This is a genomic window from Aureispira sp. CCB-QB1 (genome assembly GCF_000724545.1).
Taxonomy (GTDB): Bacteria; Bacteroidota; Bacteroidia; order Chitinophagales; family Saprospiraceae; genus Aureispira.
Genome location: NZ_JHBV01000042.1, coordinates 1 through 57,671 on the forward strand (window position 1 = coordinate 1; position 57,671 = coordinate 57,671).

The following is a 57,671-nucleotide window of genomic DNA, read 5'->3' on the forward strand; positions in this document are numbered from 1 at the left end:
GAGTTGAATAATGCAGGTTACGAAGTGGAACATGCACTGCCTAGTACTGGTGCACCAGAATTTAATCAAATTGGATATGTTAATGGAGCAGGAACAACGACTACAGCGCAAAATTATGATTATAAAGTACCTAATTTAATACCAGGAGTGCATTACTTCCGATTAAAACAAGTAGATTTTGATGGGACATCTACTTATACAGAAGTAAGGTCGCTAACAGTAGAAGCACCGTTGGTGAAGCAACTGTTCCCAACAGTATTGCACGAAGGAAGTAGTACGGTATACCTTCAAATTTCGAAAGATGATCGTTATCAAATTGAAATTATAACCGCTTTGGGGCAAATAGTTGAGTCGTATAGCGCACCAATGACATCCAATGCTTACCATGAAATAGATTTTGATATAAATCGTTATGTATCGGGAATTTACTTTATCAGAGTAAGCAGTAATAATACGAGTTTTACAAGAAAAATACGAGTAGAGTAATAGAAGGACTAGACACAAGATGATATGAAAGACTCTGACTGGTTTTGGTTGGAGTCTTTTTTATTTTAGATGCTATTTTGTGGCTTGTTTTTTGTCAAGAGCTTGAGCTTTGTTTGCCATTGCTCCAATAGATTGATCTATAGAGGAGAAATAAGTAAATATTTTGGCTAAAATTTATATACAGGACTACATACTAGAAATGATAGTAATGACTGGATATGTAAACGAAATATTAAGAAATATTAAAATTATAATAATGAATGAAATAAATTTTGACTCCCAAGGAAAATAAAATAAATTTGCAGTCGTTATTGATAACAGATGGCAAGAAAAAATAAATCAAAAAATTTTTTCAACTCATGCAACCATTTCAAAATGAGATTTGTCGTCTAGTAGTAAGAGGGTTTATCCCTATGTGCTAAAATAATACTATATGTATATTCAATCTAATATTAAATAGATACCGCTATTAATTTCGATTGGAATTCTTCGAAATTAACGAAGAAACTTAAGGGAAGATTAGGAGGAATCTTCCCTTTTTGTATATCTATACTTGACCTATTGGATAATGCAGACTTACCTACCTTTCCTTACCATTGGAAATATTTACATTATAATATATAGAATTGAAGTAGAACGGATAAAAAATTTTTATCAGAAACTTATTTTTTCAAATGATTTGTTGAGAAGACCTTAGATAAGTTTATCCCTAAAAAAATTGCTTGTTCAAACCATATAGAAGCAGTGCAACTACGGTTACATAGCAGACATTTTAATGCTTAAAATGAAGGTTTGAAAAAAAAATAAAAAAAAAGTAAAAAAAATTCCAACCTTTTGAACAACTCCTTGTCATAGGGGCAGATAGTGATTCAATAGTATCTATTTAATCATTTTTTAGGTTTTATTTAACAGCCGTTTTTTGATTGGAATGTTATCCTCCCAAGTATATCAAAAGATCAAAAAACATCCCTAAGCTGTTATGTATCTGCCCTAAGTGAACTATACAAGTTTAATATCCTCATTACTTTCTTTCTTATTACTATTGTTAAGTTAGTTGAAAGTGTGGAAAAACTAATCAATCTTATAATTAATAGAGATACGGCTAGATTAATTTTGATTGAAAAACTCTTTTGGCGAGAAGAGAACAGTAAAAGAGAGCTATCCCCAGCTCTCTTTTTTTTATTTATCCAATTTGGTTTGCTCCTTCCTATTGGTTGCATTACTTCCTAAAACAAAAAAGCAGCCAAGATATATCTTAGCTGCTGTATAAATTTTATTTCAAGAAACGATTTTATCGTTTACTCTGTTGTTTTTAAAGTTGCAGAGAAATATTCTCTATTCATTTGTGCGATATAGTCTAAAGAAATTTCTTTAGGACATTCCGCTTCACAGGCACCAATATTAGAACACAAACCAAATCCTTCTTTATCCATTTGGCTAACCATTCTTTTGACACGTTTAGCAGCTTCAGGCTTTCCTTGTGGCAATAGAGCCAAGTGAGAAACCTTTGCAGAAGTAAACAACATTGCAGCAGCATTCGGACAAGCAGCAACACAAGCACCACATCCAATACAAGCCGCAGCATCAAAGGCATCAGCCGCAATTCCTTGTCCAATAGGAACGGCATTTCCATCTGGTGTACCTCCTGTATTAACCGAAACGTAACCACCCGCTTGAATAATCTTGTCAAAAGAACTACGATCCACTACTAAATCCTTTATAACAGGAAATGCAGCAGCTTTAAACGGTTCAATATAGATATTATCACCATTATTAAAATGGCGCATATGTAGTTGACACGTAGTTGTTCCTTTCATAGGACCATGAGGGCGGCCGTTGATGACCAAACTACACGCACCACAAATCCCTTCTCGACAATCGTGCTCAAAAGCGACAGGACCTTCTGGGTATTTATCTTTGTTTTCTATAATGTGTGCATTCAAAACGTCCAACATCTCTAAGAAAGACATGTGTGTGTTAATTTCAAGATCTGGATAAGATTTAATGCCTGGATTTTTATCATTCACCCCTGTTTGTCTCCAAACAAAAAGGTTTACTTTTATATTATCGTGAGCCATAAGTCTCTATTTTTTTTGTTTTTATAATTACCAAAAAAGAATTCCTTCTTTCTTTAGCCGTTATTTATAAGAACGAGTTTTCAACTCAATGTCATTGAACGTTAATTCCTCTTTGTGGAGAATAGGATCCGCATCTAAACCATTGTACTCCCAAGCTGATACATAAGCATAGTCTTGGTCATTACGTTTGGCTTCTCCTTCAGGTGTTGCATATTCGTCACGGAAATGCCCACCACAAGATTCGTTACGATCCAAAGCATCTACCATCATTAATTCTGCTAATTCAAAGAAATCAGCCACACGCAATGCTTTTTCTAATTCAGGATTAAACTCATGCCCATCTTTATCTGTGTGAGGAATGTAAACCTCTTTCCAGAAACGGTCACGTAATGCACGCACTTTTTGACGACCTAGTTTTAGACCTTCAGCATTACGAGCCATGCCACAATATTCCCACATAATGTCTACTCCCAATTCACGATGGAACGATTCCACAGAGCGAGTTCCATTAATGCTAAGTAGTTTCTTGATTTTATTTTTAACATCGTTTTCAACGGCTTCAAACTCAGGTGCTGATGTATCTGTCATTGGCGTACGAATTTCTTTGCTCAAGAACACACCAATTGTATAAGGCAAAACAAAGTATCCATCTGCCAAACCTTGCATCAAAGCAGAAGCACCCAATCGGTTGGCACCATGGTCAGAGAAGTTACACTCACCTGTTGCAAACAAACCAGGAATACTAGTTTCCAAATTATAATCTACCCAAATACCACCCATAGTATAATGAATTGCAGGATAGATACGCATAGGAGTGTAGTAAGGATCTTCACCCGTAATTTTTTCATACATCTCAAACAAGTTGCCGTATTTCTTTTCAACAACAGCACGTCCTAGTTGTTTAATTTCTTCCTCACTTGGGTTAGATATTCCTTGAGAAATAGCCTCTGATTTTCCGTAACGAATAACAGCAGAAGCAAAGTCAAGGTAAACAGATAAGCCAGTAGCACCTACACCATGTCCATCGTCACAACGATATTTAGCAGCACGAGAAGCTACATCACGAGGTACCAAGTTACCAAAAGCAGGGTAGATGCGCTCCAAGTAGTAGTCTCTGTCTTCTTCTGCCAAATCTGTTGGCTTCATTTTTCCTGTTCTCAAAGCCTCCACATCTTTTTTGTGTTTAGGAACCCAAACACGTCCATCGTTACGCAAGGACTCTGACATCAAGGTTAGCTTTGATTGATAATCACCAGATACAGGAATACAAGTTGGATGAATCTGACAGAAACAAGGATTGGCAAAATAGGCTCCACGCTTGTGAGCAACCCAAGAAGCAGTCACATTAGACCCCATTGCATTGGTAGATAGATAGAATACATTACCATAACCACCAGTACCCAAAACAACTGCATGAGCACCAAAACGCTCTAATTTACCAGTCAATAAATTACGAGCAATAATACCACGAGCCTTGTTATCAATAACAACTAGGTCAAGCATTTCATGGCGATTGTACATTTTTACATTCCCCAAAGAAATTTGTCTAGACAAAGCACTGTAGGCACCAATCAACAATTGTTGACCCGTTTGCCCACGAGCATAAAAGGTACGAGATACTTGCACCCCACCAAAAGAACGGTTGGCTAAGTTACCACCATATTCTCTTGCAAAAGGAACTCCTTGAGCGACACATTGGTCTATAATATTTCTAGATACTTCTGCCAAGCGATGTACGTTAGCCTCACGAGAACGGTAGTCACCACCTTTTACTGTATCATAAAATAGACGATAAACTGAGTCACCATCATTTTGATAATTTTTTGCAGCATTGATCCCTCCTTGTGCGGCAATACTGTGCGCACGACGAGGGCTATCGTGAAAGCAAAAAGCTTTTACTTTGTATCCTAGTTCTCCAAGAGTGGCAGCGGCAGAAGCACCTGCCAAACCTGTTCCAACTACGATGACTTCTATATTACGTTTATTGTTAGGAGCAACAAGTGGCATATTGGAACGGTATTCGGTCCATTTTTCTGCCAGTGTCTTACTTTCAGGTACGTTTGACTGAAACTTTTTCATATGATAGAATGAATTTTATTCAACAATGATTTCTTTAATAACAACAGTTGTTGTTGGAGGGAGTTCAAAGCCGAACTCCTATTCGTTAGTTAATTACTTAAGTACAAAAAATACGATTGGCATAGAAGCAAATCCTAATGGGATTAGGATAGAATACCCCATGGCTACGGCTCTAATAATAGGAGCATATTTTTTGTTGTTTAGTCCCATTGTTTGGAAAGCACTCCAGAACCCATGCATCAAATGCAAGGCTAGTGCAACCAATGAAATTAAGTAAAAAACAACTACCCATGCTTGAGAGAAAGCTTCTTTGACTAGACTATACAGGTCTTTCACTTCCAATCCATCATAGGTTTGTTTGCCCATTTCAAAAAAGTGCATTTGTGCCCAAAATTGCCACATATGCAAACCGATAAATACGAAAATGAGCAGACCCAAGTTTCTCATGTTTCTTGAAGCAAGCTTTGCTTCTGTATCTGCAATTTCCTTTCCTTGATAAGAACCTCCTTTTGCTTTACGATTATATGCTGTAATCAAAATTCCTTGTACAGCATGTAATAAGATAAAAAAGTAATTGCCATAAGAAATTACCTTAATCAAGGGATTGTGTGTCATGTGATAGGCATAGAGGTTAAATGTTTCTCCGGTGTTGTCAAAGAATAACTGTAAGTTCCCCAGCATATGCACGACTAAAAACAGGCATAAAAACAAACCTGTTAACGACATAATTAATTTCTTACCAAGAGAGGATAGTAAAAAGTCTATAATCCACTTCATGTTGTAATGATAATTTTAGTTTTAAATATAGTTCTTAAGAAGGTTATAATAGTACTGCTATTATAATTGTACGGCGCAAAAATAAAAAGATTGCGGTTACATTTTTACATTCTGCTCACAAAATATCTATTCAACGCCACTTATGCAACCTATGTTCAGGCTTATTTGCAGACTGTTTTTATTTAGAATAGTTCTATACTGCTTTCTTTTACCTTGTGTTAGGTTATAATAAACGATAGAAAATAGCATTCTCATAGCATTATTCCAAAATATAGCCTATCTTTGCAGGCGCAACTACAAGCTGCTCTATCGCGGGTTTGAGCTATTCAAACATGAGGAAAGTCCGAACAACGCAGAGCATCGCACCATCTAACGGATGGGGTTTTCTTTTGCTTTTGCATAAGAAAATACAGAAAGTGTCGCAGAAAATAACCGCTTTCATTTTATTGGAAGTAAGGGTGAAAACGTGCGGTAAGAGCGCACGGCTATTATTGGTAACAATAGTAGCGGATAAACCTTGCGAGTTGAAATGCCATGTATACCAGCATGGGCTCTTCGGAGTCCGTAGGGTTGCTCGCTCTAGCTGGAGGGTAGGCAGATAGAGCCAATAGGTGACTATTGGTCTAGATAAATGATAGAGACTCTTTGTAGAGTACAGGATTCGGCTTATAGGCTTGTAGTTGCTTTTTCTTGTTTCAAATCAAACTATTATGAAGGTTGCAATAACCATACTATTCTCTTGGTTGTGGTGTATCTGTTGCTGTCAAGAACAATACTTCGAAGGACAAGTCACTTATAAGGTTTTTGAACGATTTGATGATCCTGATGAAATTGTTCCAGAAGATTCTATTGTTTTGTTCATTGCCGATTCTATGTTTTTAGAACAAATTTATATAGATGGAAAAGTATGGCGTTGGTCATTGCTAAGAAATGATACGTTGTTCGAATCAAAGTCCAGTACAAAAGTTGTTTATAAGTTATTGGAGAAGCAGTCTGAAGATTACCAATGGGTAGGTTCAAAAGGAAATCAAGTTCAAACCAATAAGAAAGGAAGTATTTTAGAAGATAATTTAGGAAACACTTATTTTGCTTTGTTTGATTCGACTATTTTAGTTGATTTTTGTATTTATCCTATTTATGCAAACAATCTGTCTTATCTACCTAAATACCTCCATTTAAATAAGGAAAATGTGTCTTATACGCATCAAATTAAGTCTAAAAAAGCACAAATCTTAAACGCAAATATCTTTCAAATTCCCAGTCATTATCGAGTTATATCAGAAAAAGACCATCAAGAAGAGTTGATTCGGCAATTAAAATCTCAACCTCCTAGGGGGAATGTTTTATTAAAAGCGAAGGATTAATTTTGTTGAAACAAAAAAGAAAATTTGGCAACTTGAAAATTCATTTTTCAAATTGCCAAACTCTCAAAAAAAATCTGGTAAATATTACCTCTTATTGTTTTATGATTTTGTGTGTGCTAGTCTTTTGATTTTGTTGAATATTGATATAATAAACCCCACTGGTTAAGTCATTCAAATCAAGTGCTGTTTGTTGATCGCTAACATTTTTTTGCACTAGATTTCGTCCTAGATGATCAAATACCTTGATTTGTATGTCATTTTCTCCCAATTGATCAATATATACTAAACCAGAAGTAGGATTGGGATAAATATGCACTTTCATATCTTCTATCCATGCTTCTTCCATTTTTAAGACAATAGGAATAAAGTTTTCTCCAATGGTATGTGTGGTTACATTCGTAAAAATAGGAGGATTAAAATCAAAATAAATTGCTGCTTGGTTATTGATAACAGAACCATTGATTAAGTTTGGTACTTGGTTAATGGAATACGTAAAGAATCCATGAGAAAGAGGTTCGTTGGCATTGCTATCTACTAGTAAAATATCATCAAAACGAACTGTTAAAACCCCAGTACCACTTAACTCCCAAGTATAAGGATGGCTACTTGCACCCATTAATAAGCTACTAGCATCAACATTGGTTGATAGGGTATCAACAATAACAATATTAAAGGCAGTATCGGTTCCTGTGTTTTGGAAGCGGATTCTATATTTTAGTGGTGTATTGGCTTCAATGTAATGCGCGCTTCCATATCCTTCAGGTTGCGCTGCCTTATCATTAGGGTCAAAGGATGCAACATTAGATTGACAGTCGTTGTCGATAAAATAAGCGGTATTGCCTGTATAGTATTGTGTCAAGAAGCCTGTATTAAAGCTACCGTTATTAAATGGACGACAACCTTCGGTATAAGAATGAACAATGGAGGGACCTAATTGAGGGGGAAATCCATTCGCTTGGCGAGCTTGAATGCGATATGTTTTTCCTAAATCGGCAGGTTGTATGACTTCTACCGAATCACCACCATTAAGATTAAATGGTGCCATTTGAATAATAATATCATCTTCAAAAATGGAATAATCCTCTGCTGCCAGCATATTATTGCCTATATTTTTAATTTTGAAGAAAATAGAATCATTCTGGCAAGTATTGCTAGCTTTTAAAATAGGACCATTCCACAATGGCAGGCAAAAACTATCTGGATAGATATGGGCATAGCTACAATGTGTTTGTCCAGGGATCGCTGCCGCATCAACAGTAACATAGATGTAGATATTACCACACTCACCAACACGTACTGTATCTAAATCAAATTGATAAGTATTGCCAACAACAGAAGTAGGTGCGATGCTTGTTGAGGTGACGTTCAAAAAAGAATCAATGTTTACTTCGACATAACTATTGTAGGCGTCTAGCGTTCCATTGTTACAATAGTGCACATTATACCAACTTCCTCCGCCAGCTCTGCGCAAAAACGGTGCACCTATTGAAACGGTCATTAAGTGACATGGAGTCCCTGCTTCTAATACCCAGTTTACGGTATCTATCGTGTTGAGTGTAGGAATGGTAATATTGACTTGGTTGACGCAAGCATTTCCATATAAGTTATTGATTGGAAAATACTCTAAAGTGTAACTTCCTGTATCTAAATCTGCCTCATATAATCCATTAGGATTGGTAGAAAAATATTGAACTAGCCCACTATTGGAATTGGTCACTTTTATAATTTGAGAACCAATTAATGGCTCATTGATGTCAGGAGTACAGTTGTTGTTACTATCTAAGCGTACCTGCCCTCTAAGAGTGATAGGATCGTCTAATAAAGTAACACAATTGGTCGTCATACACCCATTGACATCGGTTACAGAGAAGCAATAGATGCCAGAAGGCAGCCCTCCTGCAACTGGACCAATTTGACCTGTTGGCCAGACATACGAGTAAGGAGGTGAACCACCACTAGCAGTGACGGAAATGCTTCCGTCAGCAGCACTAGCTTGACTAGGGTGGGTAATATTAGTAATCGTAGCAAGAACAGGACTAGCGGGCTCATTTATGGTTACGGAGGTAGTGTCTTGACATCCATTTAAATCGGTTGCTGTTACCGTATAAAGAATACCTGTTGCACAAAGGTTGGTTGCTGTAGCGGTTGTCTGGTTACCAGAGGCAGCATTCCAGTGATAGGTATAGCTTTGACCTGTACCACCACTAGCTGCAACTGTAGCCTCTCCTGTGCATGTTCCAAAGCACAACGCATCAAAAGTATTAACAATTGTTACCATTAGAGGTGATGGCTCTGTCACAGTAATAGAACTGGTTGCTGTACAACCAATAGCATCTGTAATCGTTACCGAATGGACACCTGGACAAACCCCTGAAGCAATAGGAGAGGTTTGGTTGCTAGACCATAAGTAGGTATAAGGAGCAGTCCCGCCAGAGGGAGTAGCGGCAATTTCTCCATCACAAGCTCCATTACAAGAAACGTCTTGACCGTTATAGTTAGAAGTGATGGCAGCGGTTACACTGCATTGTGCATATAACTCCGAGTAAAGAGGGGCGAAGCTTAGCAATAAAAATATATTTAATAGTAATCTCATAATTTAGTAGTGTTTGTTAAGTCTGTAAAATGGATTGAGTATTAGCTTTTTGGTCGATATGCTACAAATGTAGTTGAAGTTTGATTAGAAATGATGTACATTTTTTATATATTGTCTGATATAAATGATTAAAATGATGCAAAAATCTAAGCTAGTTACTGTTTTTAAAAAGATAGATAAAAAAGATCTTCGAGATTTAAAAAAATGGGTGCAATCGCCTATTCATAATGAACATAAGGATGTGTCCAAACTGTTTGATTTTTTATTTACTAGGTATCAGTTAAATGCAACGACACTTAAAAAAGAACGTGCTTGGAAATACCTGTATCAGAATAAACCATACGATGATTTAAGAATGCGTCATATTATGTCTTCGAGTTTAAAAGTGCTAGAAGAATTTGTCAGCTATAAAATGGTAAAAAATATCTCTTTTGAACACGAAAAAAAATTGGTAAAAGCCTATAGAGATAGAAAATTATTGAAACCTGCTACTCAAAGCCTGAAAAAAGCTACAAAGTATCTAAATAAAAGCGTTCCACTCGATGAAGCATACTATTATCACAAGTATGAATTAGAAGTCTTGAAATTTGATTTGGAAGGCACTCAAAATAGGACAAGAGCAACCAATATAACCGAAATAACCAAACAGGCGAGTCTGTTTTTTATGATCACAACGTTGCGATATGCTTATACGGCACGTAGTCAGCAAAGTTTGAAAAAAACAGATTATAACGTTCCTTTATTAGATAGTGTCTTGCAAGAAGTAGAACACCATGATTATTCTTCCTCGCCAATTCTTATGATTTATTATCATGGTTATCAAACTCTCAACAATCCAGAGGAGGAACAGCATTTTCAGGCACTTAACTATTACTTAGAGCAATACGATTGGCTAGGAGCAAAAGAACAGCGAGAAATTTTATTAATGGCTTTAAATTATGCGATTAAGCAGATTAATACGGGAAGTCAATTTTATATGCAAGAAGCCTTCCGACTTTATAAAAAGGGGTTAGAAGAAAATTTGCTGATTGAACAAAATGAAATGAGTCACTTTGCTTATAAAAATATTGTCTCTCTAGGTATTATTTTGAAGGAATACGAATGGCTGGATGATTTTATACCAATGTATGCCCTGAAACTTAAAGGTGATTCTAAGAGTAATTATCGAGATTATAGTTTGGCGAGGTTGACATTTGCTAGAGGGGATTTTAATCAAACAATGGAACTGTTAATTCAGGCGGATTATGACGATATTATGTTGAATATTGGTGCAAAGGTGATGCTCTTAAAATTATATTATCAACAAGGTTATTGGGATGCATTGGAAGCTTTATTAGAGAGTTTCCGAATTTTTTTGAATCGAAAAAAAGAGCTGAGTTATCATAAAACGCATTATGCTAATCTGATTAGTTGGGTTAAAAAATTGTTGAGTACGCCTAATTTTGACAAAGAAGTACGAAAGAAAATGAAGCAAGAAATCGCTAATACGCATCCCTTAGCAGAACGAGAATGGTTGTTGGAACAAGTGAGAAAATAGAAGTATAAAACGAACATATTAAGTTGATGAATCCGCCCAAAGGATAAAAAAACAACAGAAATTTGCCTTCAAAGTATACGCTTTAGTATGAAAACATAGCTTTTGTTTAACTTTTTTTACGAAAAAATACTTTTTTGTTAAACAAAATAATCCGTTCTATGTTCCATAGAATATTCTCAAGTATTGGTGAGAGTTCTATTGAATTGTACAAAAACGGAAAAATGCAAATTGATATTATAGGTTCAGGTTTTGCAGGTTTAGTTGCTGCTTGCTTTTTAGCTAAAAATGGACACGAAGTCCATGTTCATGAAAAAAATGAGATGGTAGGTGGTCGAGCTCGTACGTTTAGTGTCGAGGGGTTTACCTTTGATATGGGACCTTCTTGGTATTGGATGCCCGATCTTATTGATAAGATTTTTGAAGATTTAGGCGAAAAAAGGGAAGATTACATAACTTTAGAGCGATTAGATCCTTCTTACCGAGTGTTTTGGAACGACAGATCTTATACCGATATGCCTGCCAGTATGGACGCATTATATCGAGTATTTGATGATCTTGAAAAAGATGGAGGGAAAAAATTAAAGCAATTTTTAGACGATGCACAAATTAAGTATAAGGTAGGGACAGAAAAATTCTTGGAAAAACCAGGCTTAAGCCTCTTGGAATTGATTGATGTAGAAGTGTTTAAAAACTTCTTTAAACTAGACTTGTTCAAATCGGTCGAAAAAGATGTTTGTAATCGTTTTGAATCACATAAGGCACGTTCTATTTTAAGATTTCCTGTGTTATTTTTGGGAGAGATGCCTCATCGAATTCCTTCTTTGTATACCTTAATGAATTATGCGGATCTAAAGTTAGGAACTTGGTATCCCAAAGGAGGGATGCAACAATTGGCACAAGGGCTTAAGAAAATTGCAGAGAAACATGGTGCTGTATTTCACTTGAATAGCCCTGTTACAAGTTTTACCTGCGCGAATGGAAAAGTAACAGACCTTCACTTTGAAGGCGTTTCAAAAAAAGTAGAACAGGTAGTTGCAGGCGCAGACTATAATTTTGTGGAACAGCAACTAATTCCCAAAGCATACAGACGATACAGTCCCGAATATTGGGATAAACGAAAAATGGCTCCAAGCTCTTTAATTTATTACTTGGGAGTTAATAAAAAACTGGAAGGAGTAGAGCATCATAATTTGTTTTTTGACGAAGATTTGGTGGAACATGGCAAACAAATTTATGATCAGCCAGATTGGCCAGATAGCCCCTTGTTTTATGCCTGTGTAACCTCTAAAACCGACCCTGATGTAGCACCAGAAGGAAAGGAGAATGTATTTTTACTCATGCCTTTGGCACCAGATGTAGAGGACAACGAGACCCTTCGAGAGAAATATTTAGACATTATGTTGGAACGAATGGAACGTCATACAGGTCAATCTATTCGGTCGCATATTATATACAAGCGTTCTTACTGTATCAATGACTTTAAGCAAGATTATAATTCTTACAAAGGTAATGCGTATGGATTGGCCAATACCTTAATGCAAACGGCCAATTTAAAACCAAAAATAACTTCTAAACTAGATAACCTTGTTTTTTGTGGGCAACTAACGGTTCCTGGTCCAGGTGTTCCTCCTGCCTTAATTTCGGGCAAAGTAGCGGCAAAATTAGTTATGAAAAAAGCTGCTACCCCAAAAAAAGGACACTAGGCTTATATCAACCATTATTTCGTGAAGAAAACATATCAGTTCACTTCGTGAACGCTTTGCTTTTAGTTAGCTTTGTTACTCCCTACGGTCGTGAGCTCGCACAGCTCGGTTCGCTGCTATTACGTGGTATTATAGTGCTACATAGCTGATTATCAAGGAAAGTGTGTTTTTGTTGCTTCCTTCTTTGAAAGGTTGGTAATCGTTATTAATCAACAATACTTAAACTTATTTCCAATGAAATCATTATTCGACGAATTATCAAGAGGTGCTTCAGTGAATGTTACAAAGATTTATAGCACTTCATTTTATAAAAGTGTTTCTACTTTGGATGAAAACATTCGAGATGATGTCCATGCTATTTATGGAATGGTCCGATTTGCGGATGAAATTGTAGATTCTTTTCATGGTTACAAAAAAGAAGAACTATTGGCAGAGTTTAAAGCAGATACGTACAAGGCAATTGATAGAGGGATCTCTTTAAATGCCGTTTTAAACTCTTTTCAGGCAGCTGTGAATAAATATCAAATTGACCTAGATTTGATTGAGAAATTTTTCAGAAGTATGGAAATGGATTTACAACCCATAGAATATACGCAAGAATTGTATGAAGAATACATTCTAGGATCAGCAGAAGTTGTAGGGTTGATGTGTTTAAAGATTTTTGTTTATGGGGATGAGGAGCAGTATCAAAAACTAAAGCCTTATGCTATGAAATTAGGCTCTGCTTTTCAAAAAATTAACTTCCTAAGAGACTTGAAGGATGATTGGGGAGCATTGGGAAGAATCTATTTTCCTAATGTGGGAGATGTAGAAGGTTTGACGCTTGAAAACAAATTATCGATAGAAGAAGAAATAGAACAAGAGTTTTTAGAAGCTTATAAAGGAGTGCTGATGCTGCCACGATCTTCTCGATTTGGGGTTTATGTAGCTTATACGTATTATTATAACTTGCTTAAAAAAATCAAAGCAAAAACCGTTAACGATTTGATTTCTCAGCGCATTCGAATTCCTAATTATTCGAAATACTATTTGTATGTAAAATCTTATCTAAGACATTCTTTTAACGTGTTATAATCTATAATCATTATGTACGATGCCATTGTTATAGGAGCGGGAATAGCAGGAATTGCGGTTGCATTGCGTTTAAAAAAACGTGGTGATAAAGTATTGGTCTTGGAAAAAAATAGTTACGTAGGGGGCAAAATGAATCAATACGAATCTATGGGCTATCGTTGGGATACGGGACCGTCTTTGTTTACAATGCCTCAATTGGTAGATGAATTGTATGAATTATATAACAAAAATCCTATAGATTATTATCAGTACAAAGAAGAAGAAGAGGCTTGTCGTTATTTTTTTAGTGATAAGACACAATTGAACTTTTATACCAATCGGACAAAGCTAAAAAAAGAACTATCTGAAAAACTGGGAATTGATACTAAGGTTATTGATTCTTATATGGAACGTAGTGCAGAGAAATACAATTCCATTGGGGTAATTTCATTGGAAAATGCCATCCATAAACCTAGCGAATTGCCTTGGGGGAAATTATTAAAGATGCTACCACAGATTTTTAGAACCAATTTATTTACTTCCTTACATCGACTTAATGCAACTCAACTAAAAGAGCCAAGGTTGGTTCAAATTTTTGATCGTTATGCTACCTACAATGGTTCAAATCCCTATAAAGCATCAGGAATTTTGAGTATGATTCCACATTTAGAACAAAATGTAGGCACTTTTTTTCCAAAAGGAGGCATGCGTTCTATTGTGGATGGATTGTACCAATTGGCAAAGGAAGTTGGGATAGAGTTTGAATTTGGGGTTTCGATTGGCAAGGTAGAAAAGATAAAAAAAGGATATTGTATCAATGAAAATCCCCATTACCATTGTAAAAGATTGGTAAGCGCTATTGATTGTGTTCAATTTTATAAAGAGGTGCTCAAGGACAAAACCCTAGCTAAAAAGTACCACCGCCAAGAACGGTCTAGTTCGGCAATTATTTTTTATTGGGGTATTCAAAAACAATTTGCAGAATTAGGCTTGCACAATATTTTTTTTAGTGAAGATTATCAACGAGAGTTTGAATTGATTTTTGAAGAAAAAAATATTCCATTAGAAGGGACAATATATGTGCACATTAGTTCAAAAGTGAATCCGCAAGATGCTCCGAAAGATGGTGAAAATTGGTTTGTGATGCTCAATGTTCCAGCTGGAATAGAGATCAATAAGGAACAAACAGCCATTATTAAAAGTGCTATCTTAAAACGCATCGAACAGATGTTAAACAAAGAAGTAACTCCCTATATTCAAACAGAAAAGGTATGGACACCCAAAGGTATTGAATTGGATACAGGGGCAATAGAAGGGGCTTTGTATGGAGCTGCGTCTAATTCCAAAATGGCTGCTTTGACAAGGCATCCTAATTTTTCTAAAAAATACAAAGAAATTTATTTTTGTGGTGGAACCGTTCACCCAGGAGGAGGGATTCCATTGTCTATTCAATCCGCAAAAATTGTTGATAAATTAATTGCCAATGAACGCTAACACGATACAGGTTAAGTTGGAGTCTTATGCTCCTTGGATTTTGGTACTCTTTCATCTAATTGGGTTAGGAATTTTTCTTTATCCAGATCGAGTAGAAGGTTTGTCAGGACTAAATATGATTTTGTGCGCCTTACTTATTCTTTTTTCTTCTGAGCACTGGAGAACAGAAACCTATTTGTTGTTAGGAATTGTTGTAGGTGGTTTTACGGTTGAGGCGATTGGTGTTAATACAGGCTTGTTATTTGGCAATTATGATTATGGACATGAGTTAGGGGTAAAACTATATGGAGTACCTGTTGTGTTGGGCTTAAATTGGTATTGCGTTGTTGCTACTAGTGTCCATTTTGTGCTTCAATGGATTCCTAAAACAATGCCATGGATGTTGAAAGCCGTAGTGGCTGGTTTGCTGTGTGTTGTGCTGGATTATTTTATTGAACCTGTCGCTATGAAATATAATTTTTGGAATTGGGAGCATGGGATTATTCCTTTGTTCAATTATGTGTGTTGGTTTATTTTTTCTGTGCTATTTGCAAGTGTCTATTTGTTGAATGTCAAAAAGGTAAATGCGACAGCTTATTTCTTGTTTTATATTTGGCTCTTGTTTTTCTGTATTTTGAATGTGTTGTAAACAAATAGTTTGTTGGCAAACTAAATTTCTAAAAAAAGGATTAAGAAAAATATTATAACTATAGATATGATGACTATACTGACTTATCTAATCCCATTTCTACTAGCTTTCTTTGGGATGGAATTTATGGCTTGGTTTACCCACAAATATATCATGCATGGTTTTTTGTGGTTTTTGCATGAAGATCACCACCAGCCCGACCCCAATACTTTTTTTGAGAAAAACGACGCCTTTTTTTTGGTGTATGCTATTCCAAGTTGGTTGTGTATTATGTTAGGAATGATGTGGGGCAATACCTTTTCTGTTGGGTTTGGATTTGGTATTTTGGCGTATGGGGTCACTTATTTTTTAGTACATGACGTACTGATTCATAGACGATTTAAGTGGTTTGATAAGGTACAGAGTCCTTATTTTAAGGCACTTCGAAAAGCACATAAGGTGCATCATAAAAACCGTTTTAAAGAAGAGGGCAGTTGTTTTGGTTTATTGGTTGTTCCTCGTAAGTTTTATCAAGAACAAAAGAAAAAAAGATGAATACCTTGTACTTGCTATTAGATTTAGGAGTTATTATATTTCCCTTTTTGTTGAGTTTTGACAAAAAAGTACATTATGTTGGTGATTGGGGCGCTACATTTGGAGCCTTGTTTGCGATTGGAGTACCATTTTTAATTCACGATTACTTCTTTACAGAAATGGGCGTATGGGGCTTTAATCCTGATTACTTAACAGGATACTATCTACTCAATTTGCCGATAGAAGAAGTGCTATTTTTTGTGGTCGTTCCGTATGCTTGTACTTTTGTGTACGCCTGTTGTGGAGCGTATTTTACAAAAATTGATTTTAAAACCTTTAACCTCGTGTTTTATGTTGGAATGCTGCTGTATGCTATTGTTATTTTAGTTTTGGGAATGGGGCGTTGGTATAGTACAATGGTAGCGATTATTGCTTTTTTCTTAGGAGGCTATTTGTGGGTCAAACGAAATAATTATCCTTACTTACCCATAGCTGTTTTGCTGTCAATGATTCCATTTTTTATTATGAATAGTATTTTAACAGGATCATTTACACCAGCACCAATTGTTTGGTACGATAATGCTCAAAATATAGGATACCGTTGGGGGACAATCCCCGCAGAAGATATCCTGTATTCATTCTTACTGGTTGCGGGGAATATTTTAGTATTTAAATTTTTAGTAGAACGAAAACGAAAAATTACGACCACTTTACAAAAGGCATAAGCAGCCGTTTATGACACTAACTCAACTAAATGGTTCCAATTGTTGAACATATTGGGCTAATGCATCGCTTTTCTGTGTACCAATTAAAAGTTTTGTTCCGTTCTTTAGTTCTATCGCCAGTCCCATTGTTCCAGAAGCATTATAAACTGTGCCGTATTGTGAACTTAGGCGAAGCCCCCAACCGCCTATAAATCCATAATCTACCACCTGCGCTTTTTGAACATTGTTCCATTTTATTACTCTTTTGGTAAGTGGAAAAAAATGGATTTTAATTTCAGTGTTATTGATTTCTGTTTTTAGATTGAGTGTCCAAAAGAAAATAAGCAAGCCTAAGATCATACTAGCTATTACAATCAAAGAAAGGTCAGAACTAGGCTTATCTCCAAAAGGTTGTCCAAGTATAATTTGTTGATAAATTCCATAGAGGATCAACATACCTACACCAACCAAAATAATAGTTACCAACCATAGTAGCCAGCCGCTAAGCTTTTGTTTTTCTTTGAATACAAGAGACATACTTTAGGACATTAGAAGGTTGAAAAAATTAATTTGTTTATAATTTTTAGTTGGGGATTGCATAGGCTCCGATGGCAGGAGTTGATTCCCTCTGTTGTCCAATAATATCTAAGAAAGGGCTTGTGATACCAGGTAGTCCTGTTAAGATTCTCCAGTTAGAAGGAAAATTCATGGTAGTAGGCAGTCCTGCATTATTAGCAGGAGAATCCACAGAATCAATTTGATAATTAAAATTATCTTCATCGACAAACAAAGGATCTTGATTGGTGATACAGTTGATCATATTTTGACTAAACGTATCTACCTTCATCAAGCAATTGTTAAACTCATAATAAAAATCGGCAGGAGGATTATCCAACGTTAGTATTTCAACTTCTTCGCTTTTATTACCATAAATGATACAATTTGTAAAATAAGCCTCTCCCTGTGATTTGATAGGAATTTCATTGCCATTATTATCAACGACAATTTCATAGTCTCTAAAACTAAGTACTGGTTCACTTCTGCTAACCAAGCCTGCACCAACATTGGCAAAGGTACAGTTTCTAAAATTATAGGCACCGCCTCGAATTCCGATAAAATTAAACTGATTAGAGTTGGCAAGAACGGTATTGGTCATTGTAACATAAGAGCCTCTAGCCAAGACAGCAGAGCGATCGACATTATAAATTTTGCTATTCTTCAATTCTAATTTAGGACTACCATTGACTGTAAACGAGTCGACAAAAATACCATCTACTGCATTTCTAATAATAGTGCCGTGTATAATATTATCTCGACTACCAGGACCTAATCGAATGCCATTGTGGTGGAAAGGAATTAATTGGTAGTCCTCTTCTAGTCGATGCGTTTTTAAAACAACAGGATTGTTCAAATCTCCTCCTACATTTGAGCGGATACAAGAATTATTACCAATATAAATCATAGCTCGTTCACCAGGTCTTGAAGTAGGACCTCCAAACATATAGATTTCAGTACCACCAGGAATAACTAAGCAAGAATTATTTTCAAAGGCTACAATACCCATAAAAATATGAGGCTTGGTATTGGTTAAGGTTACCGTGGTATCATTGTACGTTGTCAAAAAACCTACCTTCCCTGTATAATTGGCATTCCAACCATAGGCATAAAGCATTACTTTTTGTGTGCCTCCACCGTCTGTTTCAAATAGAATAGAATCTTTTCGGACAGCATCGCCGTCATTCGGATCAATAAAAACATTAGCAAAGATATAAATACTATCCTTGGCAGGAATCTCTATGTCAGAACTTGCCACGCCTGTAAAACCATCAATATTGATATTAAAATCAGAGGGTTCTCCACCTCCTAAATAGACATTGTTAATTCGAATAATCTGATTGTGTGGGTTGTAAACTTTGAAGCGGCGTGTGGCACTTCCCATATTAGTAAATACAGTATCAAAAGTTAATGTATCTAGTGAAAATTCTAGACCAGCCCCCGTTGTAGTTATAAATTGATCTTTTTTACAAGCAGTTAGCTGAAAGATAGAATAAGCAATAATAGTAAGTAAGAGGTACTTTAGAAACGTTTGTTGCATTGTTATACTGTTATTAAGTTTAATAGTCTCCATCACCTACTAAATGATTAGAAGATTTAGGATAGCCAAATATAAGAGATTAAATTGGAATGCTTGTCTAGCCTGTTTTTTAATCTCAATTATTTATAAACAGCTTATCAGTTGAAAACCAAGAGGATTTATATTTTTAAGAGCGGCTAAAATAATTTTAATTACTCCGTTAAAAGTTTTTTGAAAGCAGGCAGCGTAGCTAACTCTGATTATTTTTAATAAAAGAATTTTTTGCTCGAAATAATGATAAGTATTTGATAAACAGTTTTGAGTAGAGGTTCTTTCTATAAAATGATAACAGTTTTTAAATCTTTTTCACAAAATATTAAGACGGTAATTATTTTTTTGGCACACTATTTTCAATGTATATAAATGTAACAACGAGTGATTGTTTTTGTGAAGTTATATTGTTGTTATTTAAAAAGTTATATATTTTTAATAATCTAAGATTTTCTTTTTTCTGTTTGAAATAAGTAAGTGAATATTACAGCAAAAAAAGATTTTTTTAGAAAAAGAAATAAAATATTGGCGTCTTGATGAAGTGTTAGATTACGGTTCTGTATACTTCAAAAAGTAATATTTTATCCCAAGCTTAGTTTTGTAGCTGTAGAGAGGGCAAAACTCCCTAGGTTTTCCCTTTCTATGGCACTTTTGAAGCCTTTTAGTATATAACGAGTCGAAATTAAAAAAAGAGGCTTTGTTCCTCTAAAAAAAAGAAAAAGTATAATTAGGTCTTTTGCCTAATTTGAAGAATAGAATTGTTTTTTAGGAAGTTTCATAGGCTGTGGTAGCTAGAGACGCCGCAGCTTAGAGTTATTTTTATGGGTGAAAGAAAAGTGTTGTTCTTAATTGAGCAGCACTTTTCGTCTTTTGGGGCAATTGTTAATTGAAATCTCTTGTTTTTGGTGAAACAAAAAATGGTAAAATGAAACAAAAATGTTTATTTTCCGTATTTAGTGTGTCTCTTATTAATCAATAGCTCGTTGAAACCACGTAACAGTAGTGTAGTTAACTATTGTTAGTTTATTTCAGAGGAGTACTATTTTATAATACTCCGTTGATTTTTTAGTTTTCCTACGAAAAACGTAAAAAAGCATCTTGCATTAGTTTGATTATCAGTCTTTTAGTATAAAGGTTGGTAGGGGTGCATCTTGCTGATAATCAAACTAATACGATTTTTCAACGGAGTAATGATTTTAACAAAAAACATAAAAAATGAAATTCTTAAAATACTTATTATACTTCCTTTTAGGATTTATTGTACTCTTTTTAGCTGCTGGGGTTCTAAAACCTTCTGTAAATTATGGGCATGAAATAATAGTAGATAAACCTTTGAAAGAAGCTTGGGCTGTTCACAAAGATAAGTCAAAGTATGACCAGTGGCTAGAAGGATTTAAGAGCATGGAGTTAATTAGTGGTGAGCAGGGTGAAATTGGAAGCCAATATAGAGTTGTGGTCAAGCCAGATGAGGAGCAGCCTGATTTTGAGATGATTGAAACGATTGTTGATAAGAAAAAATTTGATTTTATTCGCTTGGATTTTGACAGTGATATGATGTTTTTTGAGCAAACTACTTCTTTTTCAGAAATCGAGGGGAAAACAAAGGTAAAAACAGAGTCAAAAGTGAGTGGCAAAAATATTTTTATGCGTTCTATGTTTGCATGGATGGAGTTGTTAGGAGGTTCGTTTCAAGCGCAGGAAGAAAAGAATATAGAAGGATTAAAGCGAGTAATAGAAGGAAATACGACCGTATACAATTTAGAAAATTAATGTTGTAGCCTGAATTTACTTATCTTTTGTAACTATAATTTTCACTGTTGGTAGATCCCACTAGGATCTACCTTTGATTGTTTTTTAACGAACGATTGATACCATTAAATATGCAGCAAGTGAACCGTGTGACAGGCTGCAATACCTGCTGTCTCTGTGCGCAAGCGACTTGTTCCTAGACCTATTTCTTCAAAACCACTATCTTTGGCCCAAGCAACTTCTTCTTCTGAAAAGTCGCCTTCAGGTCCTATCAACAATAAAACTTCTTTAACATTGGGATTTAATACCTTCTTTAAATGAGGAAGGTTGGGAGTATTGCAATGTGCAATGCCTTTGAAGGTCGCGTTATTAGCTGCTGGTAGAAAGTCTTTGAATTTAGTTAAATCATTGATTTTTGGAAAGATACTTTTAAGAGATTGTTTGGCAGCAGCAAGGACAACTTTTTCTAAGCGATCTAAGCGAATGTTTTTACGTTCTGATCGTTGACACAATATAAAGGTAATTTCGTCAATCCCCAGTTCTGTTGTTTTCTCCAAAAACCATTCTAAACGACTGATATTTTTAGTAGGAGCAATTGCCAAATGCAACCTAAAATTTCGTTGGTCGGTCGTTTCAATACGTTGTATAATTTGGATGGTACAACTTTTTTTATTGAAGTCCACAATTTTTCCTTCATACATATTGCCCAAACCATCTGTTAACGAAATGACATCATGGATGTTCTTTCTCAATGTTTTGATACAATGTCTTGTTTCTTCTTGATCCAAAAAAGCTGTTGTTCCTTCTACTTGATGAGCATAAAAAAGTTGCATAAAACAAAAAGTTTTAAAAAATAAAAACAAAAGTTTGGTTATTAGAAACAAAATGTTTTATATTTGTATCAACAAAAGAATACAACACAACAATTGAATATCAATTTAAGTCTAAATATTAAAACAATGGAAACTAACAATACAAACAATATCAACATCCAAATTTGTGAGGATGTGTTAGTGACAGAAAACACAACTCCAACAACAGAAGAGTTGATAGACTTATTAGAAGTTGAAGCACAAAATACAGAAACAGTTTCAGAAACTGATATCGTTTTGGCAAAAAAAATAAAGGAACCTCAAAAACTATCTCTTAAATATATTTTTCAATCGTTATTTTATGCGATGCAGTGGCGACAATTAAAGCGTCAGATGACCAAAGAGGCTTTGGTGGGGATGTCTAAGAGACACTGGCCAAAGGCTGTTGCGGTTGCTGCGGTAATTGTTCTATTCAATTTGGATTTTGGTAGCAAAACGAATACCAATAGCCAAGCAAGTATGTTGATGTATGCGAATTATCCAGAGCCTGTATTAGAAACAGAGAATCATCCAGTGACACCTAGTCATATGGTCGCTTTGTCAAATGAAGCAAAAGAAAACTATATTGCTCGTTTTGCTAGTGTAGCGCAAGGAGAGATGAAGAAGTTTGGTATTCCAGCTTCCGTTATTTTAGGCTTGGCTATTTTGCACAGCAACTATGGTGTTTCTGAATTAGCACAGGTCGGGCACAATCATTTTCATATTACTTGTACTGATAATCATTTAGCAGAAGGAATAACAGGACGAGGAACGTATGAAAATGATTGTTACATACACTACCAAAACGCATGGACAAGTTTTCGTGCCAATAGTATGAAATTAGATGCTGCCCCATTTAAAGAATTGAAGGCAGTAGCAGGAGATGATTATACTATTTGGGTTTCAGGATTGCAAAAAATGGGATTGCAAGAGACGGATAATTTACTTGAGATTATTGAGACCCATAATTTGTACGAATTAGATAAGATACAGTAACCAAAGGTTGTTGCTGTTTATATGACAAACCATTCTTTCACCTAAACAAACTATTACACTATAAGAATTAATATTTTTTGCTCTTTTATTGATTATTTAAAGACTAGTATTTAAGTGCAGGCTAGATTAGAAAATCACGTTACTTAAGACTAGGAATGATTCAATTTTATACTTTTTAAATGTTCACTCCCTAAAGAAGCTAAGTATAGGTCAAGTTGAGTGTTTCTAGTTGGCAGTCAATCACAAAAGGTGGTTGGCTGCCTTTTTGTGGATAAACAAAAAGAGGTATAATACAGAAATTAGAACGAATTATTAAAAAACCACCTAGAAGCTGTTATCTAGGTGGTTTGGTATATTGTAATGATGTATCAAATAGCTGTTGATGCTCGAATGAATGGCAAGACCCTTTCTTTATCAAAAAACTATTGTTTAACTACTTTTTGTGTCAAAATAGACCCATCTTCTAATAAGAGATGCACTAAATAAACACCTTGAGGAAGTCGACTAGTTGGTAGTTCTAAATGGTTGCTTCCCAAGTCTAATTGCATGTTTATATTAATTACTTCTTGTCCTGTAATCGTACTCATACTAAGAGCAGCTTCTTGACTTTTAGGGCTATCCATATTAACGACTAACTGACGATTAAAAGGATTGGGGTATACGTTTAGAGTGGCACTTGGCTCTATTTCCTCTATGGTAATACCCGTAGGTTGTGTAATGTTAATACAATAATCTTCAGTTTCTCCATAGCTAGAGTTATCGCATGCATTTAAAGTCGTATTATTCCCCCATTTCAAAGCAACTCGCATACGGGTTTTATCTAAAACGGCATTATTGGGTATATTAATAACTCCTGTATGATTGTTAATTGCGGATGAAATTTGACCAGCATCATAGGCTAATTCATTGGCATCAAAGACCTCATTTTGGTTGTAATCAATCCAAATTTTTAATAACCAATTGGTTCCCCAAGGACCTGTATTGAATCCAATATCTATAGAAACAGGATAAGATCCTCCTTGAGCTAAGTCTGTTGTTGGTCCCCCATTGACAAAAGAAATATAGCCTCCATCATTGCCAGTTGTATTGTTTAAACTGTTGATTGTTACGTTTTGTATCCAATCGTCTCCAGAACTCTGCCCAGAAGAGGTACAGTAATTATTAGAAGTACATTTTCCACATCCATTTGTTTCAAACTCAATGGTAGGAGAGTATTGGTTGTTGACATTGACAGGACAAGAAGAAAGAATGCGAAGTTCGTATAGTTCGCAGCTGTCTAGACCTGTCAACATAATTCCTCCTCCAGTAGTGGTGGTGGTTAGCCAAGTGGCACTAGATTTTAGTTTATATTCTACATTATAAGTTGTAACAAAAGGATCTGTCGCCCAAGAGAACGAAGCAGAAGTTAGCCCAGTTGTATCGACATTAATATTGCTAGGAGCTACGCAACAGTCTCCTGTTTTGAAATTATAGCTGCTAGAATAAGCTGTTGTATCACAATCAGCAGCAATTTCTACCTCATAATTTGTACAAGCTACTAAGCCGTTTAGAATAGAGAAGGTATCAGGTGCTGAAGCGAAAGTCCAAGTAGGATTTCCAACCACTCTATATCGTATGTAATAAAGCGTTGTTGAGTCAACACGATCCCAATTGAGAACAGCACTATTGCCAGTAATTGTATTGGCAAGCACATTGTAAGGTTCGTGGCAACCTGATAGAGAACAGCCAATAGCCATAACAGAATCTAAGGCATTTTTCATGTTTAAAATTCCCCCACTAACTGTTGTTCCTTGCATAGAAGCATTGCTGACAGTAGAATTTAAAATAATTTGTTTGAGTAATAATGCTGTTTGAGCAGGTTGAGTACGTGCTAGTAGAGCTAACCTAGGACAAGGAGCAGAATATAATAAACCGATGGTTCCAGCGACATGTGGAGTAGCTCCAGAAGTACCTCCAAAACCTCCATAACCATTGTTGATGGTTAGGGTATACGTACCTTCACCAAACGCTCCTAGGTCAACTGTTGTTAAACCATAGCCAGCTTGGTTGACTTTATTTCCTGCTTGGTTAATATTGGTTACAGCAATTAAATAATCGCTATCACAACTGGTTGGAAAATCTCCTGTTACATCAACGTTATTATTGGCATTGGCTGTAGCAGCAGCATTGAGAATTCCATAAGCTCCTAAGGTATCATAAAATTCATTTACTAAAGGAGCATAGGTTGCACATTGTTGGTTGTCTACTCCCCATGAAGCATTCGTGGCAACAACAAAAGCTCCTGAAGCGCCATTGGTTTGGTTGTACAGTTTTCGGCAAGCTAAAGGGTAACTGTATGCTGCAATTGAATTGGCACTTGTTCCACCTCCAACGACAAACATTAACTTAGCATCCCAATTGACACCACTTACGCCCACACCATTGTTTCCTTTTGCTGCAATGATTCCTGCAACAGGTGTCCCATGATTGGTAAAAGGACTTCCAGCTACAATATTGTTATTATTTGCATTGGCATTCCATCCTTGGAAATCGTCAATATAACCATTGCCATCATCATCAATGCCATTGCCAGGAATCTCTCCGTTGTTTCTCCAAACATTATTTCCCCAATCAGAGTGACTAACCTCTAGACCATCGTCAATAACGCAGACAACAATAGTGTCTCCTAAAGCTGTGACACCACCTGTTGTAATATCCCAAGCTGCTGAAGCATCTAAATCGATGTTAGATGATTGTTCATACTGCCATTGTTGGTTGTAAGAAGGATCGTTAGGGGTAACTCTTTTTTCTAAAATATAGTTGAGTTGAGCATTATGAACAGATGGGTGGTTTCTTGCTTTTGCAAGCATTTTGGAGGTACTTAAAATATCTTTATTAAATGTTAATTGCCAAATATTCATGTGCTCAGAGAGCAAGGCTTTGTTATTGATGTGTGTTTGGAGTCCTTTGTGTAATTCTAAATCTTTGATCACCCAAGCAATAGAGTGACCATCTTTGACACGAACTAATATTTCTCCTTCTACATGAGGGAAATTGTCTTGAGCAGCAAGGTTGTTGTTTAAGCTAGCTACCAAAAAGAGTAGGAATAGCTTAAAGGTAATGTTAAATCGCATAAGTACTTTTTTTCAAAATTAATCAATGGTATAAAGAAGAATGGAGGATTCTTCGGAAGGATTTTGAGCTATTACCTTATCAGAATAATGTGGGCGTATTCTCAAAAAGGAACCCTTTAAATCCATGATTTCAATAGGTTGCAATTTATTTCTAGGGATATGGTTAAACATTACTCCGTTGAAAAATCGTATTAGTTAAGCAATATAAACTAAAATTAAATAGTAAATTATCATTGTTGTGTAAATCTTTATTCTTTGTTAAGTATAAAAAAGGTTTTAAAGTACTGTCGTTTGAGTTTTTGACCTCCCCTAAAAAAAACTTAAAAAAAATGTTTATTAGGATTTAGGGCAAAGATATTTCGAAACGATTAAAAGTTTGCTATCTTGGAAAGTTGCTATTCGTATATCCAACTAGATAAAAATCAAGGCGTAAAAATGGAAGATTCTTTTATATTTTTTTTGATTATGTTTTTACTCTTGGGATGTATTCCGATGATTCAGATATATTACAAAAATCAATATGAGAAAAGTAGGAGTAAATTTTCAGATGCAGAGATTTTTAAATTAATGTCTAGAGCCAATCATTTTCTCACAGCCAAACAATTATCAATGGTTTCTGCCTTGAGCAAAAAAGAAGCTGCGAATCGATTAGCTTATTTATCGATGAAAGGGATCGTGAAAAAATTTCAAGATGGTAGTGGCATGCGAACGGTTTATCAACTAAAAGAAGCGTTACCAGAGGACGATATTTTACCGATTAGCATAGAAGGTTTGACGGAGACAGAAATTGTTGATGCGGTAATGAGCTATTCAAAAGATTATCAAATTACAATTGCAGAATTGGTCATCATTTTTGGAATAGAAATCGAATTGGCAAAACAAACACTAGAACGATTGAAAAAAAGCGGTTTGGTGAAACGATTGTGGAAAGGAACTTCGTTAATATATGTTGTAAAAGATCCTTTGATAAAGGGAACGCCTAAATTTGAATCATCTTCGCCACCAATTAAGATCAAGCTTCCTAAAGAAAGCAAACAAGAGCGAGAGATTGTAAAATTAAAAATTCCCGATGCGGATATACTTCGTTTAGCTATTGAACACAAGGGACGTTTGACCGTAACATTGGTTTGCCTAAAATTAAACATATCAATAGAAGAAGCGCAAATAAAACTAGATGACTTATACGAGCAAGGGGCGTTTATTATAGATGTCAATCAACAAGATGCCTTGGTAGAATATTATTTGAGAGATAAAAATTTGTTGGAACAATGAAGGTAGCACTGATTATTATAGGTATTATTTTATATTTTCTGTTCATTGCAGCCATTGTATATTGGTCAAAAAATAGATTAAAAAAACAACATGCTGCGAGTCAACATAAACTTTCAGACGCAGATTTGTTTAAAATGATGACCCAGGCAAATCATTTTTTAACTGTAGAGCAGTTGGTTGCTTCTTCTTCTTTGGATCTTAAAGAGGCGAAAGTTCGTTTTATGCATCTTGCCTATCAAGGGGTATTACGCAGTTATTACGATTCTAGCGGAACAGGCAAGGCGATATACCAACTCAAAGAAGAGGTACCATTGATTTCGTCTGTTCGAACGAACATAGATACGTTGTCAGACAAAGAAATTGTGGAAATGATTTTGTTGCATGTTAACGATTATCAAGTTACGGTAGCAGAATTAGTAGTTATTTTTGGTATTGATATCTATGAGGCGAAAGCTTTGATTCAGCGTTTGAAAAAAAATGGAGCCATTAGTGTTCTTAGAAAAGGATTCAATCACATTTATGTAATCAATCAAACGATTCACCTTAAAGAACCTCGACTTAGAGACAAAACTCAACAGCGTCAATTACAAAAAATAAAGTTACCACAACAAGAACGTATTAAAATCCCAGATGCTGATGTAATACAATTAGCCATCAACCATAAAGGGAAATTAACTCCTACATTACTTTGCTTGAAAAAGAAAATCTCTATAGATGAAGCCAAGCAAAAGTTAGAAGAATTATACGAGCAGGGAGCTTTTATAATGGATGTGGATGAGGATAATTATGTGATGGAATATCACTTGAGAGATCGGTCTTTGTTGGAATAATAAGGAGTGGCTAAGAACGGATTTTTGATGAGATCTATTTACAAAAAAATAACTAGTAATGAACGAATTAGGAAGTTGTTCTGTTGGTTGTTATTGGTGTAGCTGCTCTATGGAATGTCAATGATATAATAAACTAGAAATGAAAGTACTTGCTTTAGTTGTATTGATTGGGATTATAATTTTTATGGTTGCATTAATTTATTATGCAGTGAAAGCTCATTATCAAAAAGTATATAATGATACCAAACACAAAGCAACCGATGCTGATATTTTTAAAATTATGGCTCAGTCAAATAATTTTATTACAGAAAAGCAATTGGCAACAGCAACCGATTTGACAGAAAAAGAAGCGACGAGTCGTCTAGCTTATTTAGCAATGTCAGGAGCTTTGAGGCGTTATTATGATGCAAATGGAAGTATGAAAGGTGTTTATCAATTGATAGAACGTGTTCCCTTGTTTGATTCATTGCCTGCTGAATTATTTGGTCTATCTGAAGATGAAATTATTTCCGTTATTTTATCTCATGTAAACGACTATCAAATTACTATTGCAGAATTGGTGGTTATTTTTGGAATCAATGTGTTGGATGCCAAAGCCTTACTTCGTCGCTTGACAAAGGCTAAAAAAGTTAATGTTTTGTACAATCAAAGTTTTCAACAGATTTATGTAATCAATCAATCCTTGCACACAGCTGCACCAGTGTTACGAAAACTACCTGCAAAAAAAGATAAGCTATCATTAGAACTATCCCAACAACAGAAAATAAAAATTCCAGATGCAGCAATGTTGAAATTAGCCATTGAGCACGATGGGAGGTTGACTCCTACACTTGTTTGTGTCAAATTGCAAGTATCCATGGATGAAGCCAAACTAAAATTGGAAAACTTACACGAACAAGGCGTTTTTGAAGTGGCAATAGACGAACAAAACGCCATGATAGAATATCAAATTAGAGATCGAAGCTTGTTGGATAAAGCCGATTAAGTTAAATTCGATTTTTAATTAGTTGGTAATAAAATTGCATCATTTGTTGGTAGTTTTTAGCACTAATTTTAGCATCAATTTTTTGTTGCTGTTTCTCCCATGTTGCGGCAGTATAAACAACAGGATGGAAATAATAAATGTCTGCATCAATATTAGCTTGCCAATTAATTTTGGAGGGAGGATGTACTAGTATAGGTGCTGTAATTATATTAGGAAAAATTTCTTTGCAAGTATTGCTAATAAATTGATAGGTGCGATTGTCAACAGGTGCTAATGTTTGGTTGGTGTATTGAATTTGAGGCTGTTTTAGTAATCTTATTTGTGGATGTTGTAAATGCGTTTTCAACCACTGTTCCAAATTAGCTAGGACTTGAGGAGCTACAAAAGCTAACTCTGTAATTTGTTTGTTGGTACTATCTGCTGTGTTTTGCTCTACGTAGATATTGTGTCCAAAGCACGTTTTGGTTAAAGTATTTTTTTGTAACCATTTTTGCTGAATGTTGCTCAACAACCATTGGTTAGAAAAAACCAAACGCTGGCTAAAGTTTAGTTCTGGGCTAATATAGTTGGTAAATTGTTGTACAGCTTTGTTTTCTATATCAACAAAAGGAAGTACTGTTTGTAATTGCTGAATATGTTGTTGCAAAACTTCTTGAGGAACATTTTGAGATTCTAAAAATACCTTGGATACAGATGGTGTGCCAATCCCAATTAGAGCCGTAGGCATTGAGGTACTCCAAAGCATATTTTGGCAAATTAGACCGCCCGTTTTTAGAATAAATTCAGGTTGAATTTTCGCTTGTTTTAGAGCTTGTATCAGGGCTAGTTCTCCTTGCTCTGAGTTATGAGGAAAAGCAAAATAAATGGTTCGATTAGGAAGGATATCTTGACTAACCAAGTCATTAAAAACTTCTAGCATAGCCATTAAAGCTGCCTTGCCGCCTTGTGTGCCTTGCCCATGAATAAATCCTCGATCAATTTTGCCCATAAACGGATTGTAACTCCATTGAGGAATCGTCTCTAAATCAGGTTCCTCTACATATTGTTCTGCGACCAGTACTATTGGAGCTAATTCAGGCGTTCTGCCAATCCATTTTGCTACCAAACTAAGTTCTTCAAAATTTTGCCACTCTACATTAGGGTTGCTAAAAAGTGTTGGGTAAAAGGTTTGAAGTGCGGTATGAAACTGATTAAAATGTTTGACACTATTACTATCTGAGGTTGTTGGGATGCGCAAAACACTAGCCAAATGTTGGCTTGCCTTTGGATATTCAGGAAGTCCTTTAGCTGTTTGAATTTTGTTCTGCTTAGAGGAATTGGTAAAAGTGTTGAATAAGAGAATTAAACTTATAATACTTAATGTAAAAATTAAGAGAACGAATAACAGTTTTCGCATTGGTTTGGTCTATATTTGGTGTTTCTGTTTTGTTTTGCTACACAATGTACGGAGTCTAAGGACATAAAAAAAACCTTTTAACTGACCAATTGTCAAAAGGTTTTTCTTTTTGAGTAGTATGTAAGTAAAAATGGAGTTTTTAATGTTCCAATATCTTGAAATTTACCAAGAAGGGCAGTGGTATTGGTGCATAGTGTATAAAATGCCTATGGTAAACATTGTATAACCGTCGTTGGTTTTGGAGTCCCCTCGTTGACGTCCTGGTCTACCCAAATTTTGCCCAACTTCTCCCGAACGATCTGCCAAACCAATCGCAGCACTAGCCAAAGATCCTCTATGAGATGCAATCAAACGACTATCGGCATACTCTCCTGCAACATCATCCAAATAATCAAAAAATAAAATTCGGGTAGCTCCTTCAATAACAATTCCCCATTCAGAATTAATGTCTATTTTGATACCAGCCCCTAAAATTAAAGAAGGTTGAATTAGAGAATATTCTTCGCCCACCGATTGCCCTTCTGTACCTAAAGGTTGTAGCTCATACAAACTTCCTTTGTATTCTGCCTTAGGATTGTGGTGAAAAACACCGAAACCTGCGACCAAGTAGGGAGAAAATTGATTGTGATTTCTACCTTTTTGTGAGTGGTGATGAAAAGGCAAAAAGTTGAATTCTAGTCCTACAGAACCTTCAAAAATAGTAGACTGAAAACTCAAGTTTCTAGCTTTGTTGTATTCGTTCAAAGAATTTTTGTCTGAAGCGCTAATCGTTCCAAAACTAGCTCCTATGCGCAAAGAAACTCTAGGGTCTACATTTCTGCGTACAAAAAAGCTTCCCGCTGCACCTGGTGTTTGCATAGAGAAATCGGGGGCCAAATCACCATGATAAAAAGTTACACCTCCCATTCCGCTCACTTCCCAATATTGAGCATTCGTTGTGTTAATCGTTGCCAAAAAAGCAATACAACTGAGTAATAATATATGTCTCACTGAATGTTGTTTTAAGCCATTAAAATGTTAACAAATTTTTGATTGAACAAAAATCCGTCCTAAATCGTTAGTTTGCCAAAGAGTCAGCATACTATGTAAATGAATAAAATGTGTAGAAGATTATTACTATAATGGAAGTGTTTAGGAATGAAGAAGAGGGTTGCATTGTTAAAAACGAGGTGAAATTCATTTTTGTTGTTGATTGAACTAATTTTTTCTTTTAATAAAAAACTTTAACAACCAATCTATTTTGTTAATTAATACCAAATACGATTAGTAAAAGACCGTAAGATACGGTAAAAGAAAAAAGAAACTGAATACACAATACAAAAAAATGTAAAAATCTCAAAATAGAATACAAACAGCCTTTCTTTTTTTCTTTATTGAAACACTCAAGTACCCATTTCAACCAATGAATATCCGTATAAACGATTTCAAAAGAAGTAAAAAATATGATTAGAGAGAATAAACGTAATACCCAAATAGCCAAAGGAATGCTACACAAGAAACTTAATAAAATGATGACAGAATGAGGCAGATACAGTTGTGGGTTATTAACATCAAATGCTTGTTCACCATATACCCAACCCTTGTAATAGACTATGCTCAAAAAGCAAAACCCAAGAACAATAGCAATTAAATTTTCTGCAAGGATCCAACGATCTACCCAATGCATCTGTTGGTCAGAAAATAATTTTTGTACTGCTTTTCGAAAGCTTTTCTTGGGTTCATTTTCATCTAAAAATAGGGTGTTGAGGATCCACAAGCCAATCCAATAAACGATGGTGCTAATCAGTAGCGCAGGGATTAAGTAGGCTATGTTCATAGTTGAATACTAGAGTGTTGAATGAAGAATTAAAGGTAGAATTTCAAAACTTAGCTTCGATTGAAATCAAAGGTTAGAAAATGACTATTGTTGATAACTTCTCAATATTGCTTCGTAGAAACCACATAGTAGCAGCGCAGCTAACTAAAAGCAAAGCACTCACACAGTAAATCGTATCAATTTACTTATTTCGTGAACTTCGATGCATGAGTATTGCATAGTTGATTATGAATAGGCGGTAGTTTTATGTTTAAGTTCTTGAAAAGATTTATAGTCAGGTTAAGACAACGCTTTTTTAGTCTTTTACAAAAAAAACGACCACGCAGTAGCAGCGTAGCTAAGTATTACTAAAACGAAACACAAAAATTTGTAGATAAATTCCCCTCCCCAAAAACTAATAATTTCGAGAGTCGATTCCCCACTTTAGTTTTTCTCGAATCATGTATAGGAAATTGCGATCCGTAAATCGAACTAGATTGACTTGAAAATCTGCTTTACGTACTGCCAATTGAAAATGAGTATCAATGGTTTCGTAACGCGAATCTAAGGTGCATAAGAAGTTTTTTGCCCGCCCTTCTACTTCAAAAGAAATAACTGCATTATCAGACAAAACAATAGGACGAACATTGAGGTTGTGAGGTGCAACAGGAGTGATGATAAAATTGCCAGACTTTGGAAATATAATAGGTCCACCACAGCTTAATGAGTAACCTGTCGAACCTGTTGGCGTAGCGACAATAATTCCATCCGCCCAGTAAGAGTTTAAAAACTCCCCATTAACGTAGGTATGGATGATAACCATCGAAGAGGTGTCTCGTTTGAGAATGGTAAAATCATTTAGAGCAAAGTTTTTGTCTCCAAAAATAGAAGGGCTTGACTCCAAATATAAGATAGAACGCTGATCTAAGGTAAAACTATCGCTATACAAAGCATCTAGGGCTTGCTCAATTCGATTTTTTTCAATCATAGCTAAAAAACCCAATCGACCTAAATTGATTCCCATAATAGGAACACCCGTATCTCGAACAATGGTTACCAGATCTAAGATAGTTCCATCTCCCCCTAAGCTAATCATGAAGTCAATATTTTGAGCTTTAAAATCTTCATGTTCCTTGAACAGTTCTAATTTTTGCTGAATTCTGATTCTATCGTCAAAGCTTTGATAATATTCTTCGAATATAAACAACTCCGCATCTCTTTGTGCTAGAATATCAAATAGAATTTGCACAAAAGAAATATGGTCTTTTTTTAAGAATCGACTGTAGATGGCTATCTTCAAAATAGAATAGAGGATTGGGGTGTTTTAAAAATTAAAGCGGTAGCGTAAATATAAGCCTTTTTCACCATTTTTGTTAAAAGTGTATTCAAATTGCACAATTATATTATAAGAATAGAAAATTAAATCTACTCCAAGCCCTGTTCCAATCAAATCTGTGTTGCTCAACTGATTGCCTTGTGCATAAAAACGATCCCACACATAACCAAAATCTATATGATAACGAAGGTGTATTTTCAAAGGCAGAGCTTGTAAATAACTTACTGGAAATTTTTTAAACAATGGAATTTGTACATCTAAAATTTTAAAATTAATATCAGATTGAAATAGTAGGTAGTCTTGACCATTGATGACATAGTATTGATAACCCCGTACAAAATCTTCGTTAAAACCTAATGCTTTGTTGTTGTAATAAGGCATTTCAGAACGAATGAAACTATAACGAGCTTTTAAATTGGTGGCAATACTCAAGAATTTCCATATTTGTACATAATAGCCTAAGCGGGCAGTTAATTGTAATTGATTGATGTCTTTAAAAATACCAAGACCTTGTTTTTTTAATTGAGCTTGAAAATACAAGCCATTAAGCGGGTAAGCTTGAATATCTCGCTTATCTAGGGTATAGGTATATTTTAAGCTAAAAGAACGTTGCGTTTTTCGATGATTTAGAAAAAAATCGGGATTGTAGGTAACAATGGAATCACTAATGTTAAGTTGTAAAAATGTTAGTTCCAGTCGTTGCACTTCAAATAACGTTCTTCTGTAGTACCCCCTAATACTTCCTCTGATGCGTTGGAATTGCCGTTCAGTAGCATCAAAGTCATTGTAAAATGCCAATTGATTGTTGATGGTATTGTAAGCCCATTCTTTATTGTCAGAGTACAAAGCGTTGATATTGAATCCAAATTTTCGCTTTTTGCCCATAGGAGGAAGGGTGTAATCCAATTCAAATTTTCGAGTATAGCCAAATTGCACAATTACTTTTAACAAATCGTTGTAACCTGTCAAATTACGCCAAATCAACCACAGCCCAATGTTGGCTCGTTTGAGATCTCGGTTGTGTCTAGTCCACCAAACATTAAAATTTCGATCTGCTAGCTCGAATTGAGGCAAAGGAAAAATATACCAAGACTCTTTGAGTATAATTAAAATATGAACTGCTTGTCCTTCCCATTTAGCGATTTTGACCTCTACATAATTAAATAAGAGCGTGTTAATTAAAAAACGCTTGTTTTGCTCCAATTTTGGCATTAAACTCTCTAAAAGAATCGAATCTCCTTCAGCGATATTCAATTCGTTCTGAATAAGTGCTGTTTTTGTTTTCTTGTGCCCGACAATATCAATTGATTGGATACAAACCTTTTGAATTTGGGCATTAGAAGCATAAATAGAAACCAGCAAAAGTAGCTCAATAAGCAATAAACGTTGTGTCATTTAACTAGGTAGATCAAGTATTTTTGTATTAACAGAATGGTATCAAAAGGGTGTTTGTCTTGGATTAAAATAAAAAAATACTTATATCGGTATGATAATCATGTATTTTTTTGCGGTTTGTTTGGGGGCAACTTGTTGATTATTAGTGTTTGTGAGGTTTTTGGTCGCTCTGTTCAAAAATAGAAGACAAGAGAATGTTTTATTGGAGTCTTAAAATGCCTTGTTGTGCAAGGCGATAAAGGTAAGAATATTCGAGTCAAAAGCTAGATTTTGTTTGTTAAGATTTGTAATAAAAGGATTCTAAAAAAAATATTTTTTGACTAAGGATTAAGGAATTATGGTGGTTTGCTCCTTTTTTTTTTAATAATTTTCAAAATATTAGGACTTTATTTTTGAAACTCTTTTGAAAAACAATATAAAGCTCTATCTTTGCCGCAAATTAGAAATAGATTATTTATCGAACACAATTATAAAGTCCACAACTTATGTCACAAAATATTGGACGTATCAAACAAATTATTGGTCCTGTTGTAGATGTTAGCTTTTCTGCTGAAGGTGCCAAATTGCCAGAAATTCTGAATGCCCTTACTGTAACTAGAGAAAATGGTGAAGTATTGGTGTTGGAATGCCAAAAACATTTAGGTGAAGACAGTGTTCGTACTATCGCAATGGACAGTACGGAAGGTCTAAAAAGAGGACTAGCTTGTGTAGACACAGGTGCTCCTATTATGATGCCTACAACAGACGAAGTAAAAGGTCGTCTATTAAACGTAGTAGGTGAAACAATTGATGGTATTCAAACGATCAGTGCAAAATCTGCGAGAAGCTCTATTCATCGCAAACCACCTAAATTTGAAGAACTATCAACAAGTTCTGAGATCTTGTTTACAGGTATCAAAGTAGTAGACTTGATTGCTCCTTACCTAAAAGGGGGGAAGATTGGTTTATTTGGAGGTGCTGGTGTAGGTAAAACAGTATTAATCCAAGAGTTGATTAACAATATCGCAAAAGGATATTCTGGATTGTCTGTATTTGCTGGTGTAGGAGAGCGTACTCGTGAAGGAAATGATTTGTTGCGTGAGATGATTGAGTCTAATATCGTAACTTATGGAGAAAAATTCTTGCACTCTATGGAAGCAGGAGGCTGGGATTTGTCCAAAGTAGATATGAAAGAATTGGAAAACTCTAAAGCTACCTTTGTATTTGGTCAGATGAATGAGCCTCCAGGAGCCCGTGCTCGTGTAGCGCTATCTGGATTGACGATTGCAGAGTATTTCCGTGATGGAGACCCAAGCGAAGCTAAAGGACGTGATATTTTGTTCTTTATTGATAATATTTTCCGTTTTACACAAGCTGGTGCTGAGGTATCTGCTTTGTTAGGACGTATGCCATCAGCAGTAGGTTATCAACCAACTTTGGCAACGGAAATGGGTATGATGCAAGAGCGTATTACTTCTACTAAACGTGGATCTATTACATCTGTACAAGCAGTTTATGTACCTGCGGATGACTTGACAGACCCTGCTCCTGCAACAACATTTGCTCACTTGGATGCTACAACGGTACTTAGTCGTAAATTGGCTTCTTTGGGTATTTACCCTGCGGTAGATCCATTGGATTCTACGTCTAAGATCTTGACCAAAGCAATTGTTGGTGAGAAACACTACGAATGTGCTCAACGCGTTATCTTTACCCTGCAACGTTATAAAGAATTGCAAGATATTATCGCAATTTTGGGTATGGAAGAGCTTTCGGAAGAAGATAAATTGATCGTACACCGTGCTCGTCGTGTACAACGTTTCTTATCTCAGCCATTCCACGTAGCAGAGCAATTTACAGGGTTAGCAGGTGTATTGGTAGATATCGAAGATACTATCAAAGGTTTCAATATGATTATGGATGGTGAAGTTGACCAATATCCAGAAGCTGCATTCAACTTAGTTGGTACCATCGAAGATGCTATCAAGAAAGGAGAAGAAATGTTGGCTGAAGTTGTTGAAGCTTAATAAACACTTGAATTAAAGTAAAGCATTAGAACTAAGAATTGTTGGTCAGTAATGATGTGCAATTCTTAGTTCTTCTATAATAAAAAAGAATATGGAATTAATCATATTAACACCTGGAAAAACAGTATTTAGTGGTGCTGTAAAAGCAATTAATACTCCGGGCACAAGCGGAAAGCTAGAGATTCTAGAAAATCACGCACCTATTGTTGCTTCTCTAAAGGAAGGTAAAATCACGGTAACTACTGACACCAATGAAGTGTTAGAGTATACTACTAGTGGTGGTTTCTTGGAGGTGTTGTCTAATAATGTTTCTATTCTTTTGGAAACAGTAGAACAGTAACATCTAAATATCGTACAGCTACTTATTAGTAGGTGTTCCTAAGTCTTCTATACTCCAAGAGTATAGAAGACTTTTTATTTTGTCTATTTGGAGGTAGAATCTGTTTTAATGGCATTCGTTGTCAGTCAATATAAAATTGTGTTAATTTATTTTTTTTGTTAATTTGTACTTTAAAAGTAAGTTATTGCTCCTTCTTAAGTTTGAATGGTCGAAATTCTGTAGAATATATGTTTTATTTCTTTTAGATCATTACTTTGTAGGAAGCACGAAGTAGCAGTGCTATTTAGGTAAGAAGATTATAAGGATTCAGAAAAAGCGCCCTATTGTCGATTCAAGGGATTAAAAATCGAGTAGAAAAAAAGTTAAAACCAAGAATTTTTTAGGGACTTGTATACTATTGAACTAAACTTTTAGGTTAAATAAGATAGAAAGATTAGAAGTATTCAAAAAAATAAATTAAATTTGTTTTAGCCAAAAACCATTTATGGTATGATTTTTTTATAAGGATGGATACAATTCTATTGATATTATAAAAAATAGGTACCTTTAAAACAAGGACTTCCTTTGCTTAAAAAACATTCTCATGAAAAAAATATTTTCCTCTATAATTGTTTGCGCTTTTGTTTTATTTGCTCAATGTGCTCATGCGCAGGAAGACGAACCTAGATTTCCTGGTTGTGATGACCCCACAGATGTAGATTGTGCAGATATGAAAATGATGCAGTTTGTTTTTAGTAATTTAAAACACCCTGACGGAAACCCTGGAGGTGAAGTAGTTGCTTCATTTATGGTAAAAAGCTCAGGTGAATTAACAGACGTGGCGATTGTTGAAAGTTTGACAGACGCCTGTGATCAAGAAGTAATTCGAATCATAAATTTAATGCCAAGCTGGTTGCCTGCCAAAGTTGATGGAGCGGCAACAGATATGGAATGGGAATTGGTTGTTAAATTTACAGCAAAATAATATAGTTTACAGGGTTACCTGTTGACAGAATTAAAAATTAAGAGAGAAAATTTACATGTAGTAAGTTTTCTCTTTTTTAATAGATACCAAATTGAGACTTTTTTTCAAATTGGATAAGAATAGAAAAATATGAACAACTATATACTCACTTGTTTTTTACTCTTTTTGGGGCTGTCTATGGTTGCTCAACCTCAGGATTCTTCTATCTTGACAGCTGTTGATATACCACCTTTGTTTGATGGTTGTGACGATCCCTTGATTAGTGAAGAACAAAGACAAGCTTGTTCTGTGCCAAAAATTCAAGCTTTTATTAACGAAAATATAGTTTACCCTGATAGTGCTCGTGCTCGTAATATAGAAGGTGTTGTTGTTGTTCGTTTTTCTGTGACGAAAGAAGGCAAGATAACAGATTTGGAGTTGGTTCGAAATATAGGAGCTGGATGTGGGCAAGAAGCGATGCGAGTTATTCGAATGATGCCTGATTTTAGACCAGCTCTTAGAAATGGAGAGCCAGTTGCTACTAAGATGACCTTGCCAATTCGATTTAAAAGAGCAGATGAGGCTGTTTCTAGCAATAAAAATTTGTATCAAATTCATTGGGGAACAATCTACCAAGATAAAGTAACCAAAGAGGCTTTAAAGGCGCTTTTAAAACGTTATTTTTTAGTAAGAGATTATTATGGAAACACCTATGATGTCCGCTTCTTAACCTTGAAAATTGATGCTAAAGGGAAAGAAATCGTGTTAGAAACAAGGGGCAACACCCTAAACAGAGAAATGCTTCGCGCTTTGAAAAAAATGCGAGCGGGTCAGGTAGTAGCTATTCATGCAATGATTCAAAAAGAGTATCAAGACATAGAAGTTGTTCGAACTTTGGAAATCGTTAAGTAAGGCGGTTAATAGCATTTAAAATTCGATCAGGCAAATCACCCTCACAAGCAATTTGATAATCTCTATACGAACAAGCTAGCAGTTGATGTTTGCTGTACAACGCTCGAGGAATTTCAAACCACCAACGATCACTTTTGAGGCTCTTATAAAATGAAATAGGAGTACCCAATGTTTTGTTATCTACCACATATGCTCGTAACTCTTTTTTGTCAATAGGGAATTCTTGATTTCTGGCAAAGAAACCTTCTACAACAAACCAAATTAACTGAGCAATCATATTGGCTGTTTGTCCTTGATCTGTCGCTTGATGATCAAAACTATGTAGGCATAAGGAGGAAACTTGGTCACTCATGGCGATGTAGTGCATGATTTTGCAAGCTTCTGCTGCTAGTAAGCCATTGGGGTTTTTATAGACTTGAGCAGGGGCATCCGCAGCTCGAATACTTGCGATGCTAAACGCCGCTAAATCTATATTTCTTACCATTGGTTCTATTTCTTCTAATCGAGGTTGTATTTTTCCAAGTCGATGGACTTCAAAATATTTATCTTCTAATGCTGAAATAGCTTTTGGGTCAACTAAATAGGATTGACTACCAATGCAGTTTAAGTGAAACAGTAGTTGAGGATGGTACTGTATTAATTGATTAATGAGCAAAGATGTTGAACTTAACGAATAGGGAATTTTACTATCAAACAAGGCTAAGTTGAGTCCTTCTGCTTGTTGTTCGTAGGCTTTGAGTTGAGGGAGAATAGCTTGATTACTCGCACTAATGATAATAGGAAAGACATTGTGTTGCAACAGCAAATCAACTAACTCAATTAAAGGGACTGTATTTTGATGAACAACCCCTAGATCAAGCACTGTATTGGGTTTAAAATTGGCACTTAACTGATAAAGCCCTTTTCTGATCTCTTGATAATAATCCGAATTTCCCCAACTGAAGATGGCAATATCTATTGATTTTAAATCAATACGCTCTCCTTGGTATTGTACGATAGATTGCCCGTATTGAAATGGCTCAAACGTCGTTGGCTCTAAGAAAGTAGACGAATTATTTTGGACAAGATTCTGAATCATTATTGAAATATTATAAATTATTATTCCTTGTACAAGGAAGTTTTTGTTAAAAAACAACAAAGAGCGACTCTTTGGTGTATTGCTTGGATACAATTTTTTTAGGAATCGTATTGGGCTGATAATCAGGAGGATGGGTTTTGAATTGGTGCAATTCATAAAAGGCTGATAATCAGATAAATAGTACTTTTTAAACAATTAAATACAAGATGCTTTTTTTATTTTTTTTAGCCAGAAAAATAAAAAATTAGTGGACTATTATTGTAATAATACAAGATAATATCAATTAGCAAAAAGATTTTGAGTATAAAGGTAGTTTTTAATCCAATTATCCTATATTTGCACGCAAAAAATAAGATAAAATGGAACTACTACAAAAATACAAAGAACAAGAACCTGAAATTGTTTTTGAATGGACTGATCAAGAGACTGGTGCAAAAGGCTGGGTGGTTATTAATTCTCTAAGAGGAGGTGCTGCTGGTGGCGGTACTCGAATGAGAAAAGGTTTGAATAGGGAAGAGGTAATTTCTCTGGCAAAAGTGATGGAAGTGAAGTTTTCTGTTTGTGGTCCTAATATTGGCGGTGCAAAATCTGGTATCAATTTTGATCCTAATGATCCCCGCAAGGATGGGGTCTTAAAACGTTGGTACAAGGCAGTCATTCCGCTATTAAAAAATTATTACGGAACAGGTGGAGACTTGAACGTAGATGAACTGAAAGATGTTATTCCGATCACTCAAGATTTGGGCTTATGGCATCCTCAACAAGGAATTGTGCATGGTCATTTTAAATCTAACGAAGGAGAACGAATTGAAATTCTAGGCCAATTGCGTCAAGGAGTTAGTAAAATTGTGGAAGATCCTAGGTTTACTCCCTCTGTAAGTGCGAAATTAGCGGTTGCTGATTTGATTACAGGATATGGTGTTGCTGAATCTGTTGTTCATTATTACGACTTGTATCACAACACCAATCTGACTGGTAAAAAAATAATTATTCAAGGTTGGGGAAATGTTGCAGCAGCAGCAGCTTACTATTTGGCAGAAGATGGGGCTAAAATTGTAGGGATTATTGATATTGCGGGTGGAATTATACGTCCTGAAGGGCTTTCTTTTGAAGAAGTTACCTATCTGTACTTAAACAAAAAAGGAAATAAATTAGTAGCACCTGATCTATTGTCGTTTGAGGAAGCTAATGAAAAAATATGGGATTTGGAAGCAGATGTTTTCATTCCTGGTGCCGCGTCAAAATTAGTAACAAGAGAACAAATGGATGCCTTAATTGTTAATGGTTTACAAGTTGTTTCTTGTGGTGCTAATGTTCCTTTTGTTGACGACCAAGTATTTTTTGGTCCTACGGCTAAAAATACTGATGAGCGTATTAGTGTTATTCCTGATTTTATTGCAAATTGTGGTATGGCAAGAGTATTTGCTTATTTGATGCAATCACATGCTTTGTTGACAGACGAAAGCATTTTCTCAGATGTTTCTCAGGTAATTAGACAGGCATTAGAGAATACTCGTGCTGTAAATTCTAACAACGTTTTGATTTCAACAACGGCATTAACTATAGCCTTGGAAAAACTTTTAGGCGAAGAATCTGTTATACAGTAGATGAAAAGTATGAGAGCTGATAAGATAACACACTTTTTAGTTTTTTAGTCGGATCAATTATCAGGCGTATAAGCTGATGATGTATCTAAAGAAAAAGTTTTTAAATTAGACGTGTTTTATTTTTTTATACATAATTGCTCGATTTCTTGAAAAAGAAAGAGCTATTCGTTATGTTTGATTAGCAAGTCTTTGATTGAGAATGTTTTGTGTGTATGTTTAAGAACCTTGTAAAGCCTTGAAACATTTTTACACTTTTTTCATTAAACCAATATAATTAATGACTTATAACTAGTTAGTACACAGATTTATTGTTTTAGAAGAAAAAAAAATGTAAATTTGTCGCTTCTTGACTTAAGATTCATATACAAAATATTCGATTTAAAAGAGGTCTAAGTCCAGTTCAATCCAAAAAGAGAAAAAATAATTATGAAAAAAATTAACCAATTAGGGGGTATTTTTGCAGGAGCGTTATTGCTACTATCCATGAATACTTCTCAAGCACAAGTTTCTGTTCGTCCGACAGATGACAATTTTATTACCAAGAAAGATCAAGCACAGCATGCTGAATGGAAAGAGGGGAAAAGCCAATTTCCAGGTCGCCCAAGAGATTGGTGGCAACTCGGTATTGGTGGAGGTAGTTTCTTAGTAAGTGGTGATGTTAAACCATCATTTGGCTGGGGAGCTTCTGTTCATGTAAGAAAATCAATTGGCTACGTATTCTCACTAAAAGCAGAATACATGTTTGGTCAAGCTAATGGTTTTAATTACGCACCTTCTTACTACAAAGCATTTCCTAATGTAGCTCCATTTACGATTACATCGTCTGATGGAAATGTAGTAACTCCTGGTGATTATACAACAAGCGATGCTTTTTATGCCAACTATAGAATTGAGCAACATCACGCTCTTTCTTTGCAAATGGTGTTTAACTTGAACAACATCAAGTTTCACAAAAAAAGCAACAAATGGAGTTTGAATTTAATTCTTGGTTTGGGAGCTAACTTGTACCATACTAAAATTGATGCATTGGATGCTAGTGGTCAAACATATGCTGCTCAAATGACAGCTTTGGCTAACAAATCTGGTGGAGGAGCTTCTGGACAACAATACGACATTACAAAAGTTGCTGATCGTGACGCTGTATTGCAAGAGTTGAAAGGTTTCCTAGATGGAAAATATGAGACATTGGCACAACAAAATGCAAACAACTTGATTACAATTGGTGAAGATGAAAATCGTATGGTTTTAAACCCATTCATCAATGTAGGTTTGTCTTTTGAATACTTAATTACGCCTCGTATTTCTATCGGATTGGAGCACCAATCATTCTTGTCTGACGATGACTTCTTTGATGGAAAAAGCCGCAAAGAAAATGGAGCTCGTACTGCGAGTATTGATATCCCTCATTATACAAGCATTCGCTTAGGATTTAATATTGGGAAAAAAGACAAAGCTATTCAACCACTATGGTTTGTAAATCCTTTGATTTACCCTATGCAAGATGTTGCTGACTTGAAAGAAAAGTTAGACGACGATTGGTTCCGTGATACAGATAATGACGGTGTGCCAGATGCTTTGGATGAAGAAAAAGATACACCACCTGATACAGAAGTAGATAGCAAAGGTCGTTCTTTGGATTCTGATGGTGATGGTGTTGTAAATAGCCAAGATAAAGAGCCTTATTCTCCACCTGGATATCCTACAGACAAAGATGGTGTTGCTCAGGTGCCAAAACCAATTACAGAAGAAGATGTTAAAATTATTCCTGGAGATCCAGAAACTGGTAAACATCCAACATTGGTTATTGGTGATGAAGTATACGATCCACTAGGAGCTTCTGGCGGAACGGGTACTTTGAAAGATTGGTACTTGCCAATGGTTCACTTTGACTTGGATAAATACTACTTGCGTCCAGAAGCATATGAGCAATTACAACATGTTGCTAGTGTAATGAAAGGTTACCCTAAATTAAAAGTTGTTGTTCATGGTCACACAGATGTACGTTCAACTAAAGAGTACAACGATATGTTGTCTTACAACCGTACAATGACTTGTATTGATCACTTAGTGAATAAATATGGCATTGATCGTAGTCGTTTCATCATCAAGTACAATGGTGAGTCTAATAACTTGATTGAAAATGCAAACAAAGAAAAAGAACACTTTATGAATCGTCGTGTAGAATTCTACATTGCGGAAGATAATGCACAAGAGCAAAGCAAACCTGCTGGCGATGGTGGTGCTAACAGAAAGTGGAAATACTAAAATAGTGCCTTGTATGTTCAATACTTTTTAGAGTGTTGAGGGTATAAGTTAAAAATAAACAAAGGGTAACAGTTTGGCTGTTACCCTCTTTTTCGTTTAAGAACAGGTTCTAAATGGTGTTCAAAAATAAGTATTATGCCACCTCTTAAAATTCGATATCGGACTTGGTTTTTGGCATTGAATGTTGCTATGGCATTTTTGTTAATCTTATTGGCTTGGTATACGCAAAGTACTTATCGAATAATCTTGGGAGCCATTTGGATACTAATTAGCCTAAATAATATGTACACGAATGCTGTTTTGGAATTGACAGATCAACAGTTGATTCTTCGAAATGGGCTAGGGATAGTCTCCCAAAACTACGATTATAAGGGTAAAAATATTGTCGTTAGAGAAAAGGCTATTTACTTGGATGAAAAGCGGATTTATAAGCATTTGTTTACCTTTTCGCCCTTAGATTTTGAGCGGGTTCGGGCTTATTTGGATTCAAGAAATCCAGAACTAAATTTAGGTAGACATTTGATAGAAAATGATCTGTCTTAAAAAGGAATGATTAGAGAATGAAAATTAAAAATGTAGTTGAGTATTTAGAATCTATTGCTCCAAAATCTTTGCAAGAGAGCTACGATAATGCGGGCTTAATTGTGGGAGATAAAGAAGTCGAGGTAACAGGTATTTTAATTGCTTTAGATACTATTGAGGCTGTTTTGGATGAGGCAATGGAGAAAGGTTGTAATTTGGTAGTTGCTCACCACCCCATTGTTTTTGGAGGTTTAAAATCGTTTACAGGCAAAAATTATGTGGAACGGGTTGTCTTAAAAGCAATTAAAAACGACATTGCTATTTATGCTGCGCATACTAATTTGGATAATGTTTATCGAAATGGAGTAAACGGTAAAATTGCAGAAAAAATAGGACTTACACAAACCAAAATTTTAAGCCCTAAAAAAGGATTACTAAAAAAATTATCGGTTTTTGTCCCGATAGAAGCTACTGAGGCTGTTAAAAATGCTCTATTTGAAGCAGGAGCAGGTAGCATAGGCAATTATTCGGAATGCAGCTTTAGAACGGAAGGAGTCGGTTCTTTTAAAGGAGATGAGGCTAGTAATCCTACCGTTGGAGAAGTAGGAGCACAGCATGAAGAAAAAGAAAACAAACTAGAAGTTGTTTTTCCTGCCTATCTACAAGGGCAAATTGTTAGAAATCTTTTTAGAGTACATCCTTATGAGGAGGTGGCTTATGATATCTATACCTTGGATAATGTCCACCAAGAAATTGGTTCAGGATTAGTTGGAGAACTAAAAGAACCTATGGAAACAATAGCGTTTCTAAAAATGCTTAAGAAAAATATGAAGGCGGATGGAATTCGTTATACAGCATTGTGCAAAAAAGAAATTAAACGTGTTGCTCTTTGTGGTGGTGCAGGAAGTTTCTTGTTGAAAAATGCGCTCGCCGCCCAAGCTGATATATTTATTACTGGGGATTACAAGTATCACCAGTTTTTTGATGCCGAAAATCGCATAATTATAGCAGATATTGGGCATTATGAGAGTGAACAGTTTACAATTGAGCTGTTTTATGAATTATTAACGCAAAAATTTCGTAATTTTGCAATCCGTTGTACTGAAATAAATACAAATCCAATAAATTATCTATAATATTATGGCAAAGAAAAATGCTAATTCTAATCTACCAATAGAAGAAAAGTTGCAAAACTTATATGAGTTGCAAATGGTCAACACTCAGTTGAACAACATTAAAAAGTTGCAAGGAGAACTTCCTTTAGAAGTGAGTGCATTAGAAACAGAGATCGTTACTTTAGATAAAAAAATTGCTAAGTTAGAAGAAGAACATAAAGAGTTGCAATTAAGCGTTGTACAATACGAAAATAAAATTAAAGAGGCAGAAGCTTTAATTGAAAAGTACAATAAGCAACAAAACAATGTTAAGAATAACCGTGAATTCGAAGCCTTAACTCGTGAAATCGAGCTTCAAAAATTGGATATTCAATTGGCCAACAAACGCATTAGAGAAACTCAACAAAAATTGAGCAATAAAGATACTACTCTAGATGCGTCTAAAGCTAGACAAGAAGAGAAGCGTGCCGATATGAAGTTGAAGCAGGAGGAATTAGAAAAAATTACTGCTAAAACAGAAAAAGATGAGCAAAAATACTTGAGAAAAGAAAAACGTGCTCGCAAAAAAATTGATGAGGATTTATTGGCTGTATACGATCGATTAACAAATACTTATAAAAATGGTCTCGCTGTAGTCATTGTAGAACGTGATGCTTGTGGCGGATGTTTTAGCCAAGTCCCTCCTCAAACTCAACTAGAGCTTGGACAACGCAAACGCATTATCCATTGTGAACACTGTGCTAGAATCTTGGTTGCTTCTAATATCGAAACTTCTTTGGAGGAGTTAGAACAAGAAAAATTAGAAGTAGAACAGTAGTTTGAATTGAAATTAGAACAATTTTTAGATATAAATTGCTGATAAAAGCCTCAAGGAACTGTATTTCTTGAGGTTTTTTAAATTTTAAGTGATTGTATTTTTGTTTAGATAAATGGGCAAAAAACGAAGCTGTAGTTATAGGGCTTTCTGTGCAAGATTTTTTTGATAATGACCTAATATCTGCTTATGAGATGTAACAAACTAGACCATCAAAGCATAAAATAAAGAACCAAACTCTAGATTGAATTATTTTATCCCATATTTTTTCTGTCTAATACGATTTACTGCGTGAATGCTTTGCTTGTAGTTGGCTGTGTTGTTCTACTGTCTGGTTTCAACGAAGTAATGTTATGACAAACATTTATTGAATATTTCATAGATTGACAAACAGTCTGTTTTTAATCACAAAACCTTTTTGTAATGAAATTTTTTTATAGCCTTTTCTTTTTACTATTTATTTCTATTGCTTCTGGGCAAGCTCAAACGTCTCCTAGTGAATTGAACAATGCTGGTTTTTTTAAATGGAATGATGATCTAAAGGATATGTTTCATGATGTAATGACACTAAAGTTTCAAGCTGCAATTCCTCGTATTATTCAAGAAAAAAAGAACAATACATTTAATTTAATTCCTCATTATTTGGAGGATTATATTGATTTTTTTTACGCCTTTATAGATGGAAGACCCAAAGATATTTATGGTAAATATCTAAAACGTAAAGAAGAGCGCTTGGAATGGTTAGAACAAGGGGCAGAAGGAGATCCTTATACGTTGTTTACTCAAGCTGATATTCATCTACGTTGGGGAATGATTTATGCATTGTTTCAAGACAACATGGAGGCATTTAAAAGCATAAAAAAAGCTGCTGTTTTATTAGAACGAAATGATAAAAAGTTTCCAAAATTTTTGCCTAATAAACGAGCCTTAGGCATTTTGCATACGATGGTTGGAGCTATTCCTGGGAAATATCAATGGGGGGCTTCTCTAGCAGGTTTAAGAGGCAATATAGCACAAGGGTTAGGAGAGCTAGAGGAGGTTATTAGCCACGGCAAGCGCCATCAAGAATTTGAATTTAATGAAGAAGTTCAAGTGATTTATGGAATGCTTTTGTTGTATATGGGAAACAACGACATGAAAGCGTGGGGAGCAATTAATACAGAAATCTTAGACTTTACCAAAAATCCGATGGCTGCTTATATTCTGGCAAATAGAAGCATGAAAATCGGTAAAAGTAAACAAGCTATCTTAATTTTAGACAAATATCCTAAAGGAGATGAATACTATGATTTTCCATATATGGATATTATGAATGGCTTATGCAAACTTTATAGATTGGACTTGGATTCGGAAGAAGATTTTAATAATTTTTTATCTAGATATAGAGGTGTTAATGGTATTAAAGAGGCTTATCATCGATTGGCTTGGATTAGCCTACTAAGAAAAGATGAGTCCAAATATCGTTATTATATGTCTTTGGTAGAAAAAAAAGGAGAATACAATACTTCGCAAGATCGGACAGCGATGAATGAAATGGAGGAAGCAAAATTGAGAATTGTGCCAAATCTTGACTTGCTCAAAGCTCGCCTATTGTATGATGGCGGTTATTATGATAAAGCATACAATGCGTTGAAGGGATGTGATTCGAAAAGTTTGAAAACAGAACAGGAAAAAATCGAATATACTTATCGAATGGGGAGAATTTTCCAAAAAATGAAGAAGAATGATGATGCGTTAAAGTATTATGGCCAAACCATTGATAAAGGAACTAAAAAGCCATATTACTATGCTTGTAATGCCGCTCTTCAAGCAGGTATAATACATGAGTCAAGGGATGAAATAGAAATGGCAAAGGATTTTTATGAGAAATGTCTGAAGGAAAAGCCTGATCAATATCAAGCTAGTTTGCACAGCCAAGCAAAACAACGCCTAAGTGTACTTAAAAAGAAGAAATAACGGTTGGATTATTAAGAATAATAAAAAAAGTGTTAGGGCATATAGCTACTAACACTTTTTTGTTCCAGTGGTTCTATATATTATTTTCCAGAAGGCCTTGCTTCTAGTGTTTCTCGAATGTATTTTTCAATAGCCATGGTCATTGAAGGTGTTTCGGGCGCAGGAACTTTGATGTCTAGAATTAGACCTCTGTCCAAAACTGCTTGAGCCGTACTGTTTCCAAAAGCAGCGATTCTAGTTTTATTTTGTTTAAAATCAGGAAAGTTATCGTATAGAGACTTTAAACTCAAAGGGCTAAAGAAAACAAGAATGTCATAGAATACGTCTTCTAAGTCCGAAATATCACTACTAGCAGCCAAATACATCATAGACTCTTTAAAATCAAACTCGTTGTCTTCTAAGAAGGTAGCGAAGTTGCGTCCTCCAAAATTAGAGCATGGCAGCAAGAATTTTTCTTTCTTTTTGTGCTTTAATAATGAGGGCTTTAAATCATCTAATACACGCTTGCCAAAGAATACTTTGCGCTTGCGGTAAACGATGTGTTTTTGCAGGTATAGTGCAACGGCTTCTGACTTACAAAAGTATTTTAGGTCTGCGGGTACCTTGTAACGCATTTCATCACAAAGTCTGAAGAAATGGTCTACGGCACTTTTACTAGTAAGTATAATCGCAGTAAATTCTTCTAAAGCAATTTTTTGTTTTCTAAATTCTTTTGCTGTAACAGGAATGACTTCTGTAAATGGACGATAATCGATTTTTAAACCAAATTTCTCTACCAATTTGTCATATGGAGCTCTGTTGTTTTTGGTTGTTAATTGTGTAACCAAAATGCTCTCCACTTTCTCTAATCTATCTTTCGAATCTGCTGACATCTAATGTTTATTATCGTTATAAAATAGACAATAACTTCAATAAGATTACTATCGGGGCTATTTCAACGGCACAAAGGTACACAAAAAAATGGAATTTATGAAATAAAATTATACTTCCAGCAATAGCTAAGCCCTTTAATGTACGATAAATATAAATTAAACTGAGTAAAATAAAACTAAAATAGAGCGCCATAATTTGCGCGGTAGTTGGTGTATATGCAATTAAAAAAAGCAAAGGAACTATGATAAAACCAAGTGCTTTGTTGGTGTTGGAGACAATAAAGCTATAGGACTCAATTTCTTGCCGAAAAGGTAAAATGTAAGATAAGACTTTGAGTTGTATGTGTTTAAGAAAATAAATTGCCCCAAGCCCCAAAATAAACAAACAAAGTGCTCCAAAAGTGTTGAATTGGAACTCTTTTAATAGAATTTGGGGAATTAAAAAACAAAATGTCCCCATCCCTAAGACAAAAAGAATGTAACTAGAAAATCGTGCTATCGTCAAAAGGTTTCCTTGATCTCTTTGGTTGTTTTGAATGTTTGTGCTTAGAAAGGTTTGAAAAATACTAGTAACTTCTTTGGAGTAGATCGCTACAATAATAGCCATCAAAGAGAGTAACCCTAATAATATAAAAATTAACCACTTGGCAATGCCCTGATCATTGTTATTACCATTTAAGGCAAATAATTCTGAAAAATCAAGTTGACGACCTTTTTTGTCTTTGGCTTTACTTTTTTGTTTGGACTTATAATTACCCACAGGCAATGCAAAAGGATTGTCTGATTCTTCTATATCAAAAAGGTTGTTGTTGTAATATTTTCTACTCAAAACATCTTTTTTTATCTTAAAAGAAGCAGGAAAATAAGACACGGTTTGAGTTTTAGCAATATCCCAAGATGGTTTTTCTGTAGTCCCTTTTTTCTTTCGAGTAGGTATCACTTTGGAGGGAGGGAGAGGATTTACCTTTTTGGGGGCTTGTATTGTTGCTTTTGGGCTATCTGGTTTTGGAGGGGTAGGAGCTTGTTGAGCTTGTACCATCGTAGTACTCCCCAAAAACAAAATGATTAGAGCAAACAATGTTAATAAGTTAAGTTTTTCCAAGAGAATGTTGTACTTCCGTGTGTTTGAGAAGTGTGATTGCAAAGCTAATATGTTGATAAAAGAGCACTTAGTACACTGTAACATAGATTTTAATAATATTTTAAGCGAGTCTTTGGGCAAGTGTTTTCCTTCTGTGCTCGCTTTAATAGTCAAGGTAAATTTAAAATCCAATAATAAGTCACTAAAAAAGTACTGAGTTAAGGGGTTGTTTGATAAAGGATAGGTTGATTATCAATCAAGCCAATTGGCACGGATTATAGCTGAATGCAATGTATGGCTTTAGATTTGGTAGTTACACCGTTCTAATATTCTCAAACAAACTCTACTTAGCTTTGGTATTGCTGATTAAAAAACAACATACTGGCAACTTCTACCATCTAACCCAAACTACTTAGCGAACTAGTTTAAACAAAAGTACTAAATTCAAAACTCTCGAAAGAAGAAAATAATTATATTCTTTGCTTTGAGGTGGCACTGTTTTTTTTGAGGGTTTAGAATTTATAGAAAATGTCATTATTTAAGTTAAATTTGTAAACTCGTCCTTTTATACAAGAGAATCAAATAAAGAAAGGGAGAGCAACAATAGAATTTAATTATACGAAAATGGACATACACGAGACTTTAATTCACACCTTATTAAATGCCGATGCTGCAACTATTTTGAGTACTTTAAAAGAACTCGATTCTGCAACAGCAAGAGAGGCAAAAGATGCACTAGTCTTATTGTGGCAAATACACCCTGACGAAGAAATAAAAGATAAAACCTTAGAATATCTTTCTACTTTGTTAGAGGAAGCCGAGAAGCATCAAATAGAAAAAACATTTAGTATCTTTAGTTCTATTATGGAATATTTGCCTTGGATGGGAGATTACACAGATTTGCAAGCAGAAAATTTTGCAGCATTTGAGAAAGGCAAGACCTATTACGAGCCAATCTTAGTAGCGTCGTCTATTTTGGTGGAATACTATCTTGACTTGGGGCGAAAGTTGTATATGATGTTTGATTTGGTAGAGGAAGCACAAGTTTGTTTTGAAGGTATTGTTCGGTATGCTCCTCAAAATGATGAGGCACTATATGCTTTGGGGCGTTTGGCTGAACGTAGCAAAGATATGGAAGCTGCTCTAAATTTTTATAATGACTGTACCGCAAGTAATCCGAGCCATATTTATGGTTTGTTACAAATGGGCATATTAAAGGCAACTACCTTTAAAGATTATGAAGGGGCAATTGATTGTTATAACAAGGTGATTGAATTGGAGCCATTTATGGCAGAAACACATGTGCGGATAGCAGAAGCACATTATGCTCTAAAGGATATTAAACGAGCACGTCAGTTTATTGATATTGCCTTGGGAATTAATGAGTATCAAGAAGAGGCGCTTAATTTATTGGGGCAAATTCAATGGCATGATGATGAGAATATTGGTGCAGCAATCGAAACTTTTGAAAAAGGATTGGATCATCCCGTTCACGGAGATAGCGGTTTGTTATTGGCAAGTTTAGGAGATTTGCACAATACACACTTGGGAGAATATGATAAAGCAAGGATATATTATGAAAAGTCTTTAAAAGCAGCTCCTCACAATGGAGATACGTTGCGAAAACTTGTGACGATTCTAGAAAATATTTACCAAGATTATGGAGCTATTTCTATGTGTTATGAAGCTTATTTGGTGGCAGAAAAAGCAGATGCTAGTCTGTATGTCGATTATGCTAATTTTTTGATTAAATATATGCATGACTACGCTTTTGCTAAAATTCAACTGGATCAAGCGTTGGAAATGGAAGCTAACAATGAAATGGCTTTAAAACTCTTGCGCCAGATTGAAGGATACTTAGAGGATGATTTTGATGATGAAGATGATAATATTGACTTTGATGACGATGATTTTGACGACGATGATGATGACGATGACGATTTTGTAGGAGGCGGAGCAGCAGGAGATAATTAGAAAGAAAAACACCCAATGACAAAAATATTTTTAATACTAATCATTCAGTTTTTTGGGGTCACTGCTATCGTAGCACAGCAATATGCTTTGGAATTGAATTATCAATTTGGAACGAATGTTCCTATCCATCCTCGATACCCTAAAATTCAAGCACATTCACATACAGGAGAATTAACGCTATTACAACACACCCAAGCCAAGAAAATTTGGTCGATTTTGTACGGTCAACCTACTGTTGCTTATTCTATCGCATACCAAACCCTAGGAAATGCGGATATTTTAGGGAATGCTTTTTATGCTGTGCCTAGTCTTGATTTTAAGGTTTTTGAATGGAAGCGCTTGGATATGAGGGCTAGAATTGGTTGGGGCGCAGGAATCATTACAAAGACTTACGATAGTTTTTATAACAAAGATAATATAGTCATAGGTTCGACTTTAAACGCTTGTGTGATATTAAGAGCACTGTTTCGATATCGAATTTCAAATACGTTTCATTTGCAATTAGGGGGAGGAGTGACCCATTATTCAAACGGTGGTTTTACAAATCCTAACTTGGGGATCAATATACCCTTTGCTCAAGTAGGGATACAATATAGTTTTCAAAAACCTACTGTTCCAGACAGTTTGTCAACTCAATTGATCGCAGGATTGCCTGCTTTGAATCAAAGTTTTCGTCCTTTTATTCAAATAGGACTCGGATTGACCGAGATGGCAACTTCAAGAGGTCCCAAGTATCCTGTTTATAATGTTTCTATTGGTGTCTCTCGTTTGATGGCTCGTATTAGCAAACTGAGCTTATCTGTAGAGTATTTGTATAATACAGCACCATATGCTTTTGACAGGCAGAGTGGCAGTGTTGTGCTCAAGCATTTGAATTATGCTCGATTCTCGATAATAGCAACTCACGAATTGCTTTTTGGACATTGGGGATTAGTGACAAGTTTAGGGGTATATATGAATGAACATAAATACAGAAGAAGCGTTTTAGTAAGTAAAGTAGGCTTTAATTTTTACCTACAAAACTACTTCAAAAACTTCAAAAATCAATTGTGGTTGGGCTGCCATGTGCGAGCTTATGCAGGAGAGGCGGAGTTGGTAGAAGTTACTTTAGGTTATAATTGGTAAGATTTATTCAATTTGGCAAGAATTTAACTATTCGTTGGCAGGAAAATAACCTTTTAGTTAAGAAAAATAAATACCTTTGTGCCACAATATGAAAATATTGTGTTTATTTGCATGAGTAAGCAAAGGTGTATTTAAAAATATAACATAGAAATGATTACACAGATAAAATATTCTTTTTTATAACCATATGCATAATTGTTGCTTCAACAATTTCCTGTTCGGATCGAGCAATGATCAGCACTTCTCTAGTTGATACGATTTCAGCAAAAGAAATTATGGAAAACTCTGTTAATAGAGCAGCACCCAAAACAACCACAAATGATACAGTGGCAGAAAATGCAACTTCTATTTCTGTTATCTATACAGGAGATTTGGATGCGATGATGTTGGATGAAACAAGTACGATTTACAAAGCCGTCAATGCGTATCATCTCAACTTACAAGATCCTTTTGAAATTGACGAAAACATGAAAGGTATTGTGCTTACTTCTTATGGAAAAATGGAAAATCCTGTTCGTATTGCAAAACAAATATCTATAGGTGAAAATATACTGATGGTAGAGGTTAAAAACCTACCTGAAGCAGATGTATAAGGCTTCCATGTAGTATCATTGTCATTTCTAGTTATTGTTGATACGATTATTTTATAAATATCATGCAGCTAACACTTTCTAATTATTGATCAAATAAGAAGGAACAAGAATCGTATTGGCTTCATTTTTGCTCTAACGTGCCCCACAACGTTAAAGAAGAATCCCTTCTCTTCTACTTTTTTTACAAAAAATAATTCTTTAATATAAAATCTATTTTAATAAAAGATAGGCGCGTCCCCCAAATTAAATTGTAAAATACCGTCGTATAAGTTGAGCAAAGTTTTTTGGAATTTTGACGCGTTGCCCTAGCGTTAATTGTAATATGAAATACACAATCTTTATCTCCCTGTTAATTTATGCACATTTTGGTTTCACTCAAACAGGTCCTGGTGGTGTCGGGAATTCTTCCAATAATGGCTTATGGTTAAAAGCGGATGCTATTTCTATAGGAAATGGAGCAGCTGTTTCAACTTGGCTAGATGCTTCTGGAAATGGCAACCATGCCAACCAAATTACAACTTCTGCAAATCCTTTATACCAATCTACAAGTGCCTTAAATAATATGCCTGTAGTTAGATTTGATGGGCTTGATGATGAAATGGCTGTTGCAGATGCAGATATATTGGATAATTCATCAGGAATAACATTTTATGTGGTTTTAAGACCAAATAATTTAGATGGCTCGGCTAGAGGAATTTTGGGGAAACGCGTTTCCTACACGGTTTCTTCTAATTATGCTTATACGTATTTCTTTTATGGTAGCAACCGATTGAATTTGGATGTAGAGACTCAAAACAATCGATTTGATGCAGGAACAACTTTCTCCAATGCAACGAATTACATTTTAGGTTGGGATTTTGATGGAACCAAAGCAGGTGCGACAAGGAGCCGAATAAGAAATGGTAGTGAAATTATTAGAACGGCTACAGAAACATCTTCTTCTATTCAGAACAGCAATCAACCGATGGCAATAGGTGCTCTAAATGTAGGTTATGGAACTTATTTAGGTGCAGATTATGCTGAGATAATTCAATACAATTATTATCATAATGAGATAGAAAATATCTTAGTTAACAACTATTTGTCTGCCAAATATAACATTCCATTAGCTACGAATGATCTTTACGATGAAGATGATGCCTTAAATGGAAATTATGATTTTGATGTGGCAGGAATAGGACAAACGACTGGAGGGATTAATCATACAGAGGCACAAGGTGCGGGAATTGTACGAATATTAAATCCTAGCAATTTAGATAATAATGAATTTTTGATTTGGGGGCACAACAACCGAACGCAAGAGGCTGTCAATAGTAGCGATATACCTCCAACTGTACAGGCTAGATTTGATCGTGAATGGCGTGTTAGTGAGGTAAGTACCAATGGCACTGCTGTTGATGTTGGGGCAATAGATCTTCAGTTTGATTTGACTAGCCTTGGTCCGATCACTACTTCGGATTTAAGACTGTTGATTGATACAGACAATGATGGTACTTTTGCCGATGAAACACCAATTGCAGGAGCAACAGCTTTAGGGGCTGGTATTTATGAATTTGCAGGGGTAACAGCTATTGCGAATAATTTGAGATTTACAATTGGAACAACCAACAGAACGAGAACTGTTTTACCAATTGAACTATTAAGTTTTGAAGCTCAACCTCTTGAAAATAGTTATGTAGAGTTGAACTGGCAAACCGCACAAGAAATCAACAACGATTACTTTACTGTTGAACGTTCTAAAGATGGGCATCAATGGGAAAAAGTAGTTGATGTCCAAGGAAGGGGAAAGGCTTCTATGACAACCAATTACTCTACTAAAGATTATTCTCCATACAAAGAAACTTCTTACTATCGTTTGAAGCAAACAGATTTTGATGAAAAAGCGTCGTATTCATCGGTTGTAGCGATCCGTATAGATGAGGTAGCAATGGTTAATATTTATCCCAATCCAACACAAGGTCTTGTTACAGTTACAGGAGAGGGAAGTGTACTCAACGATATTACAATTTTTAATGCAGCGGGGCAGGATGTTACTCAATTGGTAGCAATTCAAAAACAAGGCGAACGAAGAATTGAAATAGACATAACTAATCTAAGCGATGGTTTGTATTTTATAAAAACAGCCACAACAGTAGACAAAATTTATAAAAATAGCACCTTCTAATGGATGCTAACTATATTGAGTATACTGTTTGTCATATCAATAGTTTGTTGAAACTACACAGTGGCAGTATGGTGAACTAATTTGATGTATTTCGTTTTATGAGAGCTGTGTAGTTGATTGTTTAATGGACAGTATCTTGATATATTTAGGTTTGCTTTCTAGCAAAGTCATCGTTGAAGCAAACTAGATTGTGACAAGGAATTGTTCAGTTATTAAATTAAGGTATTTTTAACTTATATCACAGGATACTTTTATTACCTTTGCGCTGTCTAATAATTCGTTGTTTCTTATTTCAGTTTTTATTTTGTTAAAATAATAATTGATTGATGAAAGTCTTTACCACAAAAAAAATACAACGATTTATTGGTTAGCAACTAACTACATAACAAAACAAAAACAAAAAATGGCTAAGTATTATAATAACATTCTGGAAACGATTGGAAATACACCTCTTGTTAAACTGAATAAAATTGTAAAAGACGTACCTTGTACGGTATTGGCTAAGGTAGAAACTACCAACCCAGGTAATTCTGTGAAAGATCGTATGGCTTTGAAAATGATTGAAGATGCTGAAAAGCGTGGCGACTTGAAGCCTGGTGGAACAATCATTGAGTGTACTTCAGGAAATACAGGAATGGGAATTGCTATTGCAGCAGTTGTAAAAGGGTATAAATGTATTTTTACAACTAGTGATAAGCAGTCAAAAGAAAAAATTGATTTGTTGCGTGCTGTAGGAGCAGAAGTAATCGTTTGTCCAACGAATGTAGCACCAGATGATCCTCGTTCTTATTATTCTATTGCAGAACGATTGAACAATGAAATTCCAAATTCTTATTGGGCAAATCAGTATGATAATTTATCGAATCGTGAAGCACATTATGAAAGTACAGGACCCGAAATTTGGGAACAAACAGAAGGAAAAATTACGCATTTTGTAGTTGGTGTTGGTACTGGAGGTACTATTTCTGGAGTAGGTAAATACCTAAAAGAAAAGAATCCAAATATCAAAATCTGGGGAATTGATACCTACGGTTCTGTATTTAAAAAGTATCATGAAACAGGGGTTTTTGATGAAAATGAAATCTATCCTTATATCACAGAGGGAATTGGTGAAGATATTTTGCCTAAAAATGTAGATTTTGAAACGATTGATCTATTTGAAAAAGTAACGGACAAAGATGCCGCTGTGGCAACCCGTGATTTGGCTCGTTTAGAAGGTATTATGGTTGGAAACTCTGCCGGAGCAGCAATTGCAGGAGTTAATCAGTTGGCGAGTCAACTAAAAGAGGATGACTTGTTGGTCGTACTATTTCACGATCATGCTAGTCGTTATATTGGAAAGATGTTTAATGATGAGTGGATGCGTGAGCGTGGTTTCTTGGATGATGTAATGACGGTAAAAGATGTTATTGCTCAAAAAGAGAATAAAACGTTCTTCTCGATTGATGCTGA

General features: G+C 35.2%; 46 protein-coding genes and 1 other RNA gene (1 of these 47 running past the window's edge). 30 read left to right on the plus strand and 17 right to left on the minus strand.

Annotation, left to right across the window (positions count from 1 at the left end; translation table 11 throughout):
- A partial coding sequence (locus CG11_RS22210; RefSeq protein ID WP_156039858.1) for a T9SS type A sorting domain-containing protein occupies window positions 1–486 on the plus strand: 486 nt, incomplete at its 5' end.
- A gap of 1,298 nt (window positions 487–1,784) precedes the next feature.
- Here the strand turns inward: CG11_RS22210 and CG11_RS22215 are convergent.
- The 3 genes from CG11_RS22215 to CG11_RS22225 form a co-directional block, all read right to left on the minus strand.
- On the minus strand, window positions 1,785–2,564 hold the full coding sequence (locus CG11_RS22215) for a succinate dehydrogenase/fumarate reductase iron-sulfur subunit (RefSeq protein WP_052599056.1): 780 nt from the start codon (window positions 2,562–2,564) through the stop codon (window positions 1,785–1,787).
- A 60-nt stretch (window positions 2,565–2,624) separates the two neighbouring features.
- Window positions 2,625–4,643, minus strand: a complete 2,019-nt coding sequence (locus tag CG11_RS22220; protein WP_052599057.1) for a fumarate reductase/succinate dehydrogenase flavoprotein subunit — start codon at window positions 4,641–4,643, stop codon at window positions 2,625–2,627.
- 93 nt (window positions 4,644–4,736) lie between these two features.
- On the minus strand, window positions 4,737–5,420 hold the full coding sequence (locus CG11_RS22225) for a succinate dehydrogenase cytochrome b subunit (RefSeq protein WP_052599058.1): 684 nt from the start codon (window positions 5,418–5,420) through the stop codon (window positions 4,737–4,739).
- Window positions 5,421–5,713: 293 nt separating this feature from the next.
- Between CG11_RS22225 and rnpB the strand changes: the two genes are divergently transcribed.
- Window positions 5,714–6,105, plus strand: an RNA gene (rnpB, locus tag CG11_RS23125) — RNase P RNA component class A.
- A 25-nt stretch (window positions 6,106–6,130) separates the two neighbouring features.
- Complete coding sequence (locus tag CG11_RS22235) at window positions 6,131–6,784, plus strand: hypothetical protein (RefSeq protein WP_052599060.1); 654 nt, start codon at window positions 6,131–6,133, stop codon at window positions 6,782–6,784.
- 91 nt (window positions 6,785–6,875) lie between these two features.
- Here the strand turns inward: CG11_RS22235 and CG11_RS22240 are convergent, their stop codons facing one another.
- Entirely contained in the window at window positions 6,876–9,377 is a 2,502-nt protein-coding gene (locus tag CG11_RS22240; RefSeq protein WP_052599061.1) for a T9SS type A sorting domain-containing protein, read from the minus strand.
- Between the two features lie 133 nt (window positions 9,378–9,510).
- Here CG11_RS22240 and CG11_RS22245 point away from each other — a divergent pair, with 133 nt between their 5' ends.
- The 7 genes from CG11_RS22245 (at window position 9,511) to CG11_RS22275 (ending at window position 17,030) form a co-directional block, all read left to right on the plus strand.
- Window positions 9,511–10,914, plus strand: coding sequence for a hypothetical protein (locus tag CG11_RS22245; RefSeq protein ID WP_052599062.1), 1,404 nt, complete (start codon window positions 9,511–9,513; stop codon window positions 10,912–10,914).
- 158 nt (window positions 10,915–11,072) lie between these two features.
- Window positions 11,073–12,617, plus strand: coding sequence for an NAD(P)/FAD-dependent oxidoreductase (locus CG11_RS22250; RefSeq protein ID WP_231512827.1), 1,545 nt, complete (start codon window positions 11,073–11,075; stop codon window positions 12,615–12,617).
- A 234-nt stretch (window positions 12,618–12,851) separates the two neighbouring features.
- Complete coding sequence (locus tag CG11_RS22255; RefSeq protein ID WP_052599063.1) at window positions 12,852–13,691, plus strand: phytoene/squalene synthase family protein; 840 nt, start codon at window positions 12,852–12,854, stop codon at window positions 13,689–13,691.
- 12 nt (window positions 13,692–13,703) lie between these two features.
- Entirely contained in the window at window positions 13,704–15,164 is a 1,461-nt protein-coding gene (gene crtD, locus CG11_RS22260; RefSeq protein ID WP_052599064.1) for a 1-hydroxycarotenoid 3,4-desaturase CrtD, read from the plus strand.
- Window positions 15,154–15,792, plus strand: a complete 639-nt coding sequence (locus CG11_RS22265; protein ID WP_052599065.1) for a carotenoid biosynthesis protein — start codon at window positions 15,154–15,156, stop codon at window positions 15,790–15,792. Before crtD ends, CG11_RS22265 begins: the two co-directional genes overlap by 11 nt.
- A 66-nt stretch (window positions 15,793–15,858) precedes the next feature.
- The gene (locus CG11_RS22270; protein WP_197043913.1) at window positions 15,859–16,326 is read left to right on the plus strand and encodes a sterol desaturase family protein; all 468 of its coding nucleotides are present in this window, start codon (window positions 15,859–15,861) and stop codon (window positions 16,324–16,326) included.
- Window positions 16,323–17,030 carry a lycopene cyclase domain-containing protein gene (locus tag CG11_RS22275; protein WP_052599067.1) on the plus strand — a complete coding sequence of 236 codons (708 nt, stop codon included), beginning with the start codon at window positions 16,323–16,325 and terminating at the stop codon, window positions 17,028–17,030. The genes CG11_RS22270 and CG11_RS22275 overlap by 4 nt, the downstream gene beginning before the upstream one ends.
- Before the next feature lie 21 nt (window positions 17,031–17,051).
- Here the strand turns inward: CG11_RS22275 and CG11_RS22280 are convergent, their stop codons facing one another.
- Both CG11_RS22280 and CG11_RS22285 read right to left on the minus strand, forming a co-directional pair.
- Window positions 17,052–17,546: a hypothetical protein gene (locus tag CG11_RS22280; protein ID WP_052599068.1), complete on the minus strand. Its 495-nt coding sequence runs from the start codon at window positions 17,544–17,546 to the stop codon at window positions 17,052–17,054.
- A 46-nt stretch (window positions 17,547–17,592) separates the two neighbouring features.
- A complete protein-coding gene (locus CG11_RS22285) occupies window positions 17,593–19,104 on the minus strand; it encodes a right-handed parallel beta-helix repeat-containing protein (RefSeq protein ID WP_052599069.1) in 1,512 nt (503 codons plus the stop codon).
- 1,245 nt (window positions 19,105–20,349) lie between these two features.
- On the opposite strand from CG11_RS22285, the gene CG11_RS22290 reads away from it, so the two are divergent.
- Window positions 20,350–20,904, plus strand: a complete 555-nt coding sequence (locus CG11_RS22290; RefSeq protein ID WP_052599070.1) for a hypothetical protein — start codon at window positions 20,350–20,352, stop codon at window positions 20,902–20,904.
- Between the two features lie 104 nt (window positions 20,905–21,008).
- On the opposite strand, the gene CG11_RS22295 is transcribed toward CG11_RS22290, so the two are convergent.
- Window positions 21,009–21,716, minus strand: a complete 708-nt coding sequence (locus CG11_RS22295; protein ID WP_052599071.1) for a 16S rRNA (uracil(1498)-N(3))-methyltransferase — start codon at window positions 21,714–21,716, stop codon at window positions 21,009–21,011.
- A gap of 126 nt (window positions 21,717–21,842) precedes the next feature.
- Between CG11_RS22295 and CG11_RS22300 the strand changes: the two genes are divergently transcribed.
- Window positions 21,843–22,730, plus strand: coding sequence for a glucosaminidase domain-containing protein (locus tag CG11_RS22300; protein ID WP_156039860.1), 888 nt, complete (start codon window positions 21,843–21,845; stop codon window positions 22,728–22,730).
- A 422-nt stretch (window positions 22,731–23,152) separates the two neighbouring features.
- Here CG11_RS22300 and CG11_RS22305 read toward each other — a convergent pair whose 3' ends face one another.
- Window positions 23,153–25,843: a S8 family serine peptidase gene (locus CG11_RS22305; protein WP_052599073.1), complete on the minus strand. Its 2,691-nt coding sequence runs from the start codon at window positions 25,841–25,843 to the stop codon at window positions 23,153–23,155.
- A gap of 18 nt (window positions 25,844–25,861) precedes the next feature.
- Window positions 25,862–26,014 carry a hypothetical protein gene (locus CG11_RS30230; protein ID WP_156039861.1) on the minus strand — a complete coding sequence of 51 codons (153 nt, stop codon included), beginning with the start codon at window positions 26,012–26,014 and terminating at the stop codon, window positions 25,862–25,864.
- Window positions 26,015–26,278: 264 nt separating this feature from the next.
- Here CG11_RS30230 and CG11_RS22310 point away from each other — a divergent pair, with 264 nt between their 5' ends.
- The 3 genes from CG11_RS22310 (at window position 26,279) to CG11_RS22320 (ending at window position 28,930) form a co-directional block, all read left to right on the plus strand.
- Window positions 26,279–27,115: a hypothetical protein gene (locus CG11_RS22310; protein ID WP_156039862.1), complete on the plus strand. Its 837-nt coding sequence runs from the start codon at window positions 26,279–26,281 to the stop codon at window positions 27,113–27,115.
- Complete coding sequence (locus CG11_RS22315) at window positions 27,112–27,945, plus strand: hypothetical protein (RefSeq protein WP_052599075.1); 834 nt, start codon at window positions 27,112–27,114, stop codon at window positions 27,943–27,945. Before CG11_RS22310 ends, CG11_RS22315 begins: the two co-directional genes overlap by 4 nt.
- Before the next feature lie 139 nt (window positions 27,946–28,084).
- Window positions 28,085–28,930, plus strand: a complete 846-nt coding sequence (locus tag CG11_RS22320) for a hypothetical protein (protein ID WP_052599076.1) — start codon at window positions 28,085–28,087, stop codon at window positions 28,928–28,930.
- 1 nt (window position 28,931) lies between these two features.
- Here CG11_RS22320 and CG11_RS22325 read toward each other — a convergent pair whose 3' ends face one another.
- From CG11_RS22325 to CG11_RS22345, 5 genes are all read right to left on the minus strand, one after another.
- Window positions 28,932–30,326, minus strand: a complete 1,395-nt coding sequence (locus CG11_RS22325) for a M20/M25/M40 family metallo-hydrolase (RefSeq protein WP_052599077.1) — start codon at window positions 30,324–30,326, stop codon at window positions 28,932–28,934.
- A 162-nt stretch (window positions 30,327–30,488) separates the two neighbouring features.
- Entirely contained in the window at window positions 30,489–31,316 is an 828-nt protein-coding gene (locus tag CG11_RS22330) for a DUF6089 family protein (protein WP_063833184.1), read from the minus strand.
- A 253-nt stretch (window positions 31,317–31,569) separates the two neighbouring features.
- Window positions 31,570–32,142 (minus strand): hypothetical protein, encoded by a 573-nt coding sequence (locus tag CG11_RS22335; protein WP_052599079.1) that lies wholly within the window; start codon window positions 32,140–32,142, stop codon window positions 31,570–31,572.
- A gap of 394 nt (window positions 32,143–32,536) precedes the next feature.
- Complete coding sequence (locus CG11_RS22340) at window positions 32,537–33,421, minus strand: NAD kinase (RefSeq protein ID WP_052599080.1); 885 nt, start codon at window positions 33,419–33,421, stop codon at window positions 32,537–32,539.
- A 24-nt stretch (window positions 33,422–33,445) separates the two neighbouring features.
- Window positions 33,446–34,852: a BamA/TamA family outer membrane protein gene (locus CG11_RS22345; protein ID WP_052599081.1), complete on the minus strand. Its 1,407-nt coding sequence runs from the start codon at window positions 34,850–34,852 to the stop codon at window positions 33,446–33,448.
- A gap of 485 nt (window positions 34,853–35,337) precedes the next feature.
- Between CG11_RS22345 and atpD the strand changes: the two genes are divergently transcribed.
- The 4 genes from atpD (at window position 35,338) to CG11_RS22365 (ending at window position 39,053) form a co-directional block, all read left to right on the plus strand.
- The gene (gene atpD / locus CG11_RS22350) at window positions 35,338–36,858 is read left to right on the plus strand and encodes a F0F1 ATP synthase subunit beta (RefSeq protein WP_052599082.1); all 1,521 of its coding nucleotides are present in this window, start codon (window positions 35,338–35,340) and stop codon (window positions 36,856–36,858) included.
- Window positions 36,859–36,949: 91 nt separating this feature from the next.
- A complete protein-coding gene (atpC, locus tag CG11_RS22355) occupies window positions 36,950–37,198 on the plus strand; it encodes an ATP synthase F1 subunit epsilon (RefSeq protein WP_052599083.1) in 249 nt (82 codons plus the stop codon).
- Window positions 37,199–37,781: 583 nt separating this feature from the next.
- On the plus strand, window positions 37,782–38,162 hold the full coding sequence (locus CG11_RS22360) for an energy transducer TonB (RefSeq protein WP_052599084.1): 381 nt from the start codon (window positions 37,782–37,784) through the stop codon (window positions 38,160–38,162).
- A gap of 129 nt (window positions 38,163–38,291) precedes the next feature.
- Window positions 38,292–39,053: an energy transducer TonB gene (locus CG11_RS22365; RefSeq protein ID WP_052599085.1), complete on the plus strand. Its 762-nt coding sequence runs from the start codon at window positions 38,292–38,294 to the stop codon at window positions 39,051–39,053.
- Here the strand turns inward: CG11_RS22365 and CG11_RS22370 are convergent.
- Window positions 39,046–40,131 (minus strand): hypothetical protein, encoded by a 1,086-nt coding sequence (locus CG11_RS22370; protein WP_052599086.1) that lies wholly within the window; start codon window positions 40,129–40,131, stop codon window positions 39,046–39,048. The genes CG11_RS22365 and CG11_RS22370 overlap by 8 nt on opposite strands.
- Window positions 40,132–40,490: 359 nt before the next feature.
- Between CG11_RS22370 and CG11_RS22375 the strand changes: the two genes are divergently transcribed.
- The 6 genes from CG11_RS22375 (at window position 40,491) to CG11_RS22400 (ending at window position 48,410) form a co-directional block, all read left to right on the plus strand.
- A complete protein-coding gene (locus CG11_RS22375) occupies window positions 40,491–41,738 on the plus strand; it encodes a Glu/Leu/Phe/Val dehydrogenase dimerization domain-containing protein (protein WP_052599087.1) in 1,248 nt (415 codons plus the stop codon).
- A gap of 426 nt (window positions 41,739–42,164) precedes the next feature.
- On the plus strand, window positions 42,165–44,003 hold the full coding sequence (locus CG11_RS22380; protein ID WP_052599088.1) for an OmpA family protein: 1,839 nt from the start codon (window positions 42,165–42,167) through the stop codon (window positions 44,001–44,003).
- Between the two features lie 135 nt (window positions 44,004–44,138).
- Entirely contained in the window at window positions 44,139–44,546 is a 408-nt protein-coding gene (locus CG11_RS22385; protein ID WP_052599089.1) for a hypothetical protein, read from the plus strand.
- Between the two features lie 17 nt (window positions 44,547–44,563).
- Window positions 44,564–45,661, plus strand: a complete 1,098-nt coding sequence (locus CG11_RS22390) for a Nif3-like dinuclear metal center hexameric protein (RefSeq protein ID WP_052599090.1) — start codon at window positions 44,564–44,566, stop codon at window positions 45,659–45,661.
- Window positions 45,662–45,665: 4 nt separating this feature from the next.
- Window positions 45,666–46,457, plus strand: a complete 792-nt coding sequence (locus CG11_RS22395; RefSeq protein WP_052599091.1) for a zinc ribbon domain-containing protein — start codon at window positions 45,666–45,668, stop codon at window positions 46,455–46,457.
- 420 nt (window positions 46,458–46,877) lie between these two features.
- Window positions 46,878–48,410, plus strand: coding sequence for a tol-pal system YbgF family protein (locus CG11_RS22400; RefSeq protein ID WP_052599092.1), 1,533 nt, complete (start codon window positions 46,878–46,880; stop codon window positions 48,408–48,410).
- 80 nt (window positions 48,411–48,490) lie between these two features.
- Here the strand turns inward: CG11_RS22400 and CG11_RS22405 are convergent, their stop codons facing one another.
- Window positions 48,491–49,282: a uroporphyrinogen-III synthase gene (locus CG11_RS22405; RefSeq protein ID WP_052599093.1), complete on the minus strand. Its 792-nt coding sequence runs from the start codon at window positions 49,280–49,282 to the stop codon at window positions 48,491–48,493.
- A gap of 16 nt (window positions 49,283–49,298) precedes the next feature.
- Entirely contained in the window at window positions 49,299–50,384 is a 1,086-nt protein-coding gene (locus tag CG11_RS22410) for a DUF4271 domain-containing protein (protein WP_197043914.1), read from the minus strand.
- Between the two features lie 603 nt (window positions 50,385–50,987).
- Between CG11_RS22410 and CG11_RS22415 the strand changes: the two genes are divergently transcribed.
- The 5 genes from CG11_RS22415 to CG11_RS22435 form a co-directional block, all read left to right on the plus strand.
- Window positions 50,988–52,337 (plus strand): lipopolysaccharide assembly protein LapB, encoded by a 1,350-nt coding sequence (locus CG11_RS22415; protein ID WP_052599095.1) that lies wholly within the window; start codon window positions 50,988–50,990, stop codon window positions 52,335–52,337.
- Between the two features lie 15 nt (window positions 52,338–52,352).
- Entirely contained in the window at window positions 52,353–53,462 is a 1,110-nt protein-coding gene (locus CG11_RS22420) for an acyloxyacyl hydrolase (protein ID WP_052599096.1), read from the plus strand.
- Between the two features lie 275 nt (window positions 53,463–53,737).
- Entirely contained in the window at window positions 53,738–54,055 is a 318-nt protein-coding gene (locus CG11_RS22425) for a hypothetical protein (RefSeq protein ID WP_156039864.1), read from the plus strand.
- A gap of 322 nt (window positions 54,056–54,377) precedes the next feature.
- Window positions 54,378–56,219: a T9SS type A sorting domain-containing protein gene (locus tag CG11_RS22430; RefSeq protein ID WP_052599098.1), complete on the plus strand. Its 1,842-nt coding sequence runs from the start codon at window positions 54,378–54,380 to the stop codon at window positions 56,217–56,219.
- A gap of 403 nt (window positions 56,220–56,622) precedes the next feature.
- Window positions 56,623–57,671, plus strand: partial view of a pyridoxal-phosphate dependent enzyme gene (locus CG11_RS22435; protein WP_052599226.1) — the 5' portion only. The gene runs 316 nt beyond the window's last position; only the first 1,049 of its 1,365 coding nucleotides appear in the window; it begins with the start codon at window positions 56,623–56,625; the stop codon falls past the right edge of the window.

Bases quoted from the DNA above. Each gene is read 5' to 3' on its own strand.
- CG11_RS22405 (WP_052599093.1), bottom strand. From the start codon at position 49,282: ATGTCAGCAGATTCGAAAGATAGATTAGAGAAAGTGGAGAGCATTTTG.
- CG11_RS22395 (WP_052599091.1), top strand. From the start codon at position 45,666: ATGGCAAAGAAAAATGCTAATTCTAATCTACCAATAGAAGAAAAGTTG.
- CG11_RS22305 (WP_052599073.1), bottom strand. From the start codon at position 25,843: ATGCGATTTAACATTACCTTTAAGCTATTCCTACTCTTTTTGGTAGCT.
- CG11_RS22400 (WP_052599092.1), top strand. From the start codon at position 46,878: ATGAAATTTTTTTATAGCCTTTTCTTTTTACTATTTATTTCTATTGCT.
- CG11_RS22320 (WP_052599076.1), top strand. From the start codon at position 28,085: ATGAAAGTACTTGCTTTAGTTGTATTGATTGGGATTATAATTTTTATG.
- CG11_RS22245 (WP_052599062.1), top strand. From the start codon at position 9,511: ATGATGCAAAAATCTAAGCTAGTTACTGTTTTTAAAAAGATAGATAAA.
- CG11_RS22215 (WP_052599056.1), bottom strand. From the start codon at position 2,564: ATGGCTCACGATAATATAAAAGTAAACCTTTTTGTTTGGAGACAAACA.
- CG11_RS22360 (WP_052599084.1), top strand. From the start codon at position 37,782: ATGAAAAAAATATTTTCCTCTATAATTGTTTGCGCTTTTGTTTTATTT.
- CG11_RS22370 (WP_052599086.1), bottom strand. From the start codon at position 40,131: ATGATTCAGAATCTTGTCCAAAATAATTCGTCTACTTTCTTAGAGCCA.
- CG11_RS22300 (WP_156039860.1), top strand. From the start codon at position 21,843: ATGGAAACTAACAATACAAACAATATCAACATCCAAATTTGTGAGGAT.
- crtD (WP_052599064.1), top strand. From the start codon at position 13,704: ATGTACGATGCCATTGTTATAGGAGCGGGAATAGCAGGAATTGCGGTT.
- atpD (WP_052599082.1), top strand. From the start codon at position 35,338: ATGTCACAAAATATTGGACGTATCAAACAAATTATTGGTCCTGTTGTA.
- CG11_RS22275 (WP_052599067.1), top strand. From the start codon at position 16,323: ATGAATACCTTGTACTTGCTATTAGATTTAGGAGTTATTATATTTCCC.
- CG11_RS22290 (WP_052599070.1), top strand. From the start codon at position 20,350: ATGAAATTCTTAAAATACTTATTATACTTCCTTTTAGGATTTATTGTA.
- CG11_RS22250 (WP_231512827.1), top strand. From the start codon at position 11,073: ATGTTCCATAGAATATTCTCAAGTATTGGTGAGAGTTCTATTGAATTG.
- CG11_RS22325 (WP_052599077.1), bottom strand. From the start codon at position 30,326: ATGCGAAAACTGTTATTCGTTCTCTTAATTTTTACATTAAGTATTATA.
- CG11_RS22315 (WP_052599075.1), top strand. From the start codon at position 27,112: ATGAAGGTAGCACTGATTATTATAGGTATTATTTTATATTTTCTGTTC.
- CG11_RS22225 (WP_052599058.1), bottom strand. From the start codon at position 5,420: ATGAAGTGGATTATAGACTTTTTACTATCCTCTCTTGGTAAGAAATTA.
- CG11_RS22390 (WP_052599090.1), top strand. From the start codon at position 44,564: ATGAAAATTAAAAATGTAGTTGAGTATTTAGAATCTATTGCTCCAAAA.
- CG11_RS22335 (WP_052599079.1), bottom strand. From the start codon at position 32,142: ATGAACATAGCCTACTTAATCCCTGCGCTACTGATTAGCACCATCGTT.
- CG11_RS22235 (WP_052599060.1), top strand. From the start codon at position 6,131: ATGAAGGTTGCAATAACCATACTATTCTCTTGGTTGTGGTGTATCTGT.
- CG11_RS22295 (WP_052599071.1), bottom strand. From the start codon at position 21,716: ATGCAACTTTTTTATGCTCATCAAGTAGAAGGAACAACAGCTTTTTTG.
- CG11_RS22220 (WP_052599057.1), bottom strand. From the start codon at position 4,643: ATGAAAAAGTTTCAGTCAAACGTACCTGAAAGTAAGACACTGGCAGAA.
- CG11_RS22265 (WP_052599065.1), top strand. From the start codon at position 15,154: ATGAACGCTAACACGATACAGGTTAAGTTGGAGTCTTATGCTCCTTGG.
- CG11_RS22365 (WP_052599085.1), top strand. From the start codon at position 38,292: ATGAACAACTATATACTCACTTGTTTTTTACTCTTTTTGGGGCTGTCT.
- CG11_RS22255 (WP_052599063.1), top strand. From the start codon at position 12,852: ATGAAATCATTATTCGACGAATTATCAAGAGGTGCTTCAGTGAATGTT.
- CG11_RS22385 (WP_052599089.1), top strand. From the start codon at position 44,139: ATGCCACCTCTTAAAATTCGATATCGGACTTGGTTTTTGGCATTGAAT.
- CG11_RS22270 (WP_197043913.1), top strand. From the start codon at position 15,859: ATGATGACTATACTGACTTATCTAATCCCATTTCTACTAGCTTTCTTT.
- atpC (WP_052599083.1), top strand. From the start codon at position 36,950: ATGGAATTAATCATATTAACACCTGGAAAAACAGTATTTAGTGGTGCT.
- CG11_RS22380 (WP_052599088.1), top strand. From the start codon at position 42,165: ATGAAAAAAATTAACCAATTAGGGGGTATTTTTGCAGGAGCGTTATTG.
- CG11_RS22425 (WP_156039864.1), top strand. From the start codon at position 53,738: ATGGAAAACTCTGTTAATAGAGCAGCACCCAAAACAACCACAAATGAT.
- CG11_RS22415 (WP_052599095.1), top strand. From the start codon at position 50,988: ATGGACATACACGAGACTTTAATTCACACCTTATTAAATGCCGATGCT.
- CG11_RS22285 (WP_052599069.1), bottom strand. From the start codon at position 19,104: ATGCAACAAACGTTTCTAAAGTACCTCTTACTTACTATTATTGCTTAT.
- CG11_RS22240 (WP_052599061.1), bottom strand. From the start codon at position 9,377: ATGAGATTACTATTAAATATATTTTTATTGCTAAGCTTCGCCCCTCTT.
- CG11_RS30230 (WP_156039861.1), bottom strand. From the start codon at position 26,014: ATGTTTAACCATATCCCTAGAAATAAATTGCAACCTATTGAAATCATG.
- CG11_RS22420 (WP_052599096.1), top strand. From the start codon at position 52,353: ATGACAAAAATATTTTTAATACTAATCATTCAGTTTTTTGGGGTCACT.
- CG11_RS22280 (WP_052599068.1), bottom strand. From the start codon at position 17,546: ATGTCTCTTGTATTCAAAGAAAAACAAAAGCTTAGCGGCTGGCTACTA.
- CG11_RS22375 (WP_052599087.1), top strand. From the start codon at position 40,491: ATGGAACTACTACAAAAATACAAAGAACAAGAACCTGAAATTGTTTTT.
- CG11_RS22310 (WP_156039862.1), top strand. From the start codon at position 26,279: ATGGAAGATTCTTTTATATTTTTTTTGATTATGTTTTTACTCTTGGGA.
- CG11_RS22345 (WP_052599081.1), bottom strand. From the start codon at position 34,852: ATGACACAACGTTTATTGCTTATTGAGCTACTTTTGCTGGTTTCTATT.
- CG11_RS22430 (WP_052599098.1), top strand. From the start codon at position 54,378: ATGAAATACACAATCTTTATCTCCCTGTTAATTTATGCACATTTTGGT.